We start from the raw sequence: 56,005 nt of genomic DNA, 5'->3' as shown, positions 1-56,005 counted from the left end.
GCCTGGCGCAGGGTGGAGAGGCCCGCCGGAGTGGCTGTGCGCAGCAGCATGCGCGTGGTCGAGCGGTGTTCCTGGAAATAATCGATTGCCCGGGCGAACAGGCGCTGCCCGGTCGGGACCAGCAGGATCCCGACCAGCACCGCCAGCGAGGCCGAGGCCAGCACCAGGTGGAAATCGAGCAGCAATGCCTCGCCGCCGCCTTCCGACAGGCGCACCTCGATCCGCTTGGCCAGGAACGGCCCCAGGAAGCTGTTGGAAGTGCGGCTGACCAGCACGAGGATGTTGAACAGGGCAAAGCTCATCGCGATCCGCCGCGTGCGCACCCCGGCGATGCGGGCGGCATAAGCCAGCGTGCCGATCAGGTTGATCAGCGCGGTCAGCAGGCAGATGATCAGCAACTGGGCGTCCATGCCCAAGCCTTAGGTCAGTTTGTCAGCTTCAGGGAAGCGTTCAATGCTTCTTGCGGGTCAGTTCGCGCATCGCCCCGTCGAGGCCTTCGAGCGTCAGCGGGAACATGTTGCCGCCGATCAGCTCCTTGATGATCTTGGTCGACTGCGAATAGCCCCACTGCTTTTCCGGCACCGGGTTGAGCCAGATCGTGGCCGGATAGACATGCGCCACGCGCTGCAGCCAGACCGCCCCGGCTTCCTCGTTGAAATGCTCGACCGAACCACCCGGATGGGTAATCTCGTAAGGGCTCATCGCCGCATCGCCGACGAAGATGATCTTGTAGTCGTGGCCGTACTTGTGGAGGATGTCCCAGGTATTGGTCCGCTCGCTCCAGCGCCGCTTGTTGTCCTTCCACACGCCTTCGTAGAGGCAGTTGTGGAAGTAGAAGAACTCCAGGTTCTTGAACTCGGTCGTGGCGGCGCTGAACAGCTCTTCCACCAGCTTGATGAAGGGGTCCATCGAACCGCCGACATCGAGGAACAGCAGCACCTTGACCGCGTTCTTGCGCTCGGCGCGCATGCGGATATCGAGCCAGCCCTGCTTGGCCGTGCCCTCGATCGTGCTTTCCAGGTCCAGCTCGTCCGGATTGCCCTCGCGCGCAAAGCGGCGCAGGCGGCGCAGCGCCACCTTGATGTTGCGGGTGCCCAGTTCGCGCGTGTTGTCGAGGTTCTGGAACTCGCGCTTTTCCCAGACCTTCAGCGCGCGCTTGTGCTTGCTTTCGCCGCCGATCCGGACGCCTTCGGGGTTGTAGCCATCGTTGCCATAGGGGCTGGTGCCCCCGGTCCCGATCCACTTGTTGCCGCCCTCGTGGCGCTTCTGCTGTTCCTCGATCCGCTTCTTGAGCGTCTCCATGATCTCTTCCCAGGAACCGAGCGACTTGATCGCTTCCATTTCCTCAGGGGTCAGGAACTTTTCGGCGACGGCCTTCAGCCATTCCTCGGGGATGTCGACCGGGTTTTGGCCGTAATTGGTCAGGATGCCCTTGAAGACCTTGTTGAAAACCTGGTCGAACTTGTCGAGCAGGCCCTCGTCCTTCACGAAGATGGCGCGCGACAGATAATAGAACTGCTCGGGCGTCTGCTCGATCACGTCCTTGTCGAGCGCTTCGAGCAGGACCAGATGCTCCTTGAAGGAAGCCTGGATGCCCGCGCTGCGCAGCTCGTCGACGAAGTTGAAGAACATCAGTCTATCCGTTCGGTTCTAACGTGGACCGCAAGCGCGTTGCGGCGTGGATGCCCATGGCCAGCCAGCCCAGGCCGATCAGCATGGTTGATGTCGGACCCAGGCCAAACGGGTCAAGCATTCCCGGCACCAGCAACAGCGGTGCCGGCAAGCACAGCAGGGCCAGCACCCAGCGGTGCAGCCGCACGAACGCCCAGGCCGCGCCGCCGCAGGTCAGCGCCAGCAGGCCGAACTTGAGCCAGACCGGATAGGGCAGCAGCGCCATTTCATCGAGCGGATTGGCCATATCGGCCACGATTCGGAACATCAGCGCGTTTTCGATTGCATCGGCCAGCGCAGCGACGATCGCCATGGCGCCAAACACCTGCCAGGCCTTGCCATCCAGCTCGCGGCCGATCCCGCGAAAGAAGCTGTAAGTCATCAGGCCATAGGCCGGCATCAGCAGGTAATCGATCGCATTGCCGGTATTCATGCCGGCAATGCGGCCTGCCCGGTCGGGATCCGCCGCTGTGCCGAAAATGTGCTCCAGATGCTGGGCCTGCGAAGCAAATTCGAGCAGCAGCACGGGGCGGATGTTGCTGCCGGGAAGGGGGATCGCCAGTTCCTGCGGGAAAAACTGCCCCATAACCAGAAATAGCCCGACTGTGGCAAGAAACAGTGCCAGCGTAACCTTGTGATCCCCTAATCGCATGACTTCATCCCCTCAATGATCGTGGGGAAAAGGCTGGTACCGATAATGCGATCTGTCGATCCGGCTTGGCGTACCGGTGCGCGCCCTGTTCCAGACGGACTGCTGGCCCGCACCGTACGCACCGACTCGCGATCAGTTCTGGCGCCGGGCCATGAAGGCGAGGCGTTCGAACAGCATCACGTCCTGCTCGTTCTTTAGCAGCGCGCCATGCAGCGGCGGGATCGCCTTGGCGGGATCGCGGTTCTGCAGCACGTCAAGCGGCATGTCCTCGTTCAGCAGCAGCTTGAGCCAGTCGAGCAATTCGCTGGTCGAGGGCTTCTTCTTGAGGCCCGGCACTTCGCGGACCTCGTAGAAGATGTCCATCGCCTTGGAGATGAGGGTTTTCTGGATGCCGGGGAAGTGGACATCGATGATCGCCTGCATCGTCTCGCGATCGGGGAACTTGATGTAGTGGAAGAAGCAGCGGCGCAGGAAGGCGTCGGGCAGTTCCTTCTCGTTGTTCGAGGTGATGACGACGATCGGGCGCTCCTTGGCGGCGATCCGCTCCTTCGTTTCGTAAACGTCGAAGCTCATCCGGTCGAGCTCCTGGAGGAGGTCATTCGGAAACTCGATGTCAGCCTTGTCGATTTCGTCGATCAGCAGCACGGGCAGCTGGGGCGAGGTGAAGGCTTCCCACAGCTTGCCCTTCTTGATGTAGTTCGAAATGTCATGGACGCGCTCGTCGCCCAGCTGGCCATCGCGCAGGCGGGCGACGGCGTCGTACTCATAAAGGCCCTGCTGGGCCTTGGTGGTCGACTTGATGTTCCACTCGATCAGCGGCGCCCCGGTAGCCTTGGCGATTTCGTGGGCCAGCACGGTTTTGCCGGTGCCAGGTTCACCCTTGACCAGCAGCGGGCGGCGCAGCAGCACCGCAGCATTGACCGCGACCTTCAGGTCATCGGTGGCGACATAGTTCGAAGTGCCTTCAAAGCGCTGCATGGAAATGGTCATCCCCAGTCGTTTAATCGTTCGATTAAGGGATAGGTTGCAGTCTGCAATCAGGCAAGCGCGAATTTGATCGCGCGGGCTCAGTTGTTCTGGATGTTGGATCGGGTCTTGGTGGCCTTTTGCTCGGTACCCTGGGCGGGTTGGGGCGCGACCGCCCTGACGGCAAGATCTTCCGCGGTCTTGTAACCCAGCGTCATGCTGCCTTCGCCGCATTCGATCACGGTCACATCGGTCAGGACCACGGCAATGGACCTCGCTTCAAGCTTGACCGTCGGGATATGCGTGCCTTGCGTGCATTTCGGGCGGGTCTTGCCGGTGGCCATGCCGCTTCCGGCCTCGCGGGCGGTGAGCACAGTGACAGTGCCGTCCTGTGGCGGCGGCGATGCGAATTGGATCGGCTTGTGCTGACGCTTGCCAGTAGCGAGGCCAGAGCCGGCTTCGCGGGCGGTAACCGGCGCGGTGGAACTGGTGTTACTGGTCGCGTCGGTCGCGCGCGTGTGATTGCTGCGGCTTGAATTCTGGTTCGGAGCGGCTGCCGCAGCCTTGCTTGCACCCCACGACCAGGATTCCACCTCAATCGATTCAGCGGTTTCACCCTTGATGTCGCCCAATTTGAGATAGGCGGGTGCAGCCGAGGCGATTGAGGGCAGGGTGGCGGCGAGCAAGGCAAGGCCGCAAAGGCGCGCGTTCAGGTGCGATTGCATGATGATCCACTCCCGGTTTATTATGGGAGCATCATCGTTCAGATTTTATTAGCCGAACCTGAACGGTTTCACTGGCTGACTTAAGCGTCGATCAGTTCCGGATCGATCTCGCTTGCCCGGTTCTGAATGAACATGAAGCGCTGGGCGGGATCGCGGCCCATCAGCCGGTCGACCAGGTCCTTCACGGCCGCGCGCCCTTCGTATTCGGGGGGCAGGGTGATGCGGATCAGGCTGCGCTTGGCTGGGTCCATCGTGGTTTCGCGCAGCTGTTGGGGGTTCATTTCGCCCAGGCCCTTGAACCGGCCCACCTCGACCTTCTTGCCCTTGAACAGGGTGGCTTCCAGCTCGGCGCGGTGGGCGTCGTCGCGGGCATAGGCGCTCTCCTTGCCGGCGGTCAGCCGATAGAGCGGGGGCTGGGCGAGGTAGAGGTGCCCGCGGCGCACGATCTCGGGCATTTCCTGGAAGAAGAAGGTCATCAGCAGGGTGGCGATGTGGGCGCCGTCAACGTCCGCGTCGGTCATGATGATGATCCGGTCGTACCGCAGGTTGTCGGGGTTGCAGTCCTTGCGGAACCCGCAGCCGAGCGCGAGGCCCAGGTCGGCGATTTCGCTGTTGGCGCGGATCTTGTCGGCCGTGGCGCTGGCCACGTTCAGGATCTTGCCGCGGATCGGCAGGATCGCCTGGGTCTTGCGATCGCGCGCCTGCTTGGCAGAGCCGCCGGCGCTGTCACCTTCGACGATGAACAGTTCGGTTTCCGCATCGCCCTCACCGGTGCAATCGGTCAGCTTGCCGGGCAGGCGCAGCTTGCGAGCATTGGTCGCGGTCTTGCGCTTGACCTCGCGCTCCGCCTTGCGGCGCAGGCGTTCGTCCATCCGTTCCAGCACGTGGCCGAGCAGCGCCTTGCCGCGCTCCATGTTGTCGGCGAGGAAATGGTCGAAGTGATCGCGCACGGCGTTCTCGACCATGCGGGCGGCCTCGGGGCTGGTCAGCCGATCCTTGGTCTGGCTCTGGAACTGGGGGTCGCGGATGAAGACCGACAGCATGATCTCGCTGCCGGTGATCACGTCCTCGGGCGCGATGTCCTTGGCTTTCTTCTGGCCAACCAGGTCGGCAAAGGCGCGAATACCCTTGGTCAGCGCGGCGCGCAGGCCGGCCTCGTGCGTGCCGCCATCAGGGGTGGGGATGGTGTTGCAGTACCAGGAATAGGCCCCGTCGGACCATAGCGGCCAGGCCACGGCCCATTCGACCCGGCCCTGCTGCTCACCGGGGAAGTCCTGCGATCCGGCAAAGAACTGGCTCGTCACGCATTCGCGCGCACCGATCTGTTCCTTGAGGTGATCGGCAAGACCACCGGGGAACTGGAACACGGCTTCGGCCGGTACCTCTTCGCTGGCGAGGCTTGCCGCGCATTTCCAGCGGATTTCCACCCCGGCGAAGAGATAGGCCTTGGACCGGACCAGCTTGAACAGGCGGGCGGGCTTGAACTTGGCATCCTCGCCGAAGATTTCGAGGTCCGGCACGAAGGTGACCGATGTGCCGCGCCGGTTGGGCGTGCCGCCCAGGTGCTGGAGCGGCCCGGTGGGCAAGCCGCGCGAGAATTCCTGTGCCCACAGCTCCTTGTTGCGGGCGACTTCGATCCGGGTCAGCGTGGACAGGGCATTGACCACCGACACCCCGACCCCGTGCAGACCGCCCGAGGTGGCATAGGCCTTGCCGGAAAACTTGCCACCCGAATGCAGCGTGGTCAGGATCACTTCGAGCGCCGACATGCCGGGGTACTTGGGATGCTCGTCAACCGGGATGCCGCGCCCGTTGTCGGTGATGGTCAGCCGGTTGCCTTCCTCCAGCGTCACCTCGATCCGGTTGGCGTGGCCGGCCACGGCCTCGTCCATAGCGTTGTCGAGCACTTCGGCGGCAAGGTGGTGCAGCGCGCGTTCGTCCGTGCCGCCGATGTACATGCCGGGACGGCGGCGCACGGGCTCAAGCCCTTCCAGCACCTCGATCGCGGAACCATCGTAGGAATCGCCATTGCTGGCGGGCAGTTTTTCAAACAGGTCGTCGGCCATGGGTGCGGCTATAGGCCCTGCGGAATCCTGCGCGCAAGGCGGGGGGCAGGGTTTTCGCCAAGGGATTGCGTCAGTCGCCGAACTTGTCGGGCGCGGGGCTGACGACGGCCACCCCGCCGGTGCGGGCCTCGCGCACTTCCAGCGCCCGCTCGATTACCCCGTTGGGGGCAAAGCGGAACGGGCCGTCCAGCCCCAGGAAGCCGTCCGGATCGATCAGTCGCGCGGTGGGGAAGGGGGTGCCCGGGCGCCAGTCACGGGCAATGCGGATCGCCAGCAGCACGCTGTCATAGCCCTGGGTCGCGACGCGATAGGGGCGGGCGCCAAAGCGGCTCTGGTAGCTGTCGGCAAAGGTCTTGAAGCGGGTGTCGGCAATGGCCGAGAACCAGGCGCCGCGCAGGGCCGGAGTGGTGCCGACCACCTGTTCGCCGCTCCACAGTTCGGGGCCGAGGATGCGCGGGCTGGGGGCACCTGCGGCCTTGATCTGGGGAGCCGCCAGCGCGGCGCTGCGGGCGCCATCGGCGATCAGCACGGCATCGAACCCGCCGCGCGCCTTGAGCCGGCGCGCCGCGCTGATGATCGAGGTGTTCGATCGTTCATAAGCCTCGGTCACGACCAGGCTACCGCCAGCTCGAGTTACCGCTTCGCCGAAGGCCAGCTTGGCCCGCGCGCCATAGTCGCCATTGGGGGCCAGCAGGGCAAACCGCCGGACGCCCTGCTTGCCGGCAAAGCTGACCGTGCGGCCGAGCGAATTGCCGGGGGCGGTGCCCATCACGAAGACATCGCGCGCGGCAACGCCGCTGTCGCTGGCATAGGCGATCAGCGGCACCCGGCTGGCGCGGGCGACAGTGGCAACGGCTGCCACTTCGTCGGCCTGAAGCGGGCCGAGGATCAGCTTGTTGCCCTCGGCAATCGCCTTGGTCGCAGCCGCGGCAGGGCCGGTCGAGGTGTCGTAGGTGGTGATCCGCAGGTTCTTGGCGTTGGTATCGAGCAGCGCCATCGTGGTCGCATTGGCGATGGATTCGCCCACGGCAGCGTTCGGTCCGCTCATCGGCACGAGCAATGCCACGCGGTGACGCTGCTGGTCGGCTGGCAGGGCATCGGTGGGACGGTCGTCGGGCACTGGTGTGACATCGGGCGCACCCTTGGGGATCACCTTGCACCCGGCCAGCAGCACCACTGCGCCAAGCGCGATCAGCTTGCGCCGGTTGATAGACATGTCCTGCCGGTCTCCTCTGGGCTTGCCGCTCTCGGCTGGCTGGTCCATCTAAGCCACGATGGATGCGCCGCTTTCCCCGGGTCTGTACATTGTCGCCACGCCGATTGGCAATCTGGGGGACATTACGCTCCGCGCCATAACGACGCTGCGTGGCGTGGCTGCGGTGGCCTGTGAGGATACGCGGGTCACCGGCAAGCTGCTCAACCACCTGGGGATCAAGCAGCGGATGATCCGCTATGACGATCATGCCAGCACCGAGACCCGCGATTACCTGCTGGCGCTGGCGGCGGAACAGCCGCTCGCGCTGGTCAGCGATGCGGGGACGCCGCTGATCTCGGATCCCGGTTACAAGCTGGTCCGCGCCGCGCGCGAAGCTGGGATTGCCGTCACCAGCCTGCCCGGACCAAGCGCGGCGATCGTCGGCCTGACGCTGTCCGGCCTGCCCAGTGACCGGTTCCTGTTCGCCGGGTTCCTGCCGGCGAAAGACAAGGCGCGCGGCGATGCCCTGGCGGCGCTGGCGGCGGTGCCCGCGACGCTGGTCTTCTATGAAACCGCGCCGCGCCTCGCCGATTGCCTTGCCGCGATCGACCAATATCTGCCTGGCCGCGAAGTAGCCGTCGCGCGCGAACTGACCAAGCGGTTCGAGGAATGCCGCAGCGGGCAGCCTGCCGAACTGATCGCGCACTATGCTGCCCATCCGCCCAAGGGAGAGATCGTGCTGATGGTCGGCCCGCCGGGCGAGGTGGACCGGGCCGCAGTCGATGTCGATGCCTTGCTGCGGGCCGAACTGGCCAATGCTAAGGCCTCGCAGGCGGCGGCGGCCGTGGCCAAGGCGACAGGGCTGGATCGCAAGGTGCTCTATGCCCGGGCACTGGAGCTGAAGTGAGCAGCCGGGCCGAGCGCGAGGCGCGCGGGCGGCGGGGCGAATGGCTGGCCGCCTGGTATCTGCAGCTCAAAGGCTGGCGCATCGTCGGGCAACGGATCAAGACGCCGCGCGGGGAGATCGACCTGATCGCCCGGCGCGGCCAGACGGTGGCCTTCATCGAGGTGAAATGGCGGGCAACGGCTTCCGAGCTAGGCCAGGCGATCGATCCCTGGCGGTTGCGGCGGGTGGTGGCTGCGAGCGAGGCCGTGGCCCATCGCTATGGCGGCGCGGACGACACCTTGCGGGTCGATGTCGTGCTGATTTCGCCCTGGCGCTGGCCGCGCGTGATCGAGAATGCGGCGATCGCCTGATCGCGGCACTTGAGCAAAACGCCGCAGCCCCCTACTTGGCGGTCAGCATCGCTCGAAAGGCCGATTATTCATGTCTCTGCGCGTCGCGGTTCAGATGGACCCACTGGAAACCATCAACATCGCCGGGGATTCCAGTTTTGCGCTGATGCTCGCTGCCCAGGCGCGCGGGCACAAGGTGTGGCATTACGATGTCAATGCGCTGACGCTCGACGCCCATGACCGGCTGACCGCGGTCGCCCATCCTGTCACGGTGCAGCGGGTAGCCGGCGATCATTTCACCAAGGGCGGTCCGGTCCGGCTCGATCTGGGGCGCGATATCGACGTGGTGCTGATGCGGCAGGATCCGCCCTTCCACATGGGCTATATCACCGCCACGCACCTGCTGGAGCGGATCGAGGCCGAGACGCTGGTGGTCAACAATCCGCGCTCGGTCCGCAATGCGCCTGAAAAGGTCATGGTGCTCGATTACCGCCGGTTCATGCCGCCGACCCTGGTGACGCGTTCGGTCGACGAAGTCCGGGCCTTCCAGGCAGAGCATGGCGCGGTGGTGGTCAAGCCGATCCACGGCAACGGCGGCAAGGCGATCTTCCGCGTGCCCGCAGAGGGTGACAACCTCTCCGCCCTGTTCGAGGTGTTCAACCAGACCTGGCCCGAACCGCACATGGTCCAGCCTTTCCTTCCCGAAGTGGCCCAGGGCGACAAACGGATCGTCCTGATCGATGGCGAAGTGGCCGGTGCGATCAACCGCAAGCCGGGCGAGGGCGAGTTCCGCTCAAACCTGGCCGTGGGCGGCAGCGCCGAGGCGACTGACCTGACCCCGCGTGAACTGGAAATCTGTGAGGCAATGGGCCCGGAACTGAAGCGGCTTGGCCTGATCTTTGTGGGAATCGACGTGATCGGCGGCCAATGGCTGACCGAGATCAACGTCACTTCGCCGACCGGCATCATCGCAATCGATCGGTTCAACGGCACCGATACCCCTGCGCGGATCTGGGATGCCATCGAGGCGCGGCTCGCCGCCCGCCAGGCAAGCTGAGGCTATCATGGAAGACTGGATCATCCGGCTCGTCGACTGGGCCGGCTACTGGGGTGTTGCTGCCTTGATGCTGCTGGAAACGGTGTTCCCGCCGGTACCTTCCGAAGTGATCATGACCGTTGCCGGGGTTTCCGCCGCGCGCGGCAACATGACCCTGGAAGGCACGATCCTGGCCGGCACGGCCGGAGCCATGCTGGGCAACTGGTTCTGGTATTGGCTGGCCATGAAGTTCGGCGAGGCGCGGATGCATGTCTTCATCGACAAGTACAACCGCTGGCTGACGCTAGACTGGGACGAGGTCGAGCGCGGCGAGCGCCTGTTTGCCAGGTATGGCTCGATCATCGTGCTGGTTGCCCGAATGATCCCGACGCTGCGCTCGCTGATCTCGATCCCTGCCGGGATCTTCAAGATGCCGCTCGGCCGGTTCCTGGCGTTCTCGACGATCGGCACCCTGGGCTGGAGCGCCGCGCTCGCGGGGGCCGGCTTTTTCCTAGGTTCGCAGTTCGGCGATGTCGAGAAATGGCTGGGGCCGCTCTCCACCCTGGTCATTGCGGCGATTGTGCTGACCTACCTGTGGCGGATCTTCACCTGGAAGCCGAAGGGCTAACTCCCTTCGCGGGGGTGGGCATGCCGGTAGACGTCGAGCAGCACGGCAGCGTCGACCTTGGTGTAGATCTGGGTTGAGCCGAGGCTGGCATGGCCCAGCAGTTCCTGCAGCGATCGCAGGTCCGCCCCGGCGCTGAGCAGGTGCGTGGCGAAGGAATGGCGCAGTGCGTGCGGCGTGGCGCTGGGTGGCAGGCCCAAAGCGGTGCGGGCGCGGGCCATGGCCTTCTGCACCATGCCTTGCCCCAGCGGACCGCCGCGCGCGCCGCGAAACAGCGGCTTGTCGCGCTCCAGCGACCAGGGGCACTTGGCGGCATAGTCAGCCACCGCATCGGCCACCAGCGGCAGGATCGGCACGACCCGCTGCTTGCCGCCCTTGCCGGTCACCGTCAGCACCTCGTCCAAGGGCAGGGCGCCGCCGGTCAGCGACAGCGCCTCGGCAATGCGCAGACCCGCGCCATAGAGCAGCAACAGGACAGCCCGGTCGCGCGCGCCGATCCATTCGATGCTGGCGTCTTCCTCGATCGTCGCGGCCAGGTTCACCGCCTCGTCGGGCGTGACCGGTCGGGGCAGGCCTTTCTTGAGCCGCGGCCCGCGCATCCGTGGCGGAGCCGGATCGGCCATCCCGGCCTGAGCGCGGGCGAAGGCGATGAAGCCCTTGAGGGCGGAAAGCTCCCGCGCGGTGGAGGCATTGCCCAGGCCATCGGCGCGGCGGCGGGCTAGCTGTTGGCGCAGCGCAGTGGCATCAAGCCGAGCGACTTCCGACCAACTCATAAGCCCGGTCGCCTCGATCAGCCGCTGCGCCGTGGCGACATAAGCGCGGACAGTATGCGGCGAGCGCCGCCGCGCGTTGATCAGGTGGTCGTGCCAGGCGTTAAGGATCGCGCTGGCGCTCATGCGGAGACCAGTTCGCCCCGGACCAGCTCCGCCAGCAGCCCATCGAGCAGCGGCATGCCGGCCTGGGTCACACCGAGCCGGTCGCCGTCCTGCCAGACCAGACCCTGCCCAAGGTAGAAAGCGATCTTGGCGTGATCGATCAGCGCATCAGCGTTCATGGCAAATCGCTTGGCAAGGGCGGAGAGATCGATCCCCTCGTCAAGGCGAAGCCCCATCAGCAGGGCTTCCGAAGCCTGCTCGCCGAGCGCCAGCACGCGTTCCTCGCTGAGGCCGTGGCCATTGGCGGCCACCGCGGCCAGCCAGTTCTCAGGCTTCTTGTGGCGCACCGTTGCCATGCCGCCGCGCCGCCCATGCGCGCCTGGACCGATCCCGACGTAGTCCTGATAACGCCAATAGGCGAGGTTGTGACGGCTCTCCTCGCCCGGGCGGGCGTGGTTGCTGATCTCGTAGGCCGGCAGCCCCGCGCTGGCGGTGCGTTCGCGGGTGAGGGCGAACAGGTCGGCGCAGGCATCCTCGTCCAGCGGCATGAAATCGCCCTTGCGGACCATGGTTTCGAAGCGGGTGCCGGGTTCGATTGTCAACTGGTAGAGCGAAAGGTGCGTCGTGCCGATCGCCAGCGCCTGGTCCAGTTCTCGCTCCCAGCCATCCACGGTCTGACCGGGGCGGGCATAGATCAGGTCAAACGAGACGCGATCAAACACGGCTTGTGCGGTTTCGACTGCGCGCAGCCCTTCGGCCGCTCCGTGCAGCCGCCCGAGGAAGCGCAGGGTCTGGTCATCCAGCGCCTGGAGGCCGAGCGAAGCGCGGTTGACCCCGGCAGTAGCCAGCGCGGCATAGTTGGCCGCTTCGACCGACGACGGATTGCCTTCCAGCGTGATCTCGATTCCCGGCACAAACCCCCAGAGCCGCTCGGCCTCAGCCAGCAGCCGGGCGACCAGTGCGGGGGGCATCAGCGATGGCGTGCCGCCGCCGAAAAAGATGCTGTCGAGCGGCTCCCCTCCAGCCAGTTCGGCTTCGTGCCGCAGGTCGGCGAGCAGCGCCGTTTCCCAGGCGGCGTGATCCACGCTGTCGCGGACATGGCTGTTGAAGTCGCAATAGGGGCACTTTGCGAGGCAGAACGGCCAATGGATGTAGAGCGCGCGGGCCATGCGGGCGTCTTACGCGCCAAACTGCTCCGCGACCAGCTTGGCAAAGGCATCGGCGCGGTGGCTGATCGCGTGCTTTTCCGCCGGGTCATGCTCGGCAAAGGTGCGGGTGTCGCCCAGCGGGACAAAGACCGGATCGTAACCGAAGCCCAGCTTGCCGCGCGGCGGCCAGGTGAGGGTGCCATTGGCGCGTCCTTCATAGACCGCGCTGTCCCCGTCCGGCCAGGCGATGGCAAGGACGCAGGCGAAGTGGCACGACCGATCGGTGTCGGGGCCAAGCTCCTGCAACAGGCCTTCCACCTTGCCCATCGCCATGTACCAGTCGCGCCCGGCCGGGCCTTCGAACCACTGCCGTTCCGCCCAGTCGGCAGTGTAGACGCCGGGCCGACCGCCGAGGGCATTGACGCACAGACCGGAATCGTCGGCCAATGCCGGAAGGCCCGAACCCTCGGCCGCCGCCCGCGCCTTTATCATCGCGTTCTCGGCAAAGGTCGTGCCGGTTTCCGCCGGTTCGGGCAGGCCCAGTGAACCGGCGGAAATGCAGTTCAGCCCATAGGGCGCGAGCAGGGCGGAGATCTCCTTGAGCTTGCCCGCATTGTGCGTGGCAATCACCAGGGTTTCGCCGCCCAGTCGCTTCGTCACTTGCCGACAGCCTTGTCCTGCGCCGCAAAGATCGCGTTGCAGCCGATCCGGGCGAGACGCAGCAGCCGCAGCAGGCCTTCCTCGTCATAGGTCGCGCCTTCGGCCGTAGCCTGGACTTCGGCAATCTGGCCGCCTTCGATCAGGACGAAGTTGGCATCGGCATCGGCGGACGAATCCTCGTCGTAATCAAGGTCGAGCACCGGGTTGCCCTTGAAGATCCCGCAGCTCACCGCCGCGACCTTGCGCGGCAGCGGATCGCCGGTAATCAGGCCCTGCTTGATCAGTCCATCGACCGCCAGGCGCAGCGCCACCCAGGCACCGGAAATGGCGGCGGTGCGGGTGCCGCCATCGGCCTGGATCACGTCGCAGTCGAGGGTAATCTGGCGCTCGCCCAGGGCCTTGAGGTCAGTCACGGCGCGCAAGCTGCGGCCGATCAGTCGCTGGATTTCCTGGGTACGGCCCGATTGCTTGCCCTTGGCCGCCTCGCGGCTGCCACGGGTATGCGTGGCGCGGGGCAGCATCGAGTATTCCGCCGTGACCCAGCCTTCGCCCTTGCCGCGCATGAACGGCGGCACACGCTCTTCGACCGAGGCGGTGCAGATCACCTTGGTGTGGCCAAAGCTGACGAGCACCGATCCTTCGGCGTGCTTGGTAAAGTGCGGCTCGAAGCTGATGGCGCGCATCTCGTCGGGCGCGCGGCCGGAAGGTCGCATGATAATCTCCATTAGGTTTCGCGCCGCGTTAGGCGCATTGGGCTTGAGGCTGCAAGCCCAGGCTTTACATTAGGGAAGCGATGTCCACCCCGCCGATAACCGAACTGACGACCCGCGCCCGCGATATCTTCCGCCTCGTGGTGGAAGGCTATCTGGCCACCGGACAGGCGGTCGGCTCGAAGACGCTGGCCAGCGCCGGCGCGCTCAACCTGTCGCCCGCCTCGATCCGTTCGGTCCTGCACGAGCTGGAAAGCCTGGGCCTGCTCGCCGCGCCGCATACCAGCGCGGGCCGTTTGCCAACCGAAAGCGGCCTGCGCCTGTTCGTCGACGGGATGATGCAAGTGGCCGAACCAACGGCCGAGGAACGCGCCGCGATCGAAAGCCGCCTGGCCCAGCCTGGGCCGGTTGAAGCCGCGCTGGAGGCGACCTCGGCCCTGCTGTCCAGCCTGTCCTCGGCTGCCGGGGTGGTGATGGTCCCGCGCCGCGAGCCGCGCCTTGCTCACCTGCAACTGGTCCCGCTGGCGACTGACCGGGCACTGGCCGTGCTGGTCGGGGCCGATGGCTCGGTCGAGAACCGGGTGGTCGATCTGCCGCCGGGCCTGCCGCCGAGGGCGTTGGAGCAGGCCTCGAATTACATTTCGGCGCATCTTGGCGGGCGGACGCTGCCGGAAGCGGTGCGGGCGATCCGGATGGAGGTTGCTTCGGGCCGCTCGGCGCTTGATGCCGCCAGTCGCGATTTGGTCGAACGGGGGCTAGCGGTTTGGAGCGAGGATGCGCTGCGCCGCCCGGTGCTGATCGTGCGCGGCCAGGCCAACCTGCTCGACGAGGGCGCCCTTGGCGATATCGAGCGAGTGAGGCAGTTGCTTGACGATCTGGAGAACAAGCAGTCGGTCGCCGAGCTGCTTGACGCCGCGCGTGAGGCCGAGGCGACCCGCATTTTCATCGGGGCGGAGAACCGGCTGTTCGCGCTGTCAGGCTCGTCCGTGATCGCCTCGCCCTATCGCGATCGCGATGGCCGGGTGGTCGGCGTGGTGGGGGTTATCGGGCCGACGCGGTTGAATTATGCGCGGCTAGTCCCCATGGTGGATTTCACGGCCCAGACGCTGTCCCGCATGGGGGCGATGGGCAAGCTGATCGGATAAGACGGGTTTCTTTTGACATGACTGACGATAGCAAGCCGCAGGGCGATCCCGCGGTGGAAGCCGAACTGGCCGGAGTGCCGGACGAACTGCTCGATCACGAGACCGACAAGCTGGGCGAAGCGCTCGACCGGCTGCGCGAGGACCTCGAAATGGCGAAGCAGGAAGTGCTTTACGCCAAGGCCGAAACGCAGAACGTGCGCCGCCGCCTTGAAAAGGACATCGCCGATGCGCGGGCCTATGCCGCGACCGGCTTTGCCCGCGATATCCTGTCGGTGTCCGACAACCTGGCCCGCGCGCTCGATGCGATCCCCGCCGAACTGCGCGAGGACGAGAAGCTGAAGAACCTGGTCGCCGGGCTGGAAGCTACGGGCCGCGAGCTGGACAAGGTGTTCGGCCTCCACGGCATCAGCCGCATCGCCGCAGTCGGCCTGCCGCTCGACCCCAACCAGCATCAGGCCATGCTTGAAGTCCCCCATGCCGAGGCTGCGCCCGGCACGGTGATCCAGGAATTGCAGGCCGGCTACATGATCAAGGACCGCCTGCTGCGCCCGGCGATGGTGGCGGTGGCGAAGAAGCCTGACTAACCGCCGAAGTTGACAAGATCACGATAGGCGCGCGGATCGGCCATACCGGCGATCCGCGCGCCTTGTCGTATCAGGAACGCATGCCGCACGATCTCGGCCTGCTGTTCGATACCATAGCGTTCCAGCGGCCAGCCCGGCTTCAGCGCATAATCATAACGGCAAAACGGGTGCCGACGCAGGATCAGGTGCCAGCGCCCGCGGGTCTGAAACTGCCAGACGTGGGTCATCTCGTGGATGAAGTGGCCTTGCAGGTTGAGGTCGGCCGCCGCGAAATCATCGCAATAGCTGTCTGAGCGCGGGTGAAAGTGCAGGTGCCCCATCGGCGCCATGGTCACCCGGCGCGGTTGCAGCGGGAACCAGCGGCGGCGGCGGATGCGGACCGGGCCGCAATCCACCGTCGCGCCAAAGACCGAGCGGACCAGTGCTACTTCACCCGCGGTCAGCGGTCGTTCGCCGCCGACCGGGCAGGCGTGGGCTGACTCCAGCCCGCTCAGTTCGCGTGCTCCGAGTGGTCCATCCCTTCCATGTGCACCATCGCCGCCGCACCGCGCGCTTCGAGCTTGAGCGGGGCCGAGAGCTTGTCGCCGCCTTCGAAGGTCAGGGTGATTTCGGTCTTGCCGCCGGGGGCCAGTGAGGGATCGAGTTCAAAGGCCATCACGTGTTTGCCGCCGGGCTTGAATTCCACGGTTTCGGCGGGCTTCAGTTCCAGCTTGGCGATCGGCGACATGGCTTCGCCCACCGTTTCATGCATTTCGGCCCGCGCCGCGCCGGTTACGGTCACGGCGGCGAGTGTCACCACCTTGTCCCCGCCGTTGACGAGGGTGAAATAGCCGCCGGCCGGATTGCCTTTCACTGCGGGCAGCACCAGCCGACCGTCATTGAGCGCCAGCCCCGGCTTGGCCTCTGGCGCGGCGGCCGGTTGTTCCGCCTGCTGGCCGCAGGCGGCGAGGGGGAGGGCGGCGATAAGCAGCAGGGCGGCAAGGCGCTTCATGTCGGACCTTTTCTGAAATCAACGGGTTGGAGACGGGCGCTTGCCTAATCCCGCGTTGCCCTTGTGCCAAGCAAAACCGCACCTATATCGCCAGCGTCAACGAGCCGCAGGGCGCCCTTGCCGGGACTGGGAGGGTGCAGAAGCGGTGTCCAGAATATGACCTAAGGATGGGCAACAGTATGGGTAAAGTAATCGGTATCGACCTTGGCACCACCAACAGCTGCGTTGCAGTTATGGACGGCGGCAAGCCGAAGGTCATCGAAAACTCGGAAGGTGCGCGCACCACGCCGTCGATTGTCGCTTTCACCAAGGATGGTGAGCGCCTGATCGGCCAGCCGGCCAAGCGCCAGGCGGTGACCAACCCCGACAACACGATTTTTGCGGTGAAGCGCCTGATCGGTCGCCGCTTCGACGATCCCATGACCAAGAAGGACATGGAGCTCGTCCCCTACAGCATCACCAAGGGCAAGAACGGCGACGCCTGGGTCAAAGCCGGCGGCGAAGACTATTCGCCCAGCCAGATCAGCGCCTTCACTCTCCAGAAGATGAAGGAAACGGCTGAGGCCTATCTTGGTGAAACCGTCACCCAGGCCGTGATCACCGTTCCGGCCTACTTCAACGACGCCCAGCGCCAGGCCACCAAGGACGCCGGCCAGATCGCGGGCCTTGAAGTGCTGCGCATCATCAACGAGCCGACTGCCGCCGCACTGGCCTATGGTCTCGACAAGAACGACGGCAAGACCATCGCGGTCTATGACCTTGGTGGCGGCACCTTCGACATCTCGATCCTTGAAATCGGCGATGGCGTGTTCGAAGTGAAGTCGACCAACGGGGACACGTTTCTGGGCGGTGAAGACTTCGACTCGAAGCTGGTCGAGTACCTGGCCGACAAATTCAAGGCCAAGGAGAACATGGATCTCAAGGCCGACAAGCTGGCCCTGCAGCGGCTGAAGGAAGCCGCCGAAAAGGCCAAGATCGAGCTGTCGAGCGCCCAGACCACCGAAATCAACCTGCCGTTCATCACCGCCCGCATGGAAGGTGGCACCACCACCCCGCTGCACCTGGTCGAAACGATCACCCGCGCGGACCTGGAAAAGCTGGTGGCCGACCTGATCCAGCGCACGCTGGAGCCGTGCCGCAAGGCGCTGGCTGACGCCGGCCTCAAGGCGGCGGACATCGACGATGTCGTTCTGGTTGGCGGGATGACCCGCATGCCGCGCGTGCGCGAAGTGGTGAAGGACTTCTTCGGCAAGGAGCCGCACACCGGCGTGAACCCTGATGAAGTCGTGGCCATGGGTGCGGCGATCCAGGCCGGCGTGCTGCAGGGCGACGTCAAGGACGTGCTGCTGCTCGACGTGACTCCGCTGTCGCTGGGGATCGAGACGCTGGGCGGCGTGTTCACCCGCATGATCGATCGCAACACCACGATCCCGACCAAGAAGAGCCAGGTCTATTCGACCGCCGAGGACAACCAGCAGGCGGTGACGATCCGCGTGTTCCAGGGCGAGCGCGAAATGGCGGCCGACAACAAGATGCTGGGCCAGTTCGATCTGGTCGGCATTCCGCCGGCCCGTCGCGGGGTGCCGCAGATCGAGGTGACCTTCGATATCGACGCCAACGGCATCGTGAACGTCAGCGCCAAGGACAAGGGCACCGGCAAGGAACAGCAGATCCGCATCCAGGCCTCGGGCGGGCTCAGCGACGCCGACATCGACCAGATGGTCAAGGATGCCGAGCGCTTTGCCGAAGAGGACAAGAAGCGGCGCGAAGCGGCCGAGGCGAAGAACAACGCCGACAGCCTGGTCCATGCCACCGAACAGCAGCTGGCCGAGCACGGCGACAAGCTTGATGCCGATCTCAAGGCCGAGATCGAGGCGGCCATCGCCGAAGCCAAGACTGCGATCGAAAGCGGTGACGTGGCCGAGATGACCGCCAAGACCCAGGCGCTCACCGAAAAGGCCATGAAGATGGGCCAGGTGATCTACGAGAAGGAGCAGGCTGCGGCTGCTTCACCGGGTGCCGGTGCGGGTGCTGCGGCGGCCGATGCGGCCGAAGACGTGGTCGACGCCGAGTTCTCGGAAGTCGACGAAAACAACAAGGGTTGAGGCACGACAAACGCAGCTTGTCATTCCCGCGAAAGCGGGAGCCCATGGTCAGACCTTGCGCCATGGGCCCCCGCGTTCGCGGGGGTGACAAGTGGTTTGAATGGGGGACGTGATGTCTGCCGAGATCGACTATTACGAATTGCTCGAGGTTGAGCGGACGGCCGACGATGCGACGATCAAATCGTCCTATCGCAAGCTGGCCATGCGGTTCCATCCGGACCGCAACCCCGGCGATGCCGAGGCCGAGGCCAAGTTCAAGGCGATCAGCCAGGCTTATGATTGCCTGAAGGATCCGCAAAAGCGCGCCGCTTATGACCGGTTTGGCCATGCCGCGTTCCAGAACGGCGGCCCTGGTGGCGGCGGTGGCGCAGGCGGCGGTGGCTTTTCCGACCTGGGCGATATCTTCGAAACGATCTTCGGCAGCGCCTTTGGCGGTGGCGGGCGGCAGCAGGCCCGGCGCGGCGCGGACCTGCGCTATGACATGGAAATCAGCCTGGAAGATGCCTTCAACGGCAAGCAGGCGCAGATCGAGATCGAGGTGGCAGCGGCTTGCGATCCCTGCGGCGGTTCGGGGGCCGAACCCGGCACCGGAACGCGGCGCTGCAACCTGTGCGGTGGCCACGGCCAGGTCCGCGCGCAGCAAGGCTTCTTTATGGTCGAGCGCACCTGCCCGACCTGCCACGGTCGGGGTGAGGTGATTGAAAAGCCCTGCCGCAAATGCGGTGGCGAAGGCCGCGTTGACCAGGCGCAGAAGCTGGACGTGACCATTCCCCCCGGTGTCGATACCGGCACGCGGCTCCGCATGGGCGGCAAGGGCGAGGCGGGACCGTTCGGCGCCCCCCCCGGCGACCTTTACATCTTCGTCCACGTTCGCCGCCACCCGGTGTTCGAGCGCGACGGAACCACTTTGCTGACCCGCGTGCCGATCACATTCACCACCGCGGCCCTGGGCGGCGAGATCGAACTGCCCGGGATCGATGGCGAGCGCCACACCGTGCCGATCCCCGCCGGGATCCAATCGGGCAAACAGCTACGCCGACGCGGCGCCGGGATGCCGGTGCTGCAAGGGCGCGGCCGCGGCGATCTCGTCATGGAAATCATGGTCGAAACACCGACCAAACTGACTGCCCGCCAGAAGGAACTGCTGCGCGAACTGCAAGAAACCGAAACCGGTGATGAATGCCCGCAGTCCAAGGGCTTTTTCGACCGGCTGAAGGAAGCCTGGAACGACTTGACCGATTGAGGTGGCGGGCGCAGTCCTCTTGCCCACATGAGCAGAGAGGATTGATCATGCGCCTTGTCGTTTCCGCCGCCGCAGTCTTTGCCATCAGTGTTCCTGCTGCTGCCCAAGCCCCCGATTTCAGCAAGGTTCAGATCAAGACTGAGGTCGTGGCACCGGGCGTTGCCGTGCTGTTCGGCGCAGGTGGGAACATCGGCTTGTCCTATGGCGAGGATGGTTCGGTCCTGATCGACGATCAGTTCGCGCCGCTGACTGACAAGATACTGGCCGCTGTTGCCGGGCTCGGCGCCAAACCGGTCAAGTACCTGGTCAACACCCATTGGCATTTCGACCATACCGGCGGGAACGAGAACCTCGGCAAGGCCGGGGTGACGATCTTCGCCCATGAGAACGTGCGGGTGCGGATGGTGAGCGGAGCGACCGCGGGGGTTGCCGCCGTCCCGCCCGCGTCGCCCGCGACGCTACCCGTCGTCACCTATCAGAACGGGGTCAGCTTCCACCTCAATGGTGACCGGATCGACGCAATCAGCACCCATGGCGGGCACACCGATGGCGACACGGCGCTGTACTGGCGCAAGGCCAATGTCCTCCACACCGGCGACCTGATGATGAACGGGCAGGGCTTCCCCTTCGTCGACACCAATTCGGGCGGCAACGTGCTGCACCTGATCCACACGCTCGATCACCTGATCAAGGTCACCAACCCGCAGACCAAGGTGATCCCCGGCCACGGCCCGGTTGGCACCCAGGCTGATCTGATTGCCTGGCGCGAAATGATCGCCGGGGCAGTGGATCAGATCCGCCAGCGCAAGGCCAAGGGGCAGACGCTGGATGCCGTGCTGCCTGACAATCCGCTGAAGCCGATGGAAAAGGCAAAGGCCTTCATCTCCGCCGATGCCTTTGTGAAAGCGATCTGGATCAGCCTCGATGCCACGGGGCCCAAGCCCCACAAGCATTAGCTTTTCAATACTTCCGCCCGGATTCCCGACACGAGTCCGGGATCGATCGTCAGCCGCTCGGCCTCTTCATCAAGGATCGCGAGGAAGGCCTCGCGTTTGAGCGCAGCGAGGTCGGCAGGATCGAACAGGCTGCCCGTGGGCAGGGCCGAGGCAACCAGGTCAAGCATCCGCTCGGTCCCGTGGAGGCGGCCCCACAGGTAATCGTTCTCGCGATAGGCGCGGCTGAAGAAGGCCCCGAAGTTGTAGAATTCAACCCCGCGCAGGGTCGCGCTGGCGCCGCCGGTGCGGATCGAATTGCAGTCGTCGGGCGATATGCGATCAACCTTGGCCGGATCCAGCTCGTTGATGTTCTCGCCCCCCAGCAAGGGCAGGGTGACCGTGTCGTAGAACGGGAAGCCCAGGTAGGTCAGCAGTACCCGGCGCCGTAGTTCCCTGGGCAGGGGACGCAGCGCCGCCGCCAGGGCCTCGTCCACCGTGCGGTCAAGCGCTACAAGTTCCCGACGCGCGGCGATGGCCGCCAGCACCTGTGCGGGATCGCGGTCGATCTGCCGGGCGATGTCGGGGAAGTCGTCGCCGAGGAAGGCAGCCGATTCCCGCTCGAAGTAGAGGCCCAGCGCCCGATAGACCGCTTCGCGCGCATCCTCGCGCGCCAGCGGATATTGCCGGTCGATATCGTCCCAGTCTTCCGACAGGCGGCGGGCGAGGTGTCGCAGGCGGCGGATGCGATAGCCGAGGTCATGTTCGCGGAAGAAGGCGACGGCCTCGGTGGTTGCGCCACCCTTCAGCGTGGCGAGATGGTCGAGCCCGCAGGTCGCAAGCCAGCCGGTCAGGTGCCGGACAATCGCCTCGCTGCCGCCACGCAGGGCATCGGGTGCGGCCGCCTCGATCGTATCGGCCAGGTCACGCAGGATCGCCCCGAACTTGACCTGGCCATAGCCGTGATAGGCATAACCCGCGCGTTCGGCGGCCGCGGCCTGGGCCTTTTCGCGCCAGGCGGTCAAGTCGCGCAGGCTGCGTTGTTCGAACAGCAGTTTGCGGCCGAACAGGCGTTCGACTTCGGCCTCCACTTCGGGACGCAGCGCCTCGACCATCCGCTTCAGCTCGTTCAACTGATCAGAGCGGCGGGCAATCGCCTCCAGGTTGTCGCGCACCGGCTGCTCGCGCGGGATCGATGAGAGCGAGCCGAAGATCGCGGAGAAAAAGCCCGGCGCGCGCGGATCGGAGCGGCGCATGCCGCCGACCCGATCCGGGTGGGGATCGACATAGACGAAACGCCGATCGACCTCGCGTTGGGCCGGCCTATCGCGCAGCACGCCCATCGCTTCGGCAAATGGCGCGTTGACCAGCACCGACCCGTCGATCAGCGCCACCCCGTCAAGGTCGCCGCGGGCGCTGTGTTCGGGCATGACCCGCCGGAAGAAGGCGGTGCGACTGGACCACTCGACCTGTCGCTCGGCCATCAGGCGATCGAGTTCGGCCAGTTGCAGCGCAGGGAAAGCGCCCGGAAAGCTCGCCGTGGCCCGCGCTGCGAAGACCAGTTCGGGGCAGGGGGCCAGCGGTGCCCCGGCCCTTGACGGCGTGCGGCTGCGGAACCCGATCGACAGGCGGTGCTCGCTTTCCTCTGCTTCGGCCGGGCTGTTCAGCTGCAGCCGCTGGGGAAAGCCCTTGAAATCGGTAGCGGTGACGAACAGGTCGAGCGGGTGGCCGGGCGGCAGCAACGGAGCCTCGGTCTGGCCAGCGGCCATGGCATCGAGCGCCTCGGCCAGCAGGCGGGAAAAGCCGCTGCCCGAGAACGGCGGCTCGAACCACCGCGAGCGAATGAGGCGCGACAGCTTGGTCCGTACCTCGGTCCGGGTTTCGGGGGCGACACTGGTGCTGACCACGTTGCCGGGGCGGGTCAGGATCCACCAGACCAGTGGCATGGCCCAGAACTTCGCATAGCGCCACCATGGCCGAGCGCCCGGGTCGATCAGCACCTCGACATCGGCGCGTTCCAGCCACAGCTCGGTCAAAGGCTCCAGGCTTTGCCCCGAATGGATCGCCTGGGCCAGGAACACGCCGTTGATGCCCCCGGCGCTGGCCCCGGCGACAATATCGGGAAGGACGCGCAGCCGCAGGCGGTGCTGCTGCTCGACCTGCTGGAGCAGCTTGAGGTAGACGCCCTCGACCTTGCCGGGCGCAGCTTCTCTAGCGAGGAAGGCGCGGCTGGCGCGGGCCAGCTTCCACAGTTCCTTGGTAACGCCATGCATGTAGACCGCCAGGCTAACGCCGCCATAGCAGACCAGGGCAATACGAAGCTCTTTCTGGCGCATGGTGGCCTTATAGCCAGAGAAACCTGAACCGCGCCATGCGGCTATTGCCTGATTTGCCCGGACTGGGTTGCGTTCCTGCTTCGTTCCGATTATCGCCGCAGCATGGCCAAACCGAAACGCCGCTATGTCTGCCAGGCCTGTGGCAGCGTCACGCACCGCTGGCAGGGCCAGTGCGCCGATTGTGGCGAATGGAACACCCTGGCTGAGGAAGCCCCCGAAACGGTGTTCTCGCAGAAGCATGACCTGTCTGGCGGTGGCCGCAAGATCGCGTTCGAACCACTCGATGCGCCGGGGCAGCAATTGGTGCGGCGCAGCACCGGCATTGCCGAGTTCGACCGCGCGCTGGGCGGCGGGCTGGTGCCCGGCTCGGCCGTGCTGATGGGCGGCGATCCGGGGATCGGCAAGTCCACCCTGTTGCTGCAGGCCGCGGCCCAGATCGCCCGTAACGGGGGCGAGGTCGTCTACATCAGCGGGGAGGAGGCGGCGGGCCAGGTGCGACTGCGGGCCGAGCGCCTGGGCCTGGCCGATGCGCCGATCCGGCTGGCGGCGGCCACTTCGGTGCGGGACATCTTAACCACGTTGGGCGGCATGGCGCCGCCCGCGCTGCTGGTGATCGATTCGATCCAGACCATGCATTCCGACCAGATCGAGGGCGCGCCGGGTACGGTCAGCCAGGTCCGCGCTTCGGCCTTTGAACTGATCCGCTATGCCAAGGAATGCGGCACGGCGCTGGTGCTGGTGGGGCACGTCACCAAGGACGGTTCGATTGCCGGGCCGCGCGTGCTTGAACACATGGTCGATGTGGTGATGAGCTTCGAGGGCGAGCGGAGCCACCAGTACCGGATCCTGCGCAACCTTAAGAACCGGTTTGGCCCGGTCGATGAGATCGGCGTCTTCGCCATGGCCGGGCAGGGTCTGACCGAAGTGGGCAATCCCTCGCTGCTGTTCCTCTCCGGGCGCGAGAACCCGGTGCCGGGAAGCGCGGTTTTCCCGGCGATGGAAGGTACCCGGCCGGTGCTGGTGGAGATCCAGGCGCTGATCGTGCGGCTGGCGAGCGGGGCTACTCCGCGCCGCGCCGTGGTCGGATGGGACAGCGGCCGGATGGCCATGCTGCTCGCCGTGCTCGAGGCGCGCTGCGGCCTCAATTTCTCCTCGTGCGAGGTCTATCTCAACGTCGCTGGCGGCTATCGCCTGTCCGATCCGGCGGCCGACCTTGCGGTCGCTGCGGCGCTGGTTTCGGCGCTCGCGGACCGCCCCTTGCCGGGCGATGCGGTGTGGTTTGGCGAAGTCTCGCTCGCCGGCGAAGTTCGTCCCGTGGCGCACGGCGCGATCCGGCTGAAGGAATCGGCGAAGCTCGGCTTTGCAAAGGCTTATGGCCCGGGCGATGCGGCAAGCTCGGGTAAAGGATTTAACGAAGTGTCTTTGCTAAGGAATCTCGTTGACCGCGTGATGGGTGGTACCTAGATTTCCGGGCCATGGCCGGCTTTGATATTGCAGTTCTGGTACTCGTTGGCCTGGGTGCAATCACGGGCTTCATGCGCGGTTTCGTGCAGGAGGTGCTGGCGCTGGCGGCCTGGGTAATCTCGCTGTTCGCCATCCACCAGCTGCATACCCCGCTGTCGGAGCAATTGCTGCCCCATATTGGCAGCGAATCCGGGGCCACCGTGCTGGCCTTCGCCCTGTTGCTGCTTGTCCCCTATGCCATCGTCAAACTGGCCGCCAAGCGGATGGGCGAGGCCAGCCGCGAATCCGTGCTTGGTCCGATCGACCGGCTGCTGGGCTTCGGCTTTGGCACGGTAAAGGGCCTGGTGATTTCGGTGCTGGCGTTTTCGGTACTGGTGCTGGGTTATGACACCGTCTGGGGTGCGGGCGGGCGGCCGACCTGGATCACCCAGGCGCGGGCCTATCCTTTCATCAATGCAAGCAGCGCGGCGCTGGTCGATATCATCGCCGAACGCCGCAAGGCGGCTGTCGAGGCAGAGGCCAAGCGGCTTAACGCCGAACGGGGCTGAGCGCCCTTGGCCACAGCCCAGACCCTCTACAACCGCGAGGTGCTCGCCCTGGCCACCAGCCTGGCCCGCTGGCCCCTCGTCGCCGCCTGGCCCGTGCAGGGTGAGGCGCGCTCGGCGCTGTGTGGCAGCCGCGTGGCGCTTGGCCTGGCAGTCGATGGGGCAGGCCGGATCGAGCAGATCGGCTTGCAGGTCCAGGCCTGCGCGATCGGCCAGGCCAGTGCCGCGCTGTTCGCCCAGGCCGCGCAAGGGCGCAATCTGGCCGAAATCGAGGCTGCGCTGACGGCACTGACCACCTGGCTTGAGCATGGCGGTAACCTGCCTGATTGGCCCGGCCTTGGCGCGATCGCAGCTGCGCGCGACTATCCGGCGCGGCACGGCGCGGTCATGCTTGCCTGGCAGGCGGCGCGCGATGCGCTTTTCACGGCGGCAAAGCCCGGCTAGAGCGCAGTTGAAACACCAGTATAACACCACAACAAAGTACAGACAGGGGAAGCCATGGCGACGAAGCCGCACCACCACGAACCCTCCGCTTCGGAAATGCGCCTGGTCATCGGGGCCAGTTCGGCCGGAACCGTGTTCGAATGGTATGATTTCTTCATCTATGCGGCGCTGGGCAGCATCCTGTCCAAGACGTTCTTTCCCACCGGCAATGCGACGCTGGAAATGCTGCTGTTCTGGCTGGTTTTTGCGGTCGGATTCGGGTTCCGCCCGCTGGGAGCCGTGTTTTTCGGTTATCTGGGTGACAAGCTGGGGCGCAAGTACACCTTCCTGGTCACGGTGACGCTGATGGGGGTCGCGACGGCCGGCGTCGGTCTGATCCCGGCGGCCGAACAGATCGGTTTCTGGGCCCCGGCGCTGGTGATCCTGATGCGGATTCTTCAAGGTCTGGCACTGGGTGGGGAGTATGGCGGCGCCGCGATCTATGTCGCTGAACATTCCGCCTTCGAAAAGCGCGGCTTCTACACCAGCTTCATCCAGGCCAGCGTGGTCGGTGGCTTTGTGCTCAGCCTGATCGTGGTACTCGGCTGCAAGGCGATGATGAGCCCAGAAACCTGGAACGCCTGGGGCTGGCGTGTGCCCTTCCTGCTCAGCATCATCCTGCTGGCGATTTCGCTGTGGATGCGCGTGAAGCTGTCGGAGAGCCCGGTGTTCAAGGCGATGAAGGAAGAGGGCGAGATTGCCGGCAATCCCTTCGTCGAGAGCTTCACCTATCCTGGCAACAAGAAGCGGATCTTCATTGCCCTGTTCGGCATTGCGGCGGGCCTGACGGTGATCTGGTACACGGCGATGTTCTCGGGCCTGGGCTTCCTGCAGAATTCCATGCATATCGAGACGACCACTGCCGAGATCATCGTCGGCATCTCCGCGCTGATCGGGATGGGGTTCTATATCTACTTCGGCAAGCTGTCCGACCGGATCGGTCGCAAGAAGCCGATCGTGATCGGCTATGCGCTGACCCTGCTGCTGCTGTTCCCGACCTTCTGGTTCATCGGTTCTGTCGCCAAGAATCCGGCGCAGAGCTCGGCGATCGAATGGACCATTCGCGGGCCGGACTGCACCTATGATCCCTTTGCCACCAAGCAGAAGACCGAGTGCGGCAAGCTGATGGGCGATTTCGCCGGCGCCGGAGTGAGCTATACGCTGGCGGCCGGTGACAAGCTGGAACTCGTCATGGGCGGTAGCCAGGTCGTCGCGCTCGACGGGCTGAACTGGGATGATGCCAAGGCTCGCAAGGCCGAGATCGAGGCGCGCGTCGGCAAGACCGTGTTCAACTTCGAAAAGCACAAGCCCAGCCTGGGCCAGTCGGCGCTGATCATTGCGGCCTTGCTGGTGCTGATGGCGCTGTCGGCCGCAACCTATGGCCCGGTGGCGGCGCTGCTGGCGGAAATGTTTCCGCCCAAGGTGCGTTACAGCTCGATGTCGATCCCCTATCACATCGGTACGGGTTACTTCGGAGGGTTCCTGCCGTTCATCGCGGGCTATATCGTGGCCCGCACCGGTGATCCCTATTCGGGGCTGTGGTACACCTGGTTCGTCGTGCTGATGGCGATGATCGTGGCCTGGTGGGGTCTGCCGAACGGAAAGCCGCGCGATTTCGCCGACGATGCTGCTTGAGGCTCCGCCCGCCACCCTGCGCCTTGCGATCGACCGGGAAGCGCTGGCCGCCAACTGGCGGGCGCTTGACCGGCTGTCCGGCCAAGCCAGCGCCGGTGCGGCGCTAAAGGCCGATGCCTATGGCGTCGGCGTCGATGTTGCGGCGCCGGTTCTGCGCGAGGACGGGTGCGCGGACTTTTTCGTGGCCCATTGGCAGGAAGTTCCTGCGCTGCTTCGCCATGTCCCGCCCCCCAGCATTGCGGTGTTGCACGGTCCGGTTACGGCGGAAGAGGCTGCGTTTGCCTGTTCCAGTGGCGTGCGGCCGGTGATCAACAGCCTGGCCCAGGCCCGCCGCTGGCTGGAGGCCGGGGGCGGCCTGTGCGATCTGATGGTCGATACCGGGATCAACCGGCTTGGCCTGGCGCTGAGTGACCTGGCCGACCCTGCCATTGCTGCGCTCGACATCGATGTGCTGCATTCGCACCTTGCCTCTGCCGAGGAAGAGGTCCCGAGTAACGCCCTGCAGCTTGAGCGCTGGAACGCGGCGCGGCGTGCAGTGCGGCACCGCCGGGCCAGCCTGGCCAACAGCGCAGGGATCGCGCTGGGTCCGGGCTATCATGGCGATCTGACCCGACCGGGGCTGTCGCTCTATGGCGGTGTGCCCTGCGCGGCGCTCGAACCCCACATCCGGCAGGTCGTCAAGCCCGAGGCCGCGCTGATCCAGGTGCGGGAAATCGCGGCGGGCGAAGGGGTGGGCTACAATGCCACTTTTGTTGCGCCGCGAGCGATGCGCGCGGGCGTGGTCAGCCTGGGTTATGCCGATGGCTATCTGCGCGCCTGGTCGGGCAAGGGCGTGTTGCGCGCCAGCGGTCGCGCCCTGCCTGTGCTGGGCCGGGTTTCGATGGACATGACCGTGATTGACCTGACCGGGGCGGATGATCTGGGCGAGGGCGATTGGCTGCAGGTCGATTATCATCTACCTACGGCAGCAGCCGTTTCCGGCCTGTCGCAATACGAGTTGCTGACCCTGCTAGGCCGTCGTTTCCAGCGCTGATTGCTGCGCAGCAACAGGGATGTTGCAATTGCGATGTTGCGGGTGCTAACACGGCGTGTCGTAACGGCAGCTTGGGGGCAATATGGCGCAGGCCAAGGGTGATACCGTCATCATCAAGAAGTACGCGAACCGGCGGCTCTACAACACCCAGTCCTCCAGCTACATCACACTGGAACACCTGGCGAAGATGACCCGCGAAGGGGTGGACTTCAAGGTGCTCGACGCCAAGACCGGGGCGGACATCACCCACCAGATCCTTACGCAAATCATCATGGAAGAGGAAAGCGCGGGCGGTGAACAGATGCTCCCCGTCAACTTCCTGCGCCAGCTGATCGCGATGTACGGCAATTCGATGCAGAGCCTGGTCCCGCACTATCTCGAAGCCTCGATGGATAACTTCCGCTCCAACCAGCAGAAGCTGCGCGAGGCCTTCGAAGCCAGCCTCGGCAACAACCCCCTGGCCAAGCTGGCCCAGCGCAACCTCGAAATGTTCAAGGCGGCGGCCTCGGCCTTCGTGCCAGGCCTAAATGATGGCAAGGGGTCGTCCGGCGGCGCGAGCAAGGATGACGAGATTGCTCAACTGCGCGCTCAGATGGCCGAAATGCAGAAGAAGCTGGACGAACTGAGCAAGTAAGGCAGTCCGTCACACCGCTTGCCCGCAAGGGGGCGCTCGGCTATCGCGCGCGGCCATGAACACGCCCAAGATCAAGCACGCGCTGTCCGTCACCCGCGCCGACGATTTCGCCCAATGGTACCAGGAAGTCATCTCCGAGGCGGAGATGGCCGAGGAAAGCGGCGTGCGCGGCTGCATGGTCATCAAGCCGTGGGGCTATGGCATCTGGGAACGCATCCAGCACCTGGTGGACGCCCGGATCAAGGCCGCAGGCGTGCAGAATTGCTACTTCCCGCTGTTTATCCCGCTGTCCTACTTTGCTAAGGAAGCCGAACACGTTGACGGCTTCGCCAAGGAAATGGCGGTCGTCACCCATCACCGCCTGATCCAGGATGGCAAGGGTGGGCTGGTGCCCGATCCTGAGGCCAAGCTGGAAGAACCGCTGATCGTGCGCCCCACTTCGGAAACGGTGATCGGCCAGGCGATGAGCCGCTGGGTCCAGTCGTGGCGGGACCTGCCGCTGCTGACCAACCAGTGGGCTAACGTGGTGCGCTGGGAAATGCGCACCCGCATGTTCCTGCGCACCAGCGAATTCCTCTGGCAGGAAGGGCACACGGCCCACGCCGACCGCGATGACGCGATGGCCGAAACGTTGCGCGCGCTGGAAATGTACCGCAGCCACGCCGAAGACGATCTCGCCATGCCGGTGATCGCGGGTGAGAAGCCCGAGAACGAGCGCTTCCCCGGTGCCGTGGCGACCTATTCGATCGAAGCCATGATGCAGGATGGCAAGGCGCTGCAGGCCGGCACCTCGCACTATCTCGGCACCGGTTTCGCCGAGGCGGCGGGGATCAAGTATCAGGACAAGGAAGGCGGGCAGCAGCTGTGCCACACCACGTCCTGGGGCGTCTCCACCCGCCTGATCGGCGGCGTGATCATGACGCACGGCGATGACGATGGCCTGCGCGTGCCGCCGCGCATCGCCCCGCACCAGGTGGTGATCCTGCCGATGCTGCGCGATGACGATGGCGACGAAGCCTTGCTGGCCTATTGCGAGGATCTGCGCGCCGCGCTTGCCAGCCAGTGGGCCCTGGGCGAGCCGATCCGCGTCCTCTTGGACAAGCGCGCGGGCAAGGCCACGGCCAAGCGCTGGGGTTGGGTCAAGAAGGGCGTGCCGCTGATCCTCGAAATCGGCGGGCGCGATGCTGCCGGCGGACAGGTTTCCGCCGTGCGCCGTGACCGGCTCTACCGCGAGGATGGCAAGGTCAACTTCGTCGGCCAGTCGCGCGAGGACTTCCTCGCTGCAGCGGCGGCAGAACTGGAAGACATCCAGCGCGAACTCCACGCCGAGGCGACCGCGCGGCGCGATGCCCAGATCCATCGCGGGGTCACCGACCTTGCCGGGCTGGAAGCCTTCTTCAGTGCCGACCAGCGCTATCCGGGCTGGGTCGAAGTGGTCTGGTCGCGGCCGACCGGCGAAGCGCTCGAAGCCGTGGTGGCCAAGCTCAAGGCGCTGAAGCTGACGATCCGCAACACGCCGATGGGCGGCGAACCGGTGTCCGGCACCTGCCTGTTCACCGGGCAGCCGGCGGTCGAGCGGATCTACGTCGCGCGGGCCTACTGACTTGGCGCGATCGCCCAAGCCTCAGCCCGGGCTGCTTACCAAGCAGCAGATCCTCAATTTCATCGCGAGCAGCGCCGAACCTGCCGGCAAACGTGAAATCGCGCGCGCCTTTGGCCTGAAGGGGCAGGAGAAGATCCAGCTCAAGGCCTTGCTCAAGGACATGGCCGAGGAAGGCCTGATCGACGGCAACCGCACCGCTTTCCACCGCATGGGCGGCGTCGCCAAGGTGACCGTGCTGCGCGTCGTCGGCACGGAGGATGGCGAGGCGTTGGCCGTGCCGGACAGCTGGCAGCCCGATGATGCCACGCCGCCACCCAGGCTGCGCCTGATCGAACGCGGGGCGGACCGGCGCTCGGCCCAGGCCGCGTTGCGGGTCGGCGATCGGGTGCTGGCCCGGACCAAAGAAACCGCCACTGGGTGGATCGCCCACCCGATGAAGAAGCTGCCCGCCCGCACCGAACAGGTGATGGGCGTGGTGGAAATCGATGGCGCGGGCAAGGGCTGGCTCGCTCCCGTGGACAAGCGCGAACGCCATTCGCAGCCGATCTCGGACCTGGGTGGAGCGGAGGCCGGGCAGCTCGTGCTGGCCGAACCCGCCGGTCGCAGCCCGCGCTCAGGCGTCAAAGTCACCGAAGTTCTCGGTGATCCGCTGGCGCCCAAGGCCTTCAGCCTGATCGCGATCCACAAGCATGGCATCCCCTTTGCCTTTGCTCCCGAAGTCCTGGAGGAAGCGCAGCGCGCCGCCAAGCTGCCGCTCAGCGCGGAGCGCCGCGAAGACCTGCGCCACCTGCCGATCGTGGCGATCGATCCCAGCGATGCGCGCGACCACGACGATGCCATCTGGGCCGAGCCGGACGGGGAAGGGGGCTTTCGTGCCCTCGTCGCCATTGCCGATGTCAGCTTTTACGTCCGCCCCGGTGGTGCACTCGATCGCTCGGCCCGCCAGCGCGGCAACTCGGTCTATTTCCCTGACCGCGTCGTGCCGATGCTGCCGGAGGTGCTCAGCGCCGATGTCTGCTCGCTGCGTGCGGGCGAAGATCGCGCGGCCATGGCCTGCCACCTGACTATCGCCGCCAATGGCAAGGTCACCGACTCGCGCTTTACCCGCGCCATCGTGCGGATCGATGAAGTGATCGCCTATGAAGAGGCGCAGCGCCGGATCGATGCGGGCGAGGCCGCGCCGCACCTTGCCAACCTGTGGGAGGCCTGGCGCGCGCTGGAACGGGCGCGGACCGACCGCGATCCGCTCGATCTCGATCTGCCGGAACGGCGGGTCAAGCTGGACGAGGCGGGCCGGATCACTGAGATCGCCCTGCGCGAACGGCTCGATGCGCACCGCGTGGTCGAGGATTTCATGATCGCCGCCAACGTGGCCGCGGCCAAGGCGCTGGAAAGCAAGGTGGCGCCGATCGTCTACCGCATCCATGAGCCGCCGAACCGCGAAAAGCTGGTGGCGCTGAAGGACTATCTCTCCACTTTCGATCGCAAGCTGTCGCTGGGCCAGGTGATCACGCCGGGCCTGTTCAACCGCCTGCTGAAAGACGTGGCGGACGAGGCCGAGAAGGGCCTGATCATGGAAGCCGTGCTGCGCAGCCAGACCCAGGCCTATTATGGGCCGCGCAACGCCGGGCACTTTGGCCTGGCGCTGGGCTCCTATGCGCACTTCACCTCGCCGATTCGGCGTTATGCCGACCTGCTGGTCCATCGCGCGCTGGTTGATGGCTTTGGCCTTGAGCAGCCCGAGCCGAAGGGCGATATTCCGCCGCGCTCCGGCCTGTCGGACCGGGATCGCAGCGACCTGTCCCGGATCAGCGACGCGATCAGCGCGGCCGAACGCCGGGCGATGGAGGCCGAGCGCGAGACGATCGACCGATATGTCGCCGCCTGGCTTTCCGCGCGGGTGGGTGAGGTCTTCGAATGCCGCGTTACCGGCGTGCAGAAGTTCGGCTTGTTCGCGACGATCCTCGGGCTGGGCGGGGACGGGCTGGTGCCGGTTTCAACCCTGGGTGACGAGCGGTTCCACTATGACGATCGCGCGCAGGTGCTGGTCGGTGACAGCGGCCAGACCCGCTTTGCCATGGGCGACCGCCTGCGGCTGCGTCTGGCCGAGGCCAATCCGCTCACCGGGGCGCTGAAGTTCGAGCCGGAGGATCATGTCGGCGCGCCGATCGAGCCGCGCGGACGGCCCATGCAGATACCGCTCAAGAAGCGGGGCAAGCACCTGTTCGGCCAGCGCGGTCGGCCGGGCAACATCCGGCATCAGGGCCGCGGCAAGAAGCGCTAGCCCAGACGGGCTAGATCGTCTTCGCTCAGGTTGCCGGGGATCACATAGACCGGGCAGGGCAATTGCCCGGCCATGCCGACAAAGTGGCTGACCAGCGGGCCAGGGCCACCATTGGCGGCGGCGCCCAGCACCAGCACCGAAATCTCGGGATGTTCCGCCAGGTAGTCGCGGATCACGGCGATGCCTTCGCCCTGGCGCACGGCGATGGTCGGCGGGGTGGGGCTATCGCCCATCACTTCGCCCGCCGCGCTGGTCACCAGCGCTTCGGCGCGGGTCCGCGCTTCCTCTTCGATGGTCGCCTGGATTCCGCCAAAGGCCACGAATTGCTGGCGCGGCACCAGGGCGAGCAAGTGCACGGCGCCACCGGTGCGCGCGGCGCGGCGCGCGGCGAACCGCAGGGCGACAGTCGCCTCGTCGGTCTCGTCCATGATTACCAGATAGACCCGCATCGCTCTGCCCCTTCTACGGGCAACATATCCGTTACAATCGTATTCCGCGCAAGAACCTTGCCCTTGGCAGGCAATTTGGCCAGAGACGTAGGGTAAATCCACCCCAGCAGGAATCACGCGCGCGATGCCGATCGAGATCAAGATGCCCGCCCTCTCGCCCACCATGGAAGAGGGCACTCTGGCCAAATGGCTGGTCAAGGTGGGGGACAAGGTTTCCTCCGGTGACATCATGGCCGAGATCGAGACCGACAAGGCCACCATGGAATTCGAAGCCGTCGACGAAGGTACCATCGTGGCCATCGCCGTGCCCGAAGGGGCCGAGGGCGTGAAGGTCGGCACGGTAATCGCCACGCTGGCCGGGGATGACGAGGCGGCCCCTGCGCCCGCTCCGGTGCCAAAGGCTGCAGCTCCCGCTCCTAAGGCAGAAGCCGCACCTGCCCCGGTGGCCGCGCCTGCCGCTCCGGCTGTGGTTGCGCCCAGGGCTGCTGGCGAAGATCGCGTGATCGCCTCGCCGCTGGCCAAGCGCATGGCCGGGCAACTGGGCGTCGATCTGGGCAAGCTGTCGGGCAGCGGGCCCAATGGGCGGATCGTCAAGGCCGATGTCGAAGCGGCGGCGGGTGGTGTGGTCACGCCGGTTGCCGCACCCGCAGCGCCAGCAGCGGCGCCCGTTGCCACTGCTCCGGCTGCCGTGCCGGACTTTGGCATCCCCTACGAAGCCGAAAAGCTCAACAATGTCCGCAAGACCATCGCGCGCCGCCTGACCGAGGCCAAGCAGACGATCCCGCACATCTACCTGACGGTCGACGTGCGGCTTGATGCCCTGCTCAAGCTGCGCGGTGACCTCAACAAGGCGCTCGAAGCCCAGGGCGTGAAGCTCTCGGTCAATGACCTGGTGATCAAGGCCCTGGCCAAGGCGCTGGAAATCGTGCCGAAGTGCAATGTCAGCTTCGCCGGGGATGAGCTGCGCAAGTATTCGCGCTCGGACATCTCGGTTGCCGTGGCCGCGCCGTCGGGCCTGATCACGCCGATCATCGTCGATGCCGGCAACAAGACCGTGTCGCAGATCTCCAGGGAAATGACCGCGCTCGCCGCCAAGGCGCGCGAGGGCAAGCTGCAGCCGCACGAGTACCAGGGCGGCACTGCCAGCCTTTCCAACCTCGGGATGTACGGGATCAAGCAGTTCGATGCCGTGATCAACCCGCCCCAGGCAATGATCATGGCGGTCGGCGCTGGGGAAAAGCGGCCCTTCGTGGTCGACGATGCCCTGGCCGTGGCCACGGTGATGAGCGCCACCGGCAGCTTCGATCACCGCGCGATCGACGGTGCGGATGGTGCCGCGTTGATGCAGGCTTTCAAGAACCTGATCGAAAACCCGCTGGGGCTGGTGGCGTAACATGGCTGACCAGTACGACGTTATCGTCCTCGGTTCCGGCCCCGGCGGCTATGTCGCGGCGATCCGCTGCGCTCAGCTTGGCCTGAAGACCGCCATTGTCGAGCGGGAGAACCTCGGCGGGATCTGCCTCAACTGGGGCTGCATCCCCACCAAGGCGCTGCTGCGTTCGGCCGAAGTGCTGCACAACATGAAGCACGCGGCCGCCTATGGTCTGGCCGCAGACAATATCCGCGCCGACCTGGAAGCCGTCGTCAAGCGCAGCCGGGGCGTGGCCAAGCAACTCAACCAGGGCGTCACCCACCTGATGAAGAAGAACAAGATCGCGGTCCACATGGGCACCGGGGTCTTGAAAGGTGCGGGGAAGCTGGAAGTCACCAGTGACAAGGGCACTGAGACGCTCACCGCCAAGCACATCATCGTCGCCACCGGCGCCCGCGCCCGCGACCTGCCCTTTGCCCCGGCGGACGGCAAGCGCGTCTGGACCTATCGCCACGCGATGGTGCCGCAGGAACTGCCGAGCAAGCTGCTGGTAATTGGCTCTGGCGCGATCGGGATCGAATTCTCCAGCTTCTACAATGATATGGGCAGCGAAGTTACGGTTGTCGAGATGATGGACCGGATCGTCCCGGTTGAGGATGCTGACGTCTCCGCCTTCCTCGAGAAGGCGCTGGTCAAGCAGGGCATGACGATCATGACCGGGGCGGGGGTCGAGAAGATCGACGTCACGGCCTCAGGCGTGAAGGCCGCGATCAAGGGCAAGGATGGAAAGGTCGTCACCAGCGATTTCAGCCATGTGATCGTGGCGGTCGGAATCGTGCCAAATACTGAGAATATTGGCTTGGAAACCCTTGGAATCAAGGCTGAACGCGGGATCATCGCGATCGACGACTATGGCCGCACCAATGTGCCGGGCGTATGGGCGATCGGTGACGTCACCCCCGGCCCGTGGCTGGCGCACAAGGCCAGCCATGAAGGCGTTATCGCGGCCGAAAGCATCGCCAGGGAACTGGGCAACAAGGAGGTCCACCCCCACGCGATGGACCGCCGCAACATCCCGGGCTGCACCTATTGCCACCCGCAGGTTGCCTCGGTCGGCCTGACCGAGGCCAAGGCCAAGGAAGCGGGCTACACGGTCAAGGCTGGCACTTTCCCGTTCATCGGCAATGGCAAGGCGATCGCCCTGGGTGAGCCGGAAGGCTTCATCAAGACCGTGTTCGATGCGAAGACGGGCGAATTGCTGGGTGCGCACATGGTCGGCGCGGAAGTGACCGAGCTGATCCAGGGCTATGTCGTGGGCAAGACGCTGGAGACGACCGAGGCCGAACTGATGGCCACGGTCTTCCCGCATCCGACGCTTAGCGAGATGATGCACGAAAGCGTGCTGGCCGCTTACGGGCGCGCGCTGCACATCTGACGCGCTCATGCATCTCAACCACGCGCCAGACGCTCCGGCGGCCGATCTGATCACCTTCGAGGATTTCCTCAGGGTCGATATCCGGGTCGGCCGGATCGTCGCGGCCGAGGCCTTTCCCGAGGCGCGCAAGCCGGCCTTCAAGCTGACCATCGATTTCGGCCCTGTTATCGGCCTGCGCCGGTCATCAGCCCAGATTACCGAGCATTACACGCTGGAAGACCTGCCCGGCCGCCTTGTCGCCGCCGTGATCAACTTCCCGCCGCGCCAGATCGGCAAGTTCATGTCCGAAGTGCTGACCCTGGGTTTCCCGGATGAAGCGGGCGCGGTGGTCCTCTTCGCGCCAGACCAGGACGTGCCGCTGGGTGGTCGACTGTTCTGAGCCGGCGCTGTCGGGGTGGCGGACAGGGTGGGATAGGCCTGCGCTTCGCTCCGGCCAGCTCCGGCGCTTCGCGCCTCCGCTTCCGAACCCTCGATGGGTTCTCGCACCAATCCTGTCCTTCAGCCCTGCCGCTGGCAGGTCTGGCGGACAGGGTGGGATTCGAACCCACGGTGAGCTTGCACCCACGGCGGTTTTCAAGACCGCTGCCTTAAACCACTCGGCCACCTGTCCATACCAGACCAAACGCGGCTAGCGCCGCGTGGCGGTTTTGTCACCTGCGGTGACATCTTCGATTCCAAGACCGTTGCCTTGAACCAATCGGCCACCTGACCGCCCGTGCGCCGCTAGCGGCAAAGCGCGGGGATGTCACCCCTGTTGGATTTCCCGAATCGAACTTGCTGTGCCAAGGTCCCCCGATGGAATTTCTGCGGAACCTGCGTCTTGTTGCGCCGCTTGGCCTGGCTATCGCCGCGTTCTCCATGCCGGAAAGCCCGCTGACGGCGCAGGAAATTGCGCTTCCGCTGGGTGGCCCGCCGCCAGCTCCGGTCGATGCGGCGGCGGTCGGGTTCCAGTCATACCTGCAACTGGTCGGGGCCAAGGCACGCGGGCAGGGGGTCAGCCAGCAGGCGGTGGACGGGATCCTGGGCGGGTTGACCTATAACCCGCGCGTGGTGGCGCTCGACCGCTCGCAGCCCGGCTCGACCACTGGATCGCCGCCAGCCTTCTGGCCCTATTACCAGCGCCACATCGGCGCGGCGCGGATCAACCAGGGGCGCAGCGCACTGGCCGAGAATGCCGAGCTGGTCCGCCGGTTCGAGGCCGAATATGGCGTGCCCGCCAGCATGATCGTGGCGATCTGGGGCAAGGAAACCTTCTACGGCCGGATCAAGGGCGATTTCGACCTGGCCCGCTCGCTGGCGACGCTGGCCTATGAAGGGCGGCGACGCGACCTGTTCGAGGGAGAGCTGATCGCGCTGATGAAGATGGCCGATCGCGGCGTGCCGCGCGGGCGGATGCTGGGGAGCTGGGCCGGGGCCTTTGGCCATCCGCAGTTCCTGCCTTCGGTCTTCCTGCGCGTCGCGCGGGATGGGGATGGCGATGGCGATGCCGATATCTGGCACAGCCGCGCCGATACCTTTGCCTCGATCGCCAACTATTTCCGCGATGCCGGCTGGCGCGCGGGCGAACCCTGGGGCGTGCGGGCGAGCCTGCCGGCCGGGTTTGATCGCTCGCAATTGTCGCCACGGATTGAGGCGCCATCCTGTCCGCGCGTTCTGGCGCGCCATTCGGTGTGGAAAACCGTGGGCGAGTGGCGGGCGCTGGGGGTTGAACCACGCGCGGCCATTGCCGACCAGACCATGGCCGTGCTGTTCGAACCCGATGGCGCGGGCAACGGGGCCTTCCTCTTAACCGGGAATTATCGGGTTATCCTGCATTACAACTGCTCGAACTACTACGCACTGTCCGTGGGGTTGCTTGCAGATGAGATTGCCCGTTAACCGAAACCTGCCGCTTGCGGCGCTGACCATGCTGCTGGCGCTGGGCGCTCCCGTGAGTGCCCGGGATCGCGCGCCGCCGCCCGTGCCGGTCAATGGCCCGCAGGCCGATTACCCGATGGTGCTGGGCGCGCCGTTCGAAGTGGATGGGGTGACCTATACTCCGGCCGACACCATGAATTACGACGCGGTTGGCTATGCCGCCGGCACGGTTGCGGGCAGCGGGATCAGCGGCAGCCATCGCACCCTGCCACTGCCGAGCTATGTCGAGGTGACCTCGCTCGATACCGGGCGCACGATCCTGGTCCGGCTCGAGCGGCGCGGGCCGATGACCGGCAGCCTGCTGATCGAACTGTCGCCCGCCGCCGCTGCGCAGCTCGGCATCGTCGGTGCGCCGCGCGCGCCGGTGCGGGTCCGCCGGGTCAATCCGCCCGAGCCGGAACGCGGCGCCCTGCGCGCCGGGCAGAGCGCGCCCTTGCGGATGGATACGCCGCCTTCGCTGCTGACCGTGCTGAAGCGGCGGCTTGAACAACAGGGCGCGGGCACCCAGGTTTCGCGGCCCGGGCCGATGCCCATGCCCGACAAGCTGCCGGTGCTGCCCCCGAAGTCGGCGGTGCAGCCTGCTGTTGCCCCTGCTGTCATGCCGCCAAAGGCCGCCGTCCAGCCTGCCGTCGCGGCCAAGCCCGAACCAGTGCAACCGCGCCCGTTTGCGCGCCCTGCCGCTCCGGCGGTCAAGGCGGCCTGGACAGTTCAACTCGGTGCCTTTGGCGACCGTGCCCGCGCCGATGGCCTGGCCCGGCGCGCCGGTGGCCGGGTCGAACCGGCCGGTGCGGTCTGGCGGGTTCGCGTCGGCGGTTACGCCACGCGCGGCGAGGCCGATGCCGCGCTGGCGAAGCTGCGGGCAGCGGGATATAGCGAGGCTTCGGTCCAGCGCGCCAATTGAGGGCGAGAGGCCCCGCGCCGGTCCTGCAAGGGAGCGCGCGTGCCGGTTCAAAGGTCCATGGCCCTGCTGGTGACACTTGCTGCCGTTAGCGCGGCAGGCCAGGCTTCGCCCACAGCATCCGATCCGCCACCCGTCTCCGCGCAGCAGGCGCCGATTGCTCTGCTGGTCGATCTCTCGGCCGGGCAGACGCTCTTTTCCCGCAATGCGGACGACCGCTTCCTGCCGGCCTCGATGACCAAGACCATGACCGCGCTGGTCGCCTTCGACCTGATCGCGGCGGGCAAGCTGCGCGAGGATGCCGTGGTCACGGTCAGCCCGCGCGCGGCGCGGCTGGCGGGGCGCGGGACCACCCTGTCGCTCAGGCTCGGGCAGCAGGTAGCGGTCGCTGATCTGCTGCGCGGTGTCACCACGGCCAGCGCCAACGATGGGGCAGTCGCCCTGGCCGAAGGCGCGCTGGGCAGCGAGGCGGCGTGGATCGCGGCGATGAACGCGCGGGCTCAGGCTCTGGGCATGGCCGACAGCCGCTTTGCCAGCGTCAATGGCCTGCCCGATGGCGGCCAGACGCGGGTGACCGCGCGCGATATGGTGCGGCTGGCGCGGGCGCTGATCCACGATCACCCGCAGCTCTATCGCCGCTACTTCGGCCCGAGGACAATGACCTGGCAGGGGCAGGTCCTGGCCAGCCGGAACCCGATCAATGGCGTGGTCTCCGGGGCGGACGGGATCAAGACCGGCCACACGCGCGAGGCCGGCTATACCTTCCTTGGCGCGGTGGAGCGCGATGGGCGCCGCCTGGTGCTGGTGGTCGCCCGCGCACCGGACGAGGTCAGTCGGGCCGAGGCCGCGCGCCGCCTGGCCGAATGGGGTTATGCTGCATGGGACAGCAAACCCTTGCTGATCGCCGGGCAGATCGTGGGCGCGGCGCGGGTGCAGCAGGGTGCGGCGCGCGAAGTCGGCCTGGCGCCGCTGCGCGACTGGCGCCTGGCCGTGCCGAACGGCGGCAAGGCGACGGTCACCACTCGGATCGTCTATCGCGGGCCGCTGGTCGCGCCGCTGGCCAAGGGGCAGGTCGTGGCCGGTCTGGAAGTGACCGTCGCCGGGCAGCCGCCGCACGACATTCCGCTGGCCACCACGGCTGCGGTTAACTCGGCCGGACCGTTCGACAGGCTGGTCAATGGCCTGCTAGGGTTGCTGCCATGAAACGCGGGCGGTTCATTGCATTCGAAGGTGGAGAAGGGGCGGGCAAAAGCACCCAGGCGCGCCTCTTGGCCGAAGCCCTGTGCGAACGCGGCCAGCCCTGTGTTGTCACCCGTGAGCCGGGCGGCACGCCGGGGGCAGAGGCGATCCGCGCGCTGCTGCTGGGCACCGAGGGGGAGGGGTGGCATCCCCGCGCCGAGGCCCTGCTGTTCGCAGCGGCCCGGTCCGACCATGTCGAGCGGCTGATCGTTCCCGCGCTGGAACGGGGCGATTGGGTGATCTGCGATCGCTTCGTCGATTCGAGCCGTGCGTACCAGGGCGGCGGCGGGGGCCTGTCCGATGCCGAAGTGCTCGACCTGCACCGGATTGGTAGCGGCGGGATCCTGCCCGACCTGACCCTGCTGGTCGAGGTTTCGTCCGAAGTCGTCTCCCAGCGCCTTGCTGCGCGCGATGGTGACAATGCCGACCGGATTGGCGGGCGCGATGCCGCTTATCACGCGGCCGTTGGCGCGGCTTTCCGCCGCTTTGCCGATGCCGAGCCGGCCCGCTTCGCCCGGATCGATGGCGATGGCGATGCGGCCAGCGTCCATCGCGCCGTCCTGGCAGCCTTGGGACTGGCATGATGCTGCGCGGGCATGAAGCGGCCTGGGCCGAATGGCGCGCAGCGCTGGGCTCCGAGCGGATGCACCACGCCTGGATCCTCGCCGGGCCGCGCGGTCTCGGCAAGGGGCAGTTCGCGCGCGCGGCTGCGGCGGCGCTGGTGGCGGAGCGCGGCATTCCTCAGCCCGAGCCGGACAAGCACCCCGATATCCTGATCCCGGAACATCCGCCCGAGAACAAGGAAGAGGAAAAGAAGCGCGCCGATGGCGATATGGACATTCGCCGCAAGCGCTCGATCCCGATCGACGAGATCCGCGCGGTGCAGCATCGCCTGACGACCCGGCCCACGCTCGGCAGCCGCCGGGCGGTAATCATCGATCCGGCCGACGATCTGGAGAAGGGAGCGGTCAATGCCCTGCTCAAGAGTCTGGAAGAGCCGCCGGTCGGAACCTACTTCCTGCTGATCGCCCATCGCCCCGGTCGACTGCTGCCGACGATCCGGTCGCGCTGCCGGATGTTGCGCTTTGCTCCGCTGCCCGATGCCGATGTCCATGCGATCCTCAGCCAGGTAGCCCCAGAGGCACCCTTTGAGGCCCTTGAAGCGGCAGTTACGGCAGCGCTTGGTGCACCTGGTGTGGCCCTTGAGTTCCTGTTGCAGGACCTTGGCCCGCTGCACCGGGTGATGCTGGAAATCGTCGCGCGTGGCGATGCCGACTTCGCCTTGCGCGGCGCGTTGGCCGAAGCGATCGGCACCCGGCCCGATCGCGAACGGATGCAGGCTGTGGTCGAGCTGGCCCGCGCGGTCATCGCGGCCGACCTGGCCCAGGCCCCGCGCGAACGGCAGCAGCGGATCATCGCCGCCCATGCCGAGCTGGTCCGCCTTGCCGCGCAATTGCCGACCTACAATTTCGATCCGGGGCTGGCAGTGATGGAAATTGGCGGGTTGCTGGCCTCCGCCGCGATGCCTAGAGAAGCCGCGTAACCCATCCTTGAAAGACAAGCACCCGGCCATGGCCGAACCATTCTATATCACCACCGCCATTGCCTATCCCAATGGCAAGCCGCACATCGGCCACGCTTACGAGGCGATTGCCGCCGATGCCATTGCCCGCTTCCAGCGCGCGATGGGCCGTGACGTCCGCCTGGTTACCGGCACAGACGAGCATGGCCTGAAAATGGACCAGACGGCGCGCAAGGCGGGTCGCGAAACGCTCGATTTTGCGACGGAAATGTCGGACTATTTCCGTGAAATGTGCGCCGCTCTTAACATTTCCTATGACGCGTTTTGCCGCACCACCGAAGACCAGCACAAGGCCGCTAGCGTGGCGATCTGGCAGGCGATGCAAGCGGCGGGGGACCTCTATCTCGATCGTTATGAGGGCTGGTACTCGGTCCGTGACGAGGCGTTTTATGACGAAAGCGAGCTGACCGAAGAGGAAGGGGGGCAACGCCTTTCGCCGCAGGGTACGCCGGTGGAATGGACGGTTGAGGAAAGCTGGTTCTTCCGCCTGTCGAAGTATCGCGATTACCTGATCGAACTCAACGAAACGCCCGGTTTCCTTGAACCGGAGAGCCGCCGCAACGAAGTGCTGGCCTTCCTCAAGGGCAACGAGCTGCGCGACCTGTCGGTGTCGCGGACCAGTTTCGACTGGGGTGTGCCGGTGCCGGGCAGTCCGGGCCATGTCATGTACGTCTGGGTCGATGCCCTGACGACCTATCTCACCGGTATCGGGTTCCCCGAACGTGGAGGCGAGTTCGACCGGTTCTGGCCGGCCAACCTGCACCTGATCGGCAAGGACATTGTCCGGTTCCATACGGTCTATTGGCCGGCCTTCCTCAAGAGCGCAGGACTGCCAGCGCCGAAGGCCGTGTTCGGCCACGGCTTCCTGCTGCACCGCGGCGAGAAGATGTCGAAATCGCTGGGCAACGTGGTCGATCCACTCGAGCTGGCGGAATGCTTCGGTGTAGACCAGCTGCGCTATTTCCTGCTGCGCGAAGTCAGCTTCGGGCAAGATGGGTCCTATTCGGCGGAAGCCATCGTCACCCGCTGCAATGCCGAACTGGCCAACAGCTTCGGCAACCTGGCGCAGCGTTCGCTGTCGATGATCTTCAAGAACCTCGATGGGCAGCTGACGGCCTTCGATCCTGCTGAAGCGGACCGCGCACTGCTGGACCTGGTCCAGACGGCCTGTGCGAAGGATTTCCCGGCCGCCTTTGGGACACTCGACCTGTCCGGCGCGATCGAGGCCTGGATGAAGGCGGTGTTCGCCTGCAATCAGTATGTCGATGAACAGGCCCCCTGGGCGCTGCGCAAGACCGATCCCGAGCGGATGCGGGTAGTGCTGATGACCCTGTTCAGCGCGGTGCGCTCGCTCGCCATCGCGATCCGTCCGGTCGTCCCCGCTTCGGCTGACCGCCTGCTCGACCAGATGGGCATCGCCGCCGACGCCCGCGATTTCGGCGCGTTGGCGGATGGTGGCTGGCTTGCTGCGCTGGCTGCTTCGGGCTTTGTCCTCGCTCAGCCGGTTGGCGTGTTCCCCCGGCTCGATCTGCCGGCGGAGGAGGCCGAGGGCTGATGCTGATCGATTCCCACTGCCACCTCGAATACAAGGGACTGGTGGAGGATCAGCAGGCCGTGCTGGCCCGCGCCCGCGCGGCTGGGGTGGGGGGCTTCCTGTCGATTTCGACCCGCCAGCGCGAATGGGGCCAGGTGATCGGCACGGCCGAACGTGAGGCCGATGTCTGGGCCAGCGTCGGCATCCACCCGCACGAAGCCGACGCCCACGCCGATATGGGCGAAGCCGCCCTGCTGGAAATCGCCGCGAATCCGCGGGTAATCGCCATCGGCGAAACCGGGCTCGATTACTATTACGATCATTCCGACCGTGAAACGCAGCAGGCGCTGTTCCGTCAGCATATCGCCGTGGCCCGCGAAACCGGGCTACCGCTGATCGTCCACACCCGCGATGCCGAGGACGATACGGCGCGGATCATGACCGAGGAAATGGAGCGGGGTGCCTATCCGGCGCTGATCCACTGTTTCACCGCCTCGGCCGACTTTGCCCGGATCGTGCTCGATCTTGGCCTGACGATCTCGCTGTCTGGTATCGTAACCTTCAAGAATGCGAAGGATTTGCAGGCCATTGCGGCCGAAGTGCCCGAAGACCGTCTGCTGGTGGAAACCGATGCACCATTCCTCGCGCCGGTGCCTAATCGCGGCAAGGTCTGCGAACCGGCTTTCGTGGCAGATACTGCCCGCTTCCTGGCCGAACTGCGCGGGGTTTCGCCTGAGGCCCTGGCCGAAACGACCACCCGCAATTTCCAGCGGCTCTTTGCCAAGGCGGCGCTGTGAAGCTGCTGATGCTGGGTTCCGGCACCTCGACTGGGGTGCCGCGCATTGGCAACGACTGGGGCCTGTGTGACCCCAACGAGCCGCGCAACCGGCGCAGCCGCGCTTCGATCCTGGTGGAAGGCAAGGCGGGCCAGCGGATCCTGGTCGATACCTCGACCGATCTGCGCCAACAGTTGCTGGCCAACGGGATCGACCGGCTCGATGCGGTGTTCTGGACCCATGATCATGCCGACCATGCTCACGGCATCGATGACCTGCGGCCGCTGCGCTATGGCCGTGGTGGCCCGATCCCTGGCTATGCCGTGGATGAAACCGCGCGGCGGTTGCGGCGGCGGTTTGACTACGTTTTCGCCGGGCAATTCGGTTACCACACCATAGTCGAGCTCGACACGCTGGAACGGCTGCGGATCTGCGCCGGGTTCGCCATCGGTCATTGCCAGATGCCGCACGGACCCGCGCAAAGCACGGCGTTCCGGTTTGAATGTGACGGTAAATCAATTGGCTATGCCACAGACTTCAGTGCGATTACGCGTCAGATGGTTGAACTGTTCGATGGGATCGACCTGCTGGTGGTCGATTGCCTGCGCCGCGAACCGCATCCGACCCATGCGCACCTCGGCATGTCGCTCGAACTGGTCCAGGCCTGCCGCGCCGATCGCGCCGTGCTGACTCATCTCGACAAGAGCATGGATTATGTCACGCTGAGTGGCGAAGTGCCGAGCCATGTGATGGTCGGCTATGACGGGCTGGAGATCGAACTGTGAGCATGACGGCGCAAATCGTTGCGATCATTGCGGCGCTGGCGAGCCTGTTCCTGGTGCTGCGCGGTTATCGCAGCCACGGGGTCAGCAGCAGCAACACCATGAAGATGGCCTTGGCCTGGGCCGTGATCATCCTGGTGGTGGTAGGGGTTGTAAGGCTGCTAGCGGGCTGATTGGCGCCGTTGGGCGACTTTGAATTTTACATAATATATATTATCACTCTTATATGACCGGACCAGCCATGTCCCCGCTCGACCGCCTTCTCGCCATCATGGCCCGCCTGCGCGATCCCGAGCACGGCTGCGAATGGGATCTGGTGCAGACCTTCGCGACGATCGCGCCCTATACGATCGAGGAAGCTTATGAGGTGGCGGATGCGATCGACCGTAATGACCTCGCCGCGCTTAAAGATGAACTGGGTGACCTGCTGCTCCAGGTCGTGTTCCATTCGCGGATCGCCGAGGAAGCCGGTCATTTTTCCTTCGCTGACGTCGCGGCGGCAATCAGCCAGAAGATGGAAGCGCGCCATCCACACATCTTCGGGGCAGAAACCGACGACGGGCAGTCGCGCGAGGAGCGTTGGGAGGGTCTGAAGGCCGAGGAACGGAGGGCCAAGGGCGCAACCAGTGCGATGGACGGTGTTGCCCTCGCCCTGCCGGCGCTGCTCCGAGCCGAGAAGCTCCAGAAGCGCGCGGCGCGGCACGGGTTCGACTGGCCCGATCGCGAGGGCCCGGCCGACAAGGTGCGCGAGGAAATGGCCGAGCTGGCCGCTACCGAAACGGAAGCGGAACAGCTGGAAGAGGCCGGCGATCTCCTGTTTGCTGCGGTGAACCTCGTCAGGGCCTATGGTGTGCCCCCTGAAGACGCCTTGCGTGCCGCCAATGCCAAGTTTGAGTGCCGCTTCAGGGCCATGGAAGTGCTCGCGCAAAAGCGCGGACAGGACTTTGCCGCGCTCGATCTGGAGAGCCAGGAAGCCCTGTGGCGTGACGTCAAGGCGTCAGAGCCGGGCAAAGCGCCCTAGCTCGCGCGGTTCCAACCGCACCGTCAGCCGGCGCAGCGGTCCGCGCTCGTCCTCGCCCCCATCCTCGTCAGCCATGACCTCGCCATGGGCGTAAAGCCAGGCAATCCGCTGGCCATCGCTGACCGGCACGGTGAACTCATGTGGCCGCGCCCCTGCGGTCAGCAGGCGGGCCACCGCCGCCAGCAACTCGTCGCAGCCGCCCCCGGTCAGGGCCGAGAGCGGAACAATCACCTCGTCAGGATGCGCGGAAATCTGGGCCTGGAGTTCCTCCGCACGATCGGGCGGCAGCAGGTCCCACTTGTTCCAGGCCTCGACAATCGGGATCGTCGGGACGGCTCCCTCTCCCTCGATCAGGCCCAGTTCCTCGAGCACCTCGAGAACTTGCCGCTTCTGGGCAAGGCTGTCGGGATTGGCGATATCGCGAACGTGAACGATGACGTCAGCGGCTGTCACTTCTTCGAGCGTGGCTCGGAAGGCGGCAACCAGCTGGGTCGGCAGGTCCGAGATGAACCCCACGGTGTCCGAGAGAATCGCCTTTTCAACGCCTGGCAGCCGGATTCGGCGCATGGTCGGATCAAGCGTGGCGAACAGCAAATCCTCGGCCATTACGCCCGCCCCGGTCAGGTGGTTGAACAGGGTCGACTTGCCGGCATTGGTATAACCGACCAGCGCAATGACCGGCCAAGGTGCCTTCTCGCGGCGGCTCCGGTGCAGGCCGCGCGTGCGCCGTACCTGTTCCAGTTCGCGGCGCAGGCGGGCCATGCGATCGCGGATCATGCGCCGGTCGGCTTCGATCTGGGTTTCGCCAGGGCCACCAAGGAAGCCAAAGCCGCCGCGCTGGCGTTCAAGGTGGGTCCATGATCGCACAAGTCGCCCAGCCTGGTAATCGAGATGGGCCAGTTCAACTTGCAGACGGCCTTCTGCGGTCGCCGCGCGTTCGCCAAAGATCTCGAGGATCAGGCCGGTGCGGTCGATCACCTTACGCTTCAGCTTTTCTTCAAGATTGCGCTGTTGGATCGCCGTGAGCGAACCATCGACGATGACCAGTTCGGCCTGTTCCATCTCGCAGGTGGCGAAGATGTTCTGGATCTGGCCTTCGCCGAACAGGGTGCCGGCGCGCGCTTCGCGGATCGGGACGATGATTGCATCGGCCACGGCCAGTCCGATTGCCAGGGCAAGGCCCTTGGCCTCTTCCAGCCGCGCTTCAGGATCTGCGCCCCCGCCGCGCACTCTAAACGACGGACGAACGACCACAGCCCGTGCGCCGCGGGTCACGTCCTCGCGATTGTCATCCAGGAAGCTCAGGCGGGTTCATCCTCGTCGCCATCCCACTCGCCGGTCAGATCGACCGGGGTGACGGGCTGGATCGTCGAAACCGCGTGCTTGTAGGCCAATTGGACATAGCCTTCGCGCTCAAGGAGCATGCAGAACAGGTCATAGGCCGCAACGCGCCCCTGCAGCATCACGCCGTTGACCAGGAACATGGTGACCTGGACAGCTTCCTTGCGCAGGCTGGAAAGGAACACGTCCTGCAGCAGGCGCGCCTTCTTGCCGCCCTCGCCCGCGCTGCCGAACTGGCGCGCGTCGACCGGCTGGCTGGGCATGATCGTCGACACAGCATGCTTGTAGACGAGTTGCGATTGCCCATCGCGGCGCAGCAGGATCGAGAAATTGTCGAACCAGGTGACAATGCCCTGCAGCTTGACGCCCTTCACCAGGAACATGGTGACCGGGACCTTGTTCTTACGCAGAAGGTTGAGGAACTGATCCTGGAGGTTCTGCCCCTTCCCGGCGGCAGCGGCAGCAGCAATCGGGGCTTCTTCGACCGGGCTTTCGGCCTTTGCAGGACGCGGACGTGCGCTCAGCGTGCGAGAGGTCATTACTGGCTCCTTCGTTCTTGGCGGCCGCAATTGCGGTCCGCATTCTGGCTGCCGAGGCAGCCGCTTTCATTACCGGCAAGCTATCCTGACCAGCCTCCTGCCGCAATGCACAATTTTTGGGGTTGCTCAGTTGAGGCCGGCACCTTCCTCTTCGTCCTCATCTTCGCGGCGATCGACCATGCCCAACAGCTTGAGCTTGCGATGCAGGGCAGAGCGTTCCATCCCGATAAAGGCTGCCGTTCGCGAGATATTCCCTGAAAAGCGCCTGATCTGAACCCGCAAGTATTCGCGTTCGAAGTTCTCCCGCGCTTCGCGCAGCGGCACACCCATCAGCGCACTCAGGCCGGATTCGCCAGAAATTCGGCCGTTCAGCAGTTCGGATGGAAGCATGTCCGCCTCGATCCTTGCCAGCCGTTCGCGCGGGGTCAGGATGATTGTCCGTTCGACCAGGTTGCGCAACTGGCGCACGTTGCCGGGCCATTCGTAGCTTTGCAGCGCGGCCAGCGCCTCCATCGCCACTTCGGGCGGCGCCACGCCCTGGTCGGCGGCGAAGCGGGCGAAGAAGTGATCGACCAGCGCGGGAATGTCCTCGCGCCGCTCCGCCAGCGACGGGATTGTTACCGGCACGACATTCAGCCGATAAAACAGGTCCTCGCGGAAACGCCTTTCGGCGATCTCTCGCTCGAGGTCCCGCGCGGTCGAGGAAACCACCCGCACGTCGACCCTGATCTGACGATGCCCGCCAACCCTGACGAAGCTCTGCTCGGTCAGAACGCGCAGGATCCGGGCCTGGGTGGAAAGCGGCATGTCTGCCACCTCATCGAGGTAAAGCGTCCCACCATCGGCCATTTCGAGCAGGCCAGCCCGCACCAGCTTGCCGCCCGATTCCTCGCCAAACAGTTCCTGTTCGAACCGTTCCGGGGTGATCCTGGCGGAGTTCACAGTAACGAAAGCGTGACCCGCGCGAGGGCTCCACGAATGCAGCAGTCGCGCAGCAACTTCCTTGCCTGCCCCGGCAGGTCCGGAGATCAGCAGCCGACTGCCGGTATTGGCGACCCGCTTCAATGTCGCGCGCACCTGGTTGATCGCGCTGGAATTGCCAGTGAACTCATCGGCGGTGACAAAGCCTTCGCGCAGCCGGGCATTCTCGCGGCGCAGGCGCTCGGTCTCGGTGGCGCGGGCTACCAGCAACAGCAGGCGCTCGGCCTCGAATGGCTTCTCGATGAAATCCATGGCCCCGCGCCCGATCGCGGAGACGGCGGTATCGATGTTGCCGTGACCCGAGAAAATGATCACCGGCAGTTCCGGTTCCCGGGTCTTGATCGCGTCGAGCACTTCGAGCCCGTCCATGGGGCTGCCATGGAGCCAGACATCGAGCAGGACCAGGCTCGGCCGCCGCTGGTCGATCATGTCCAGGGCCGTAGTGCTGTCCCCGGCCATTCGACAATCATAGCCTTCATCGCTGAGCACGCCGGCCACGAGTTCGCGGATATCGCGTTCATCGTCGACGATCAGGATATCGAGTGCCATCTGATAAATCCGTCCTGTACCTATGCTACCGCATCCGGCGCACGGGCGCCGGCTAACGGGTCACGCGCGAAGCGCATTGTCACAATCGTGCCCTCGACTTCTCCGGGCGCAAAACTCATCTCGCCGCCGTGTTCCTCGACGATCTTGTTGACGATCGCCAGGCCCAGGCCGGTCCCCTTGTCGCGGGTGGTCACGTAGGGTTCGATAATTCGCTCGCGATCCTGCGGCAGGCCGATCCCGTTATCGGCAATGGTCACGATCAGATCATCTCCGCGCAGGCGCAGGACGACGTCAATGCGTCCGCGATAATCGGCTTCGGATATTTTCTGTCTTGCCTCAATTGCTTCAGTGGCATTCTTGAGAACATTTGTCATGGCCTGACCGAACTGATGCCGATCGCAGGCGATCAATTCGATCCCGGGATCGGCGGCGAAGTTGAAGTTGATCTCTGGGCGGGCAACTTCCTGCAGGAACAGCGCCTGACGAGCGAGATCGACCGGATCCTCGCTACGGAATACTGGCTTGGGCAGGCGCGCGAACGATGAGAATTCGTCCACCATCTTCCGCAGGTCACCAACCTGGCGGATGATCGTGCTGGTCAGCTCGTCGAACAACTCGGTATCGGCGGTCACCTGCTTGCGATAACGGCGCTTCAGCCGCTCGGTCGCGAGCTGGATCGGCGTCAGCGGATTCTTGATTTCATGCGCGATCCGCCGGGCCACGTCGGACCAGGCCGCCTGTCGCTGGTCGAGGAGCTGGCGGGTGATGTCCTCGAATGTGACCACCTGACCGGTTGGGCTGGCACTGACCTTCACGGCCAGCGTCAGCAGGTCGTTGCCGCGGGCATATTGCACAATGCCCTGATCGCGCCCGCTTTCCAGCAGGGTCGCGAACTGCGGAACCAGTTGGCTCAGCGGTTCACCGATTGGCACCGTGCTGGCCGGTTCAAGCAGCAGCTTCTGCGCGGCCCCGTTCATCAGGCGGATTTCTCCGTTCCTGCCTGTCGATACGACCCCGGCCGTAACCGATTCGAGCACGGCTTCGATGAAGGCGCGGCGTTCGTCGAGCTGCTGGTTGGCTCCGACCAGTGCCTGCGTCTGCTGCTCCAGTTGCTGGGTCATGCGGTTGAAGGCACGGTTGAGCAGTCCGATTTCGTCCGCGCCGGTCCGTCCCTCCACCCGCATCGAGAAATTGCCCGCCCCCACCGCCCGCGCAGCGTCGACCAGGTCATAGAGCGGCTTCACCTGACGATCGGCAAAGCGCAAGGCGAACCAGACCGACAGTCCGACAAGGGCCAGTGAGGCGACAAACAGGGCGACGTTCGACTGCAGCTGCAGGTTGCGGGTGCGCTCGGTCAGTTCCGCATAGTCGCGAACAATGCTTTGCGCGCGCTGCCCTTGGGCGAGGCTCAGCAGGTCGTTCATGCGTGCGGTGTAGAGGTAAAGTCCAAGGCGCCGATCGACTGGGGTAAGCGCCTCGATCTTGTCGGGCTTGGTATCGACCACGATGTCCGCACCCTGATCCAGCTGGCGCGCAATCGTGGCAGACGCCTGCTTCGAGAGCGGGTTTGCGCCCGGGAAATAGGCTGCCGGCTGCAGGGAGCCGTCAGCCACTTTCTTGAGGATGATCGAGTCGTTGATGTCTCGGTTGGTAACCTGAAACTCGTAGTATTCGAGAAACTCGTCGCTGTTTGGATCGCGCTGGATCAGAAAGTCCCTGAGGTCCGCCGCCATGGCCAGCGACGAGTACTTCATGTCGTTTTCGGTCTGCTCGTAAAAGCCGAGCGCCAGCTTGTTGGAGTTTTCGAGCAGCCCGCGCGACTTGTCGGAGAACCAGAATTCGACCGCGGACTGGAACAGGAACGAGGCGAAGATCGCGACCAGCAGGGTCGGCACGGCTGAAATGAGCGAGAACAGGAACACCAGCCGGACATGCAGTTGTCCGGTGCCCCCCGCCACTTCGCGCGCCCGTTGCAAGGCCAGCCGTCGCCCCAGCAGGACCAGGATGCCCAGTGCCGGGATCAGGGTGCCGACGAGCAGGGTTGCGGTCAGATCGGTCGGCAGCAGCGCATCGGCCCGGGTTCGCGCCGAGATCACGTACCAGCTGATCGCGGTCATCACCAGGAAGGCCAGAACCGAGCTGATTTCCATGATTGCGAAGAAGTTGGCCCGCCGCGCTGCCAACTGGATCCGCCGCCACCAGCGGGGCCAGCCATTGCTGCGCAGAGGAGAGGCGGCAGGCTTCATCGTTGCGCGGTTACAACACCCCTGTTGCAGAAAAGCAAGGGGCTGACCGACGAATGGTCAGCGCGCCAGCTCAACCGGGCTTATTCCAAGCTCGCTCAGTCGCTTGCGAAGCGTATTGCGATTGATCCCCAGGACCTGGGCGGCGCGCAGCTGGTTTCCGCCGGTATCGCGCAAGACGGCTTCAAACAGTGGTCGTTCGAATGCAGCGAGCGCCGTGTCGTAGACCGTGCCTGGTGCCGGGCGTTCGCTTGCCAGCCAGGCAAGCACGGCGAGGTCCAGCCCCCCTTCCCCGGCCGCCTCATCGCGGCGCAGGTTTGCTTCGAGCAGAGCGGCGAGCGCATCGCCATCGATGGTGTCCTCACGCGCCAGCAAGGCCAGGCGATAGATGAAGTTGCGCAGTTCCCGCACGTTACCGCGCCAGGGTTGGCGGGCCAGCAGTGCGGCCGCCGCATCGGACAACCGCCGCCGCGGCAAGCCCTCCTGAGCCGCCAGCGAGAGGAAATGGCGGGCCAGCGCGGGAATGTCATCGGCCCGCTCGCGCAGCGGCGGGAGTACGATTGGAACCACGTTGAGCCGGTAATAGAGGTCTTCGCGGAAATTGCCGGCAGCGATCATCGGTTCGAGGTCGCGGTTCGTCGCCGCGATGATCCGAACATCGACCTTGATTTCCTCGCGTCCGCCAACCCGGCGGATCGATCCGGATTGCAGTGCGCGGAGCAGACGAGTCTGGGCCTGCATCGGCATGTCACCGATTTCGTCGAGGAACAGCGTGCCACCATTGGCCTGTTCGAACTTGCCGATGTGGCGGGCAACGGCGCCGGTAAACGCGCCCTTTTCGTGACCGAACAGTTCGCTTTCGATCAGTTCGGCCGGGATCGCGGCGGTGTTTACCGCCACAAATGGACCCGCCTTGCGATGGCCAAGCTGGTGGATCGCTTCGGCGACCAATTCCTTGCCCGTGCCACTTTCGCCCAGCACCAGCACGGTCAGATCGTTGCGCAGCACGCGCGTGATCATGCGGTAGACCGCCTGCATCGGAGCGGAGCGCCCGACCAGTGGCAAGCCGGCCGGAGCAGCCTCGCCCTCCTCCCCCAGTCGTGAGCCGGCATTGCCGACGGCCTGCCGCACCGTGCGCGCGAGTTCGTCGATGTCGAACGGCTTGGGGAAATATTCAAATGCGCCGGTATCGGTGGCCCGTACGGCCGTATCGAGCGTGTTCTGCGCCGAGAGGATGATGATTGGCAGTTCGGGATCGGCTGCGCGGACCCGGTCAATCGTCGCAATGCCATCGCCGTCGGTCAGGATCACATCGGTGACCAGCGCCGAGAACCGGCGCTCGGCAAGCTGCCGGTCACGTTCGGCAATCGAGACGCAATGGACGACATCGAAGCCTTCGGCTTCAAGCGCAGCGGTGATCACGATGGCGATCGAGGGATCGTCCTCGACCAGCAAGACGCTCATGATGCGGCTCCTCCGGTGCGTGGCGTGGCCTGGTCTGCCATGGCCAGGTGAACCCGGAAATGGGTCAGGCCTGCTGCTTCCTCACGATCGTGCGTGATCCGCCCGTTCATGTCGCGGACCATCCGGCGGACGAGGGCGAGTCCCAGTCCCTGCCCGCTCTTCTTGGTGGTCACGAAGGGCTCGAACAGGTGGTCGCGAACTGTTCGTTCCACGCCGGGGCCATTATCGCTCACCCGCAGCTCGATCGGCAGGCGCACGGGTTGCCCGGCGACTGTCCGGTGCAGTTGCAGCCCGCTGGCAAAACGCGTCCGCACGGTAATCCGGGGGGCAGCAACCTCCGCGCTGGCTTCGGCGGCGTTGGACAGCAGGTTGATGAGCACCTGGACCAGCGCATCGGCATTGGCGAGGACCGGGGGGAGCGACGGATCGAACTCCTCCGCGATCGGTGGTGCCTTGCCGCCCGCTTCGATAACCGCGCGTGCGCGCCGGATCGCTTCGTGCAGATTGCAGGACTCAAGCTTTGGTGGGGTCCGGCTCGACAGCGATTGCATCTGGTCGATCAGGCTGGCGATCCGGTCGACCTCTTCGGCAATCAGCCCGGTAAGCGCGCGTTCGCTGCCCGACAGCTTGCGAGCCAGCAGCTGGGCCGCGCCCTTGATCCCGGCCAGGGGGTTCTTGATCTCGTGCGCCAGGATCTCGGGTGCGCGTGGGACACTGTCATCGTTATCGTCACCGCGCAGGGCCTCGGCGCTCATCGCGTCATGCAGCGTCATGACCTGCCAGCCAGGCTGATCGACCAGCGGCGCGACCGTGACGTCAAGACGGCGCAGCCCCTGCCCCGTCACCATTACCGGAGTAGCGCGCGCCGAAATCTGGGCGTCGCTAGCGGTCATCCGTTCGCCAAGGCGCGGCTCTTCAAAGCGGATGACGTCGCTGACGGGGCGGTCGATCAGGCGACGGCTGCTCTGGCCGAGCAGTTGCTCGGCTGCCGGATTGGCGCTGGCAATGCGCTGCCCGGGGGCCAGCAGCAGCAAAGCCAGTGGCAGGCTGGCAAGCTGGCGCGCCGGATCAGCCACTGACGTCAGGCCGCCAGCCGCGACAGGAACGGGGCATAGAACTCGCGCAGGCTGCGCATGACCTTGTCGGCATCGTCCACGAAGTTGATGCGATTGCGGAACTCGGCCGAACCATGCAGGCCCTTGGTGTACCAACCGAGGTGCTTGCGGGCCATCTTGACCCCGGTGTCCTTGCCGTAATGGCTGAGCATATCCTCGTAATGCTCTATAATTACGGACAATTGTTCATCGATCGAAGGGTCGGGCACGGCGATACCGTGTTGCCACCAATGCATCACCTGGCCTAGCAGCCAGGGTTTGCCATAGGCCCCGCGCCCGATCATGACGCCATCCGCGCCAGACAGTTTCAGCGCTTTTGCCGCATCCTCGATCCCGCAGATGTCGCCATTGACGATCACCGGGATCGAAACGGCTTCCTTGACCTGGCGGACAAAGGCCCAGTCCGCCTCGCCCTTGTACATCTGGTTGCGGGTACGGCCGTGGACGGTGACCATTTTCGCGCCGATATCCTCGGCAATCCGGGCCAGTTCGGGAGCATTGAGGCTATCGTGGCACCAGCCCATCCGCATCTTGACCGTTACCGGCACTTTCACAGCCTTGACCGTCGCCTCGATCAGTTTGGTGGCCAGCGGCACCTCGCGCATCAGGGCCGACCCGGCATAGCCATTGACCACCTTGCGCACCGGGCAGCCCATGTTGATGTCGATCACGGCGGCCCCGCGATCCTCGACCAGTTTGGCCGCCTCGCCCATCTGTGCCGGATCGCAGCCGACCAGCTGCATCGAAACCGGCTCCTCGATCTGGTCCCACATCGCCTTCTGCACCGAGACCCGCGTTTCGCGGATCGCGGCGGGGCTGGCGATCATTTCCGTGACGTTGAGGCCAGAGCCATATCGGCGCACGAGCTTGCGGAACGGCAGGTCGGTAACCCCGGTCATCGGGGCTAGGATCACCGGGCATTCGATGCGGATCGGACCAACATCGACCGGGGTGACCGGCGGAGGCGGGGGAAGCGAGGTCATTGGTTTTACAGTACTGCCTAAAATTTGGGCAGCACATAGGGAATTGCCGGAAACACGGCAAGTCTTTACCGGCGCTGCAACCATGACCAGTTCAGCGCCTCCCCTACCCTCCGTTGCCGCCGTGATTGTTGCGGCCGGCCAAGGCTTGCGCGCTGGGCAAGCATTGCCCAAGCAGTTCGCCCGCTGGCGCGGCAAGCCGGTGGTGCGCCATTCAGCCGAGGCGCTTGCGGCGGCCGGTATTGCGCCAATCGTGGTGATGATCCCGGACGGTGCGGAGGCGATCGCGGCTGAATGCCTTGCGGGCATTCCGACCATCCGGCTCGTGACCGGCGGCGCGACCCGCCAGGAATCGGTGCGACGCGGGCTGGAGGCGTTTGCTGGCGAAGCGCCCGGCATTGTCCTGATCCACGATGCCGCGCGCCCGGTGCTGCCGCGCGAGGTGATCGATCGCCTGGTCGCGGCGCTGGCGGTTCAGCCGGGAGCCATCCCGGTGCTGCCAGTGGTGGACAGCCTGACTGAGGCCGACGGTAACCTGATGGGTAGTCCCGCCCGGCGCGAAGCCTTGCGCCGGGTGCAGACCCCGCAGGCCTTTCGCTTTGCGGATATCCTTGCGGCCCATCGCGGCTGGCAAGGTGCCGCGGATGCCGGAGACGATGCCCAGGTCGCCCGCGCTGCCGGATTGGCCGTGGCGCTGGTCGAAGGAGACGAGCTTTTGCACAAGCTGACCTATGCGAGCGATTTCGCCGCTGACCTTCCGCCGGTCCGGATCGGTACCGGTTATGACGTCCACCGGCTTGCTGTCGGCGAGGAGCTATGGCTTGGCGGCGTGAAGATCGAGCACACCCATGGTCTTTCCGGCCACAGCGATGCTGACGTCGCGATCCATGCCCTGGTCGATGCAATCCTGGGGGCGATTGGCGATGGCGATATCGGCAGCCATTACCCGCCCAGCGATCCGCAGTGGAAGGGCGCGTCATCCGACCGGTTCCTCGCCCATGCCATCCACCTGGCGAACGGCGCTGGGTACCGCATCGGCAATGTCGATCTGACGATCATCTGTGAAGCGCCGAAGATCGGCCCGCATCGCGCCACGATCCGGGCTCGCCTGGCAGAGATCATGGGTACGGGGCTTGAGGCTGTGAGCGTCAAGGCCACCACCACCGAGCGGCTTGGCTTCACCGGGCGCGGCGAAGGCATTGCCGT

General features: G+C 65.5%; 53 protein-coding genes and 1 tRNA gene (2 of these 54 cut by a window edge). 31 read left to right on the top strand and 23 right to left on the bottom strand.

The genetic code is table 11. The annotated features are described in order from the left end of the window. The 7 genes from O9281_RS06320 to O9281_RS06290 all read right to left on the bottom strand — a co-directional run. Nucleotides 1-410, bottom strand: the 5' portion of a protein-coding gene (locus O9281_RS06320) for a lipid II flippase Amj family protein (protein ID WP_298183834.1). Its footprint begins 394 nt before the window's first position; 410 of the gene's 804 nt are visible here — the first part of the coding sequence; its start codon is at nt 408-410; its stop codon lies off the left edge, out of view. Nucleotides 411-450: 40 nt separating this feature from the next. Further along, on the bottom strand, nt 451-1,632 hold the full coding sequence (locus O9281_RS06315) for a VWA domain-containing protein (RefSeq protein WP_298183833.1): 1,182 nt from the start codon (nt 1,630-1,632) through the stop codon (nt 451-453). 4 nt (nt 1,633-1,636) lie between these two features. Then, nucleotides 1,637-2,257, bottom strand: coding sequence for a hypothetical protein (locus tag O9281_RS06310; RefSeq protein WP_298183831.1), 621 nt, complete (start codon nt 2,255-2,257; stop codon nt 1,637-1,639). A gap of 198 nt (nt 2,258-2,455) precedes the next feature. Continuing rightward, on the bottom strand, nt 2,456-3,301 hold the full coding sequence (locus O9281_RS06305) for a MoxR family ATPase (protein WP_298183939.1): 846 nt from the start codon (nt 3,299-3,301) through the stop codon (nt 2,456-2,458). Nucleotides 3,302-3,390: 89 nt separating this feature from the next. Then, nucleotides 3,391-4,014 (bottom strand): hypothetical protein, encoded by a 624-nt coding sequence (locus tag O9281_RS06300; protein ID WP_298183830.1) that lies wholly within the window; start codon nt 4,012-4,014, stop codon nt 3,391-3,393. 80 nt (nt 4,015-4,094) lie between these two features. Further along, entirely contained in the window at nt 4,095-6,080 is a 1,986-nt protein-coding gene (parE, locus tag O9281_RS06295; protein ID WP_298183828.1) for a DNA topoisomerase IV subunit B, read from the bottom strand. A gap of 70 nt (nt 6,081-6,150) precedes the next feature. Next, on the bottom strand, nt 6,151-7,296 hold the full coding sequence (locus tag O9281_RS06290) for a penicillin-binding protein activator (protein ID WP_298183817.1): 1,146 nt from the start codon (nt 7,294-7,296) through the stop codon (nt 6,151-6,153). 58 nt (nt 7,297-7,354) lie between these two features. Here O9281_RS06290 and rsmI point away from each other — a divergent pair, with 58 nt between their 5' ends. The 4 genes from rsmI to O9281_RS06270 all read left to right on the top strand — a co-directional run bounded on the left by rsmI (nt 7,355) and on the right by O9281_RS06270 (nt 10,175). Then, the gene (rsmI, locus tag O9281_RS06285; RefSeq protein ID WP_298183815.1) at nt 7,355-8,182 is read left to right on the top strand and encodes a 16S rRNA (cytidine(1402)-2'-O)-methyltransferase; all 828 of its coding nucleotides are present in this window, start codon (nt 7,355-7,357) and stop codon (nt 8,180-8,182) included. Next, a complete protein-coding gene (locus tag O9281_RS06280; protein WP_298183813.1) occupies nt 8,179-8,532 on the top strand; it encodes a YraN family protein in 354 nt (117 codons plus the stop codon). The genes rsmI and O9281_RS06280 overlap by 4 nt, the downstream gene beginning before the upstream one ends. Before the next feature lie 70 nt (nt 8,533-8,602). Further along, nucleotides 8,603-9,568 carry a glutathione synthase gene (gene gshB, locus O9281_RS06275; protein ID WP_298183811.1) on the top strand — a complete coding sequence of 322 codons (966 nt, stop codon included), beginning with the start codon at nt 8,603-8,605 and terminating at the stop codon, nt 9,566-9,568. A 7-nt stretch (nt 9,569-9,575) separates the two neighbouring features. Continuing rightward, nucleotides 9,576-10,175, top strand: a complete 600-nt coding sequence (locus tag O9281_RS06270) for a DedA family protein (RefSeq protein WP_298183809.1) — start codon at nt 9,576-9,578, stop codon at nt 10,173-10,175. Here the strand turns inward: O9281_RS06270 and O9281_RS06265 are convergent. From O9281_RS06265 to rph, 4 genes are read right to left on the bottom strand one after another with little or no spacing between them, the layout of a single operon-like run. After that, the gene (locus tag O9281_RS06265; RefSeq protein ID WP_298183807.1) at nt 10,172-11,068 is read right to left on the bottom strand and encodes a tyrosine recombinase XerC; all 897 of its coding nucleotides are present in this window, start codon (nt 11,066-11,068) and stop codon (nt 10,172-10,174) included. The two genes, O9281_RS06270 and O9281_RS06265, sit on opposite strands and share 4 nt — an antisense overlap. Next, nucleotides 11,065-12,216, bottom strand: a complete 1,152-nt coding sequence (gene hemW, locus O9281_RS06260) for a radical SAM family heme chaperone HemW (RefSeq protein WP_298183805.1) — start codon at nt 12,214-12,216, stop codon at nt 11,065-11,067. Before hemW ends, O9281_RS06265 begins: the two co-directional genes overlap by 4 nt. Nucleotides 12,217-12,225: 9 nt before the next feature. After that, nucleotides 12,226-12,855 carry an RdgB/HAM1 family non-canonical purine NTP pyrophosphatase gene (gene rdgB, locus O9281_RS06255; protein ID WP_298183803.1) on the bottom strand — a complete coding sequence of 210 codons (630 nt, stop codon included), beginning with the start codon at nt 12,853-12,855 and terminating at the stop codon, nt 12,226-12,228. Beyond that, nucleotides 12,852-13,568: a ribonuclease PH gene (rph, locus tag O9281_RS06250; RefSeq protein WP_298183802.1), complete on the bottom strand. Its 717-nt coding sequence runs from the start codon at nt 13,566-13,568 to the stop codon at nt 12,852-12,854. Before rph ends, rdgB begins: the two co-directional genes overlap by 4 nt. An 80-nt stretch (nt 13,569-13,648) precedes the next feature. On the opposite strand from rph, the gene hrcA reads away from it, so the two are divergent. Next, the gene (hrcA, locus tag O9281_RS06245; RefSeq protein WP_298183801.1) at nt 13,649-14,710 is read left to right on the top strand and encodes a heat-inducible transcriptional repressor HrcA; all 1,062 of its coding nucleotides are present in this window, start codon (nt 13,649-13,651) and stop codon (nt 14,708-14,710) included. 17 nt (nt 14,711-14,727) lie between these two features. Next, the gene (grpE, locus tag O9281_RS06240; RefSeq protein ID WP_298183800.1) at nt 14,728-15,294 is read left to right on the top strand and encodes a nucleotide exchange factor GrpE; all 567 of its coding nucleotides are present in this window, start codon (nt 14,728-14,730) and stop codon (nt 15,292-15,294) included. On the opposite strand, the gene O9281_RS06235 is transcribed toward grpE, so the two are convergent. After that, entirely contained in the window at nt 15,291-15,779 is a 489-nt protein-coding gene (locus O9281_RS06235) for a vgr related protein (protein ID WP_298183938.1), read from the bottom strand. The two genes, grpE and O9281_RS06235, sit on opposite strands and share 4 nt — an antisense overlap. Before the next feature lie 5 nt (nt 15,780-15,784). After that, nucleotides 15,785-16,285, bottom strand: a complete 501-nt coding sequence (locus O9281_RS06230; protein ID WP_298183798.1) for a copper chaperone PCu(A)C — start codon at nt 16,283-16,285, stop codon at nt 15,785-15,787. A gap of 179 nt (nt 16,286-16,464) precedes the next feature. Here O9281_RS06230 and dnaK point away from each other — a divergent pair, with 179 nt between their 5' ends. The 3 genes from dnaK (at nt 16,465) to O9281_RS06215 (ending at nt 20,589) form a co-directional block, all read left to right on the top strand. Further along, a complete protein-coding gene (gene dnaK / locus O9281_RS06225) occupies nt 16,465-18,390 on the top strand; it encodes a molecular chaperone DnaK (RefSeq protein ID WP_298183796.1) in 1,926 nt (641 codons plus the stop codon). A gap of 112 nt (nt 18,391-18,502) precedes the next feature. Beyond that, nucleotides 18,503-19,633 (top strand): molecular chaperone DnaJ, encoded by a 1,131-nt coding sequence (dnaJ, locus tag O9281_RS06220; RefSeq protein ID WP_298183795.1) that lies wholly within the window; start codon nt 18,503-18,505, stop codon nt 19,631-19,633. A 47-nt stretch (nt 19,634-19,680) separates the two neighbouring features. Further along, the gene (locus O9281_RS06215; RefSeq protein ID WP_298183794.1) at nt 19,681-20,589 is read left to right on the top strand and encodes an MBL fold metallo-hydrolase; all 909 of its coding nucleotides are present in this window, start codon (nt 19,681-19,683) and stop codon (nt 20,587-20,589) included. Here the strand turns inward: O9281_RS06215 and O9281_RS06210 are convergent. Beyond that, nucleotides 20,586-22,901 (bottom strand): patatin-like protein, encoded by a 2,316-nt coding sequence (locus tag O9281_RS06210; protein ID WP_298183792.1) that lies wholly within the window; start codon nt 22,899-22,901, stop codon nt 20,586-20,588. The genes O9281_RS06215 and O9281_RS06210 overlap by 4 nt on opposite strands. 102 nt (nt 22,902-23,003) lie before the next feature. On the opposite strand from O9281_RS06210, the gene radA reads away from it, so the two are divergent. The 8 genes from radA to O9281_RS06170 all read left to right on the top strand — a co-directional run bounded on the left by radA (nt 23,004) and on the right by O9281_RS06170 (nt 32,582). Next, nucleotides 23,004-24,365, top strand: coding sequence for a DNA repair protein RadA (radA, locus tag O9281_RS06205; protein ID WP_298183791.1), 1,362 nt, complete (start codon nt 23,004-23,006; stop codon nt 24,363-24,365). A gap of 11 nt (nt 24,366-24,376) precedes the next feature. Next, nucleotides 24,377-24,913, top strand: coding sequence for a CvpA family protein (locus O9281_RS06200; protein WP_298183790.1), 537 nt, complete (start codon nt 24,377-24,379; stop codon nt 24,911-24,913). 6 nt (nt 24,914-24,919) lie between these two features. Then, on the top strand, nt 24,920-25,354 hold the full coding sequence (locus O9281_RS06195) for an iron-sulfur cluster assembly scaffold protein (protein WP_298183789.1): 435 nt from the start codon (nt 24,920-24,922) through the stop codon (nt 25,352-25,354). A 54-nt stretch (nt 25,355-25,408) separates the two neighbouring features. Continuing rightward, entirely contained in the window at nt 25,409-27,028 is a 1,620-nt protein-coding gene (locus O9281_RS06190) for an MFS transporter (RefSeq protein ID WP_298183788.1), read from the top strand. Next, a complete protein-coding gene (locus tag O9281_RS06185; protein ID WP_298183787.1) occupies nt 27,018-28,061 on the top strand; it encodes an alanine racemase in 1,044 nt (347 codons plus the stop codon). Before O9281_RS06190 ends, O9281_RS06185 begins: the two co-directional genes overlap by 11 nt. Before the next feature lie 82 nt (nt 28,062-28,143). After that, nucleotides 28,144-28,695, top strand: a complete 552-nt coding sequence (gene phaR, locus O9281_RS06180) for a polyhydroxyalkanoate synthesis repressor PhaR (RefSeq protein WP_298183786.1) — start codon at nt 28,144-28,146, stop codon at nt 28,693-28,695. A 55-nt stretch (nt 28,696-28,750) separates the two neighbouring features. Next, on the top strand, nt 28,751-30,298 hold the full coding sequence (locus O9281_RS06175) for an aminoacyl--tRNA ligase-related protein (protein WP_298183784.1): 1,548 nt from the start codon (nt 28,751-28,753) through the stop codon (nt 30,296-30,298). 1 nt (nt 30,299) lies between these two features. Further along, nucleotides 30,300-32,582 (top strand): ribonuclease R family protein, encoded by a 2,283-nt coding sequence (locus tag O9281_RS06170; protein WP_298183782.1) that lies wholly within the window; start codon nt 30,300-30,302, stop codon nt 32,580-32,582. On the opposite strand, the gene O9281_RS06165 is transcribed toward O9281_RS06170, so the two are convergent. Then, nucleotides 32,579-33,031 (bottom strand): universal stress protein, encoded by a 453-nt coding sequence (locus O9281_RS06165; RefSeq protein ID WP_298183780.1) that lies wholly within the window; start codon nt 33,029-33,031, stop codon nt 32,579-32,581. The genes O9281_RS06170 and O9281_RS06165 overlap by 4 nt on opposite strands. 124 nt (nt 33,032-33,155) lie before the next feature. Between O9281_RS06165 and O9281_RS06160 the strand changes: the two genes are divergently transcribed. From O9281_RS06160 to O9281_RS06150, 3 genes are read left to right on the top strand one after another with little or no spacing between them, the layout of a single operon-like run. Further along, nucleotides 33,156-34,424, top strand: coding sequence for a pyruvate dehydrogenase complex dihydrolipoamide acetyltransferase (locus tag O9281_RS06160; protein ID WP_298183778.1), 1,269 nt, complete (start codon nt 33,156-33,158; stop codon nt 34,422-34,424). A gap of 1 nt (nt 34,425) precedes the next feature. Beyond that, nucleotides 34,426-35,838, top strand: coding sequence for a dihydrolipoyl dehydrogenase (gene lpdA / locus O9281_RS06155; protein WP_298183777.1), 1,413 nt, complete (start codon nt 34,426-34,428; stop codon nt 35,836-35,838). A gap of 7 nt (nt 35,839-35,845) precedes the next feature. Continuing rightward, the gene (locus tag O9281_RS06150; RefSeq protein ID WP_298183776.1) at nt 35,846-36,217 is read left to right on the top strand and encodes a tRNA-binding protein; all 372 of its coding nucleotides are present in this window, start codon (nt 35,846-35,848) and stop codon (nt 36,215-36,217) included. A 141-nt stretch (nt 36,218-36,358) separates the two neighbouring features. Here the strand turns inward: O9281_RS06150 and O9281_RS06145 are convergent. Then, nucleotides 36,359-36,448: transfer RNA gene (locus O9281_RS06145), tRNA-Ser, on the bottom strand. A 248-nt stretch (nt 36,449-36,696) separates the two neighbouring features. Between O9281_RS06145 and O9281_RS06140 the strand changes: the two genes are divergently transcribed. From O9281_RS06140 to mazG, 10 genes are read left to right on the top strand one after another with little or no spacing between them, the layout of a single operon-like run. Next, nucleotides 36,697-37,716: a lytic transglycosylase domain-containing protein gene (locus O9281_RS06140; RefSeq protein WP_298183937.1), complete on the top strand. Its 1,020-nt coding sequence runs from the start codon at nt 36,697-36,699 to the stop codon at nt 37,714-37,716. Then, on the top strand, nt 37,700-38,656 hold the full coding sequence (locus O9281_RS06135) for an SPOR domain-containing protein (protein ID WP_298183774.1): 957 nt from the start codon (nt 37,700-37,702) through the stop codon (nt 38,654-38,656). The genes O9281_RS06140 and O9281_RS06135 overlap by 17 nt, the downstream gene beginning before the upstream one ends. A 39-nt stretch (nt 38,657-38,695) precedes the next feature. Then, the gene (locus tag O9281_RS06130) at nt 38,696-39,856 is read left to right on the top strand and encodes a D-alanyl-D-alanine carboxypeptidase family protein (RefSeq protein WP_298183772.1); all 1,161 of its coding nucleotides are present in this window, start codon (nt 38,696-38,698) and stop codon (nt 39,854-39,856) included. Next, complete coding sequence (gene tmk, locus O9281_RS06125; RefSeq protein WP_298183770.1) at nt 39,853-40,476, top strand: dTMP kinase; 624 nt, start codon at nt 39,853-39,855, stop codon at nt 40,474-40,476. Before O9281_RS06130 ends, tmk begins: the two co-directional genes overlap by 4 nt. Beyond that, complete coding sequence (locus O9281_RS06120; protein WP_298183769.1) at nt 40,473-41,435, top strand: DNA polymerase III subunit delta'; 963 nt, start codon at nt 40,473-40,475, stop codon at nt 41,433-41,435. Before tmk ends, O9281_RS06120 begins: the two co-directional genes overlap by 4 nt. Before the next feature lie 28 nt (nt 41,436-41,463). After that, nucleotides 41,464-43,029, top strand: a complete 1,566-nt coding sequence (gene metG / locus O9281_RS06115; RefSeq protein ID WP_298183768.1) for a methionine--tRNA ligase — start codon at nt 41,464-41,466, stop codon at nt 43,027-43,029. Next, nucleotides 43,029-43,805 (top strand): TatD family hydrolase, encoded by a 777-nt coding sequence (locus O9281_RS06110; RefSeq protein ID WP_298183767.1) that lies wholly within the window; start codon nt 43,029-43,031, stop codon nt 43,803-43,805. Before metG ends, O9281_RS06110 begins: the two co-directional genes overlap by 1 nt. Then, nucleotides 43,802-44,569: an MBL fold metallo-hydrolase gene (locus tag O9281_RS06105; RefSeq protein WP_298183765.1), complete on the top strand. Its 768-nt coding sequence runs from the start codon at nt 43,802-43,804 to the stop codon at nt 44,567-44,569. The genes O9281_RS06110 and O9281_RS06105 overlap by 4 nt, the downstream gene beginning before the upstream one ends. A 2-nt stretch (nt 44,570-44,571) precedes the next feature. Beyond that, nucleotides 44,572-44,739 (top strand): hypothetical protein, encoded by a 168-nt coding sequence (locus tag O9281_RS06100; RefSeq protein WP_298183764.1) that lies wholly within the window; start codon nt 44,572-44,574, stop codon nt 44,737-44,739. Between the two features lie 53 nt (nt 44,740-44,792). After that, nucleotides 44,793-45,587: a nucleoside triphosphate pyrophosphohydrolase gene (gene mazG / locus O9281_RS06095; RefSeq protein ID WP_298183762.1), complete on the top strand. Its 795-nt coding sequence runs from the start codon at nt 44,793-44,795 to the stop codon at nt 45,585-45,587. Here the strand turns inward: mazG and hflX are convergent. The 7 genes from hflX to dusB form a co-directional block, all read right to left on the bottom strand. Further along, a complete protein-coding gene (gene hflX, locus O9281_RS06090) occupies nt 45,564-46,841 on the bottom strand; it encodes a GTPase HflX (RefSeq protein WP_298183760.1) in 1,278 nt (425 codons plus the stop codon). The genes mazG and hflX overlap by 24 nt on opposite strands. A 47-nt stretch (nt 46,842-46,888) precedes the next feature. Continuing rightward, entirely contained in the window at nt 46,889-47,467 is a 579-nt protein-coding gene (hfq, locus tag O9281_RS06085; RefSeq protein ID WP_298183758.1) for an RNA chaperone Hfq, read from the bottom strand. A gap of 126 nt (nt 47,468-47,593) precedes the next feature. Further along, on the bottom strand, nt 47,594-48,997 hold the full coding sequence (locus tag O9281_RS06080) for a sigma-54 dependent transcriptional regulator (RefSeq protein WP_298183756.1): 1,404 nt from the start codon (nt 48,995-48,997) through the stop codon (nt 47,594-47,596). A gap of 20 nt (nt 48,998-49,017) precedes the next feature. Then, on the bottom strand, nt 49,018-51,243 hold the full coding sequence (locus O9281_RS06075) for an ATP-binding protein (protein ID WP_298183754.1): 2,226 nt from the start codon (nt 51,241-51,243) through the stop codon (nt 49,018-49,020). Between the two features lie 57 nt (nt 51,244-51,300). Continuing rightward, a complete protein-coding gene (locus O9281_RS06070) occupies nt 51,301-52,704 on the bottom strand; it encodes a sigma-54 dependent transcriptional regulator (RefSeq protein ID WP_298183752.1) in 1,404 nt (467 codons plus the stop codon). Continuing rightward, entirely contained in the window at nt 52,701-53,780 is a 1,080-nt protein-coding gene (locus tag O9281_RS06065; RefSeq protein WP_298183750.1) for an ATP-binding protein, read from the bottom strand. Before O9281_RS06065 ends, O9281_RS06070 begins: the two co-directional genes overlap by 4 nt. Nucleotides 53,781-53,785: 5 nt before the next feature. Beyond that, nucleotides 53,786-54,802, bottom strand: a complete 1,017-nt coding sequence (dusB, locus tag O9281_RS06060; protein WP_298183748.1) for a tRNA dihydrouridine synthase DusB — start codon at nt 54,800-54,802, stop codon at nt 53,786-53,788. A gap of 82 nt (nt 54,803-54,884) precedes the next feature. Between dusB and O9281_RS06055 the strand changes: the two genes are divergently transcribed. Next, nucleotides 54,885-56,005, top strand: the 5' portion of a protein-coding gene (locus O9281_RS06055; protein ID WP_298183746.1) for a bifunctional 2-C-methyl-D-erythritol 4-phosphate cytidylyltransferase/2-C-methyl-D-erythritol 2,4-cyclodiphosphate synthase. Its footprint extends 31 nt past the window's final position; the window shows 1,121 of its 1,152 coding nt (coding positions 1-1,121); it begins with the start codon at nt 54,885-54,887; its stop codon lies beyond the right edge, outside the window.

It is taken from the genome of Novosphingobium sp. (genome assembly GCF_027531025.1).
Lineage (GTDB): Bacteria > Pseudomonadota > Alphaproteobacteria > Sphingomonadales > Sphingomonadaceae > Novosphingobium.
Note: the sequence above shows the minus strand (reverse complement) of the source record. Positions and strands in the feature narration are given on the sequence as shown.

What these genes read in the sequence shown, in the direction of transcription:
- O9281_RS06290 (WP_298183817.1), bottom strand. Translation starts at nt 7,296, where the DNA reads ATGTCTATCAACCGGCGCAAGCTGATCGCGCTTGGCGCAGTGGTGCTG.
- hfq (WP_298183758.1), bottom strand. Translation starts at nt 47,467, where the DNA reads ATGACCTCTCGCACGCTGAGCGCACGTCCGCGTCCTGCAAAGGCCGAA.
- O9281_RS06300 (WP_298183830.1), bottom strand. Translation starts at nt 4,014, where the DNA reads ATGCAATCGCACCTGAACGCGCGCCTTTGCGGCCTTGCCTTGCTCGCC.
- dusB (WP_298183748.1), bottom strand. Translation starts at nt 54,802, where the DNA reads ATGACCTCGCTTCCCCCGCCTCCGCCGGTCACCCCGGTCGATGTTGGT.
- mazG (WP_298183762.1), top strand. Translation starts at nt 44,793, where the DNA reads ATGACCGGACCAGCCATGTCCCCGCTCGACCGCCTTCTCGCCATCATG.
- rph (WP_298183802.1), bottom strand. Translation starts at nt 13,568, where the DNA reads ATGCGACCTTCCGGCCGCGCGCCCGACGAGATGCGCGCCATCAGCTTC.
- grpE (WP_298183800.1), top strand. Translation starts at nt 14,728, where the DNA reads ATGACTGACGATAGCAAGCCGCAGGGCGATCCCGCGGTGGAAGCCGAA.
- O9281_RS06270 (WP_298183809.1), top strand. Translation starts at nt 9,576, where the DNA reads ATGGAAGACTGGATCATCCGGCTCGTCGACTGGGCCGGCTACTGGGGT.
- O9281_RS06120 (WP_298183769.1), top strand. Translation starts at nt 40,473, where the DNA reads ATGATGCTGCGCGGGCATGAAGCGGCCTGGGCCGAATGGCGCGCAGCG.
- hemW (WP_298183805.1), bottom strand. Translation starts at nt 12,216, where the DNA reads ATGGCCCGCGCGCTCTACATCCATTGGCCGTTCTGCCTCGCAAAGTGC.
- O9281_RS06310 (WP_298183831.1), bottom strand. Translation starts at nt 2,257, where the DNA reads ATGGGGCAGTTTTTCCCGCAGGAACTGGCGATCCCCCTTCCCGGCAGC.
- parE (WP_298183828.1), bottom strand. Translation starts at nt 6,080, where the DNA reads ATGGCCGACGACCTGTTTGAAAAACTGCCCGCCAGCAATGGCGATTCC.
- O9281_RS06165 (WP_298183780.1), bottom strand. Translation starts at nt 33,031, where the DNA reads ATGCGGGTCTATCTGGTAATCATGGACGAGACCGACGAGGCGACTGTC.
- O9281_RS06140 (WP_298183937.1), top strand. Translation starts at nt 36,697, where the DNA reads ATGCCGGAAAGCCCGCTGACGGCGCAGGAAATTGCGCTTCCGCTGGGT.
- O9281_RS06305 (WP_298183939.1), bottom strand. Translation starts at nt 3,301, where the DNA reads ATGCAGCGCTTTGAAGGCACTTCGAACTATGTCGCCACCGATGACCTG.
- gshB (WP_298183811.1), top strand. Translation starts at nt 8,603, where the DNA reads ATGTCTCTGCGCGTCGCGGTTCAGATGGACCCACTGGAAACCATCAAC.
- O9281_RS06100 (WP_298183764.1), top strand. Translation starts at nt 44,572, where the DNA reads ATGACGGCGCAAATCGTTGCGATCATTGCGGCGCTGGCGAGCCTGTTC.
- hrcA (WP_298183801.1), top strand. Translation starts at nt 13,649, where the DNA reads ATGTCCACCCCGCCGATAACCGAACTGACGACCCGCGCCCGCGATATC.
- phaR (WP_298183786.1), top strand. Translation starts at nt 28,144, where the DNA reads ATGGCGCAGGCCAAGGGTGATACCGTCATCATCAAGAAGTACGCGAAC.
- dnaK (WP_298183796.1), top strand. Translation starts at nt 16,465, where the DNA reads ATGGGTAAAGTAATCGGTATCGACCTTGGCACCACCAACAGCTGCGTT.
- dnaJ (WP_298183795.1), top strand. Translation starts at nt 18,503, where the DNA reads ATGTCTGCCGAGATCGACTATTACGAATTGCTCGAGGTTGAGCGGACG.
- O9281_RS06210 (WP_298183792.1), bottom strand. Translation starts at nt 22,901, where the DNA reads ATGCGCCAGAAAGAGCTTCGTATTGCCCTGGTCTGCTATGGCGGCGTT.
- O9281_RS06265 (WP_298183807.1), bottom strand. Translation starts at nt 11,068, where the DNA reads ATGAGCGCCAGCGCGATCCTTAACGCCTGGCACGACCACCTGATCAAC.
- O9281_RS06135 (WP_298183774.1), top strand. Translation starts at nt 37,700, where the DNA reads ATGAGATTGCCCGTTAACCGAAACCTGCCGCTTGCGGCGCTGACCATG.
- O9281_RS06110 (WP_298183767.1), top strand. Translation starts at nt 43,029, where the DNA reads ATGCTGATCGATTCCCACTGCCACCTCGAATACAAGGGACTGGTGGAG.
- O9281_RS06190 (WP_298183788.1), top strand. Translation starts at nt 25,409, where the DNA reads ATGGCGACGAAGCCGCACCACCACGAACCCTCCGCTTCGGAAATGCGC.
- O9281_RS06230 (WP_298183798.1), bottom strand. Translation starts at nt 16,285, where the DNA reads ATGAAGCGCCTTGCCGCCCTGCTGCTTATCGCCGCCCTCCCCCTCGCC.
- O9281_RS06185 (WP_298183787.1), top strand. Translation starts at nt 27,018, where the DNA reads ATGCTGCTTGAGGCTCCGCCCGCCACCCTGCGCCTTGCGATCGACCGG.
- O9281_RS06080 (WP_298183756.1), bottom strand. Translation starts at nt 48,997, where the DNA reads ATGGCACTCGATATCCTGATCGTCGACGATGAACGCGATATCCGCGAA.
- O9281_RS06175 (WP_298183784.1), top strand. Translation starts at nt 28,751, where the DNA reads ATGAACACGCCCAAGATCAAGCACGCGCTGTCCGTCACCCGCGCCGAC.
- rsmI (WP_298183815.1), top strand. Translation starts at nt 7,355, where the DNA reads ATGGATGCGCCGCTTTCCCCGGGTCTGTACATTGTCGCCACGCCGATT.
- O9281_RS06215 (WP_298183794.1), top strand. Translation starts at nt 19,681, where the DNA reads ATGCGCCTTGTCGTTTCCGCCGCCGCAGTCTTTGCCATCAGTGTTCCT.
- O9281_RS06070 (WP_298183752.1), bottom strand. Translation starts at nt 52,704, where the DNA reads ATGAGCGTCTTGCTGGTCGAGGACGATCCCTCGATCGCCATCGTGATC.
- O9281_RS06150 (WP_298183776.1), top strand. Translation starts at nt 35,846, where the DNA reads ATGCATCTCAACCACGCGCCAGACGCTCCGGCGGCCGATCTGATCACC.
- lpdA (WP_298183777.1), top strand. Translation starts at nt 34,426, where the DNA reads ATGGCTGACCAGTACGACGTTATCGTCCTCGGTTCCGGCCCCGGCGGC.
- O9281_RS06315 (WP_298183833.1), bottom strand. Translation starts at nt 1,632, where the DNA reads ATGTTCTTCAACTTCGTCGACGAGCTGCGCAGCGCGGGCATCCAGGCT.
- O9281_RS06200 (WP_298183790.1), top strand. Translation starts at nt 24,377, where the DNA reads ATGGCCGGCTTTGATATTGCAGTTCTGGTACTCGTTGGCCTGGGTGCA.
- O9281_RS06075 (WP_298183754.1), bottom strand. Translation starts at nt 51,243, where the DNA reads ATGAAGCCTGCCGCCTCTCCTCTGCGCAGCAATGGCTGGCCCCGCTGG.
- tmk (WP_298183770.1), top strand. Translation starts at nt 39,853, where the DNA reads ATGAAACGCGGGCGGTTCATTGCATTCGAAGGTGGAGAAGGGGCGGGC.
- radA (WP_298183791.1), top strand. Translation starts at nt 23,004, where the DNA reads ATGGCCAAACCGAAACGCCGCTATGTCTGCCAGGCCTGTGGCAGCGTC.
- O9281_RS06160 (WP_298183778.1), top strand. Translation starts at nt 33,156, where the DNA reads ATGCCGATCGAGATCAAGATGCCCGCCCTCTCGCCCACCATGGAAGAG.
- metG (WP_298183768.1), top strand. Translation starts at nt 41,464, where the DNA reads ATGGCCGAACCATTCTATATCACCACCGCCATTGCCTATCCCAATGGC.